General features: G+C 47.0%; 62 protein-coding genes and 1 pseudogene. 27 read left to right on the forward strand and 36 right to left on the reverse strand.

From position 1 onward, the window contains the following. Both L5M17_RS19255 and L5M17_RS19260 read right to left on the reverse strand, forming a co-directional pair. A partial coding sequence (locus L5M17_RS19255) for a hypothetical protein (RefSeq protein WP_263148869.1) occupies positions 1–558 on the reverse strand: 558 nt, incomplete at its 3' end. Between the two features lie 118 nt (positions 559–676). After that, positions 677–1732, reverse strand: a complete 1056-nt coding sequence (locus L5M17_RS19260; protein ID WP_011711680.1) for a DNA-binding protein — start codon at positions 1730–1732, stop codon at positions 677–679. A gap of 205 nt (positions 1733–1937) precedes the next feature. Between L5M17_RS19260 and L5M17_RS19265 the strand changes: the two genes are divergently transcribed. The 5 genes from L5M17_RS19265 to L5M17_RS19285 all read left to right on the forward strand — a co-directional run bounded on the left by L5M17_RS19265 (position 1938) and on the right by L5M17_RS19285 (position 9392). Continuing rightward, the gene (locus L5M17_RS19265) at positions 1938–2945 is read left to right on the forward strand and encodes a site-specific integrase (RefSeq protein WP_011711679.1); all 1008 of its coding nucleotides are present in this window, start codon (positions 1938–1940) and stop codon (positions 2943–2945) included. 157 nt (positions 2946–3102) lie between these two features. Further along, positions 3103–4041 carry a chromate resistance protein ChrB domain-containing protein gene (locus tag L5M17_RS19270; protein WP_011711678.1) on the forward strand — a complete coding sequence of 313 codons (939 nt, stop codon included), beginning with the start codon at positions 3103–3105 and terminating at the stop codon, positions 4039–4041. Continuing rightward, positions 4034–5401 (forward strand): chromate efflux transporter, encoded by a 1368-nt coding sequence (chrA, locus tag L5M17_RS19275; RefSeq protein ID WP_007645338.1) that lies wholly within the window; start codon positions 4034–4036, stop codon positions 5399–5401. Before L5M17_RS19270 ends, chrA begins: the two co-directional genes overlap by 8 nt. A gap of 53 nt (positions 5402–5454) precedes the next feature. Continuing rightward, entirely contained in the window at positions 5455–6204 is a 750-nt protein-coding gene (locus L5M17_RS19280) for a superoxide dismutase (RefSeq protein ID WP_007645336.1), read from the forward strand. A 200-nt stretch (positions 6205–6404) separates the two neighbouring features. Beyond that, positions 6405–9392 carry a Tn3 family transposase gene (locus L5M17_RS19285; protein ID WP_011711676.1) on the forward strand — a complete coding sequence of 996 codons (2988 nt, stop codon included), beginning with the start codon at positions 6405–6407 and terminating at the stop codon, positions 9390–9392. An 11-nt stretch (positions 9393–9403) separates the two neighbouring features. On the opposite strand, the gene L5M17_RS19290 is transcribed toward L5M17_RS19285, so the two are convergent. The 3 genes from L5M17_RS19290 to L5M17_RS19300 form a co-directional block, all read right to left on the reverse strand. Then, positions 9404–9730 carry a type II toxin-antitoxin system RelE/ParE family toxin gene (locus L5M17_RS19290; RefSeq protein WP_263148874.1) on the reverse strand — a complete coding sequence of 109 codons (327 nt, stop codon included), beginning with the start codon at positions 9728–9730 and terminating at the stop codon, positions 9404–9406. After that, positions 9720–9959: a CopG family ribbon-helix-helix protein gene (locus L5M17_RS19295; RefSeq protein ID WP_263148875.1), complete on the reverse strand. Its 240-nt coding sequence runs from the start codon at positions 9957–9959 to the stop codon at positions 9720–9722. The genes L5M17_RS19290 and L5M17_RS19295 overlap by 11 nt, the downstream gene beginning before the upstream one ends. 197 nt (positions 9960–10156) lie before the next feature. Next, complete coding sequence (locus L5M17_RS19300; RefSeq protein ID WP_263148876.1) at positions 10157–10399, reverse strand: hypothetical protein; 243 nt, start codon at positions 10397–10399, stop codon at positions 10157–10159. A 491-nt stretch (positions 10400–10890) separates the two neighbouring features. Here L5M17_RS19300 and L5M17_RS19305 point away from each other — a divergent pair, with 491 nt between their 5' ends. Continuing rightward, a complete protein-coding gene (locus L5M17_RS19305; protein WP_263148877.1) occupies positions 10891–11517 on the forward strand; it encodes a recombinase family protein in 627 nt (208 codons plus the stop codon). 22 nt (positions 11518–11539) lie between these two features. Here the strand turns inward: L5M17_RS19305 and L5M17_RS19310 are convergent, their stop codons facing one another. Beyond that, complete coding sequence (locus L5M17_RS19310) at positions 11540–12001, reverse strand: helix-turn-helix domain-containing protein (protein ID WP_263148878.1); 462 nt, start codon at positions 11999–12001, stop codon at positions 11540–11542. 116 nt (positions 12002–12117) lie between these two features. Here L5M17_RS19310 and L5M17_RS19315 point away from each other — a divergent pair, with 116 nt between their 5' ends. Next, on the forward strand, positions 12118–12297 hold the full coding sequence (locus tag L5M17_RS19315; RefSeq protein ID WP_263148879.1) for a hypothetical protein: 180 nt from the start codon (positions 12118–12120) through the stop codon (positions 12295–12297). A gap of 1075 nt (positions 12298–13372) precedes the next feature. On the opposite strand, the gene L5M17_RS19320 is transcribed toward L5M17_RS19315, so the two are convergent. Then, on the reverse strand, positions 13373–13585 hold the full coding sequence (locus L5M17_RS19320; protein ID WP_263148880.1) for a hypothetical protein: 213 nt from the start codon (positions 13583–13585) through the stop codon (positions 13373–13375). A 414-nt stretch (positions 13586–13999) separates the two neighbouring features. Here L5M17_RS19320 and dcm point away from each other — a divergent pair, with 414 nt between their 5' ends. From dcm to L5M17_RS19335, 3 genes are read left to right on the forward strand one after another with little or no spacing between them, the layout of a single operon-like run. After that, a complete protein-coding gene (gene dcm / locus L5M17_RS19325) occupies positions 14000–15283 on the forward strand; it encodes a DNA (cytosine-5-)-methyltransferase (protein ID WP_263148881.1) in 1284 nt (427 codons plus the stop codon). Between the two features lie 8 nt (positions 15284–15291). Beyond that, positions 15292–16899, forward strand: coding sequence for an AAA family ATPase (locus L5M17_RS19330; RefSeq protein WP_263148883.1), 1608 nt, complete (start codon positions 15292–15294; stop codon positions 16897–16899). 4 nt (positions 16900–16903) lie between these two features. Next, on the forward strand, positions 16904–18193 hold the full coding sequence (locus tag L5M17_RS19335) for an LlaJI family restriction endonuclease (RefSeq protein WP_263148884.1): 1290 nt from the start codon (positions 16904–16906) through the stop codon (positions 18191–18193). On the opposite strand, the gene L5M17_RS19340 is transcribed toward L5M17_RS19335, so the two are convergent. The 7 genes from L5M17_RS19340 to L5M17_RS19370 form a co-directional block, all read right to left on the reverse strand. Next, complete coding sequence (locus tag L5M17_RS19340) at positions 18186–18389, reverse strand: hypothetical protein (protein WP_263148885.1); 204 nt, start codon at positions 18387–18389, stop codon at positions 18186–18188. The genes L5M17_RS19335 and L5M17_RS19340 overlap by 8 nt on opposite strands. Positions 18390–18462: 73 nt before the next feature. After that, positions 18463–18816 carry a hypothetical protein gene (locus L5M17_RS19345; RefSeq protein WP_263148886.1) on the reverse strand — a complete coding sequence of 118 codons (354 nt, stop codon included), beginning with the start codon at positions 18814–18816 and terminating at the stop codon, positions 18463–18465. A gap of 214 nt (positions 18817–19030) precedes the next feature. Beyond that, positions 19031–19237, reverse strand: a complete 207-nt coding sequence (locus tag L5M17_RS19350; protein WP_263148887.1) for a hypothetical protein — start codon at positions 19235–19237, stop codon at positions 19031–19033. Positions 19238–19281: 44 nt separating this feature from the next. Then, positions 19282–19800, reverse strand: a complete 519-nt coding sequence (locus L5M17_RS19355) for a metal-dependent hydrolase (RefSeq protein WP_263148888.1) — start codon at positions 19798–19800, stop codon at positions 19282–19284. Continuing rightward, positions 19787–20032, reverse strand: coding sequence for a hypothetical protein (locus L5M17_RS19360; RefSeq protein ID WP_263148889.1), 246 nt, complete (start codon positions 20030–20032; stop codon positions 19787–19789). Before L5M17_RS19360 ends, L5M17_RS19355 begins: the two co-directional genes overlap by 14 nt. 13 nt (positions 20033–20045) lie before the next feature. Next, positions 20046–20765: a hypothetical protein gene (locus tag L5M17_RS19365; RefSeq protein WP_263148890.1), complete on the reverse strand. Its 720-nt coding sequence runs from the start codon at positions 20763–20765 to the stop codon at positions 20046–20048. Then, positions 20755–21492, reverse strand: a complete 738-nt coding sequence (locus L5M17_RS19370) for a hypothetical protein (RefSeq protein WP_263148891.1) — start codon at positions 21490–21492, stop codon at positions 20755–20757. The genes L5M17_RS19365 and L5M17_RS19370 overlap by 11 nt, the downstream gene beginning before the upstream one ends. Positions 21493–21832: 340 nt before the next feature. Between L5M17_RS19370 and L5M17_RS19375 the strand changes: the two genes are divergently transcribed. From L5M17_RS19375 to L5M17_RS19385, 3 genes are all read left to right on the forward strand, one after another. Continuing rightward, entirely contained in the window at positions 21833–22231 is a 399-nt protein-coding gene (locus L5M17_RS19375) for a hypothetical protein (RefSeq protein WP_263148892.1), read from the forward strand. 88 nt (positions 22232–22319) lie between these two features. Further along, entirely contained in the window at positions 22320–23096 is a 777-nt protein-coding gene (locus tag L5M17_RS19380) for a ParA family protein (protein WP_263148893.1), read from the forward strand. 17 nt (positions 23097–23113) lie between these two features. Then, positions 23114–23419 carry a hypothetical protein gene (locus tag L5M17_RS19385; RefSeq protein ID WP_259522146.1) on the forward strand — a complete coding sequence of 102 codons (306 nt, stop codon included), beginning with the start codon at positions 23114–23116 and terminating at the stop codon, positions 23417–23419. Positions 23420–23479: 60 nt separating this feature from the next. Here the strand turns inward: L5M17_RS19385 and L5M17_RS19390 are convergent, their stop codons facing one another. The 9 genes from L5M17_RS19390 to merT form a co-directional block, all read right to left on the reverse strand. Further along, entirely contained in the window at positions 23480–26452 is a 2973-nt protein-coding gene (locus tag L5M17_RS19390) for a Tn3 family transposase (RefSeq protein WP_105934544.1), read from the reverse strand. A 2-nt stretch (positions 26453–26454) separates the two neighbouring features. Continuing rightward, complete coding sequence (locus tag L5M17_RS19395; RefSeq protein WP_004213590.1) at positions 26455–27012, reverse strand: recombinase family protein; 558 nt, start codon at positions 27010–27012, stop codon at positions 26455–26457. 129 nt (positions 27013–27141) lie between these two features. Continuing rightward, positions 27142–27354: a DUF3330 domain-containing protein gene (locus L5M17_RS19400; RefSeq protein ID WP_000993245.1), complete on the reverse strand. Its 213-nt coding sequence runs from the start codon at positions 27352–27354 to the stop codon at positions 27142–27144. Between the two features lie 65 nt (positions 27355–27419). Next, positions 27420–27656, reverse strand: coding sequence for a broad-spectrum mercury transporter MerE (merE, locus tag L5M17_RS19405; RefSeq protein WP_001087807.1), 237 nt, complete (start codon positions 27654–27656; stop codon positions 27420–27422). Continuing rightward, a complete protein-coding gene (gene merD / locus L5M17_RS19410; protein ID WP_001277466.1) occupies positions 27653–28018 on the reverse strand; it encodes a mercury resistance co-regulator MerD in 366 nt (121 codons plus the stop codon). The genes merE and merD overlap by 4 nt, the downstream gene beginning before the upstream one ends. Before the next feature lie 17 nt (positions 28019–28035). Beyond that, a complete protein-coding gene (gene merA / locus L5M17_RS19415) occupies positions 28036–29721 on the reverse strand; it encodes a mercury(II) reductase (RefSeq protein WP_000209296.1) in 1686 nt (561 codons plus the stop codon). A gap of 38 nt (positions 29722–29759) precedes the next feature. Continuing rightward, complete coding sequence (gene merC, locus L5M17_RS19420) at positions 29760–30185, reverse strand: organomercurial transporter MerC (protein WP_000522996.1); 426 nt, start codon at positions 30183–30185, stop codon at positions 29760–29762. Positions 30186–30212: 27 nt separating this feature from the next. After that, positions 30213–30488: a mercury resistance system periplasmic binding protein MerP gene (merP, locus tag L5M17_RS19425; protein ID WP_000732275.1), complete on the reverse strand. Its 276-nt coding sequence runs from the start codon at positions 30486–30488 to the stop codon at positions 30213–30215. A 15-nt stretch (positions 30489–30503) separates the two neighbouring features. Continuing rightward, positions 30504–30899 (reverse strand): mercuric ion transporter MerT, encoded by a 396-nt coding sequence (gene merT / locus L5M17_RS19430; RefSeq protein WP_001294653.1) that lies wholly within the window; start codon positions 30897–30899, stop codon positions 30504–30506. Positions 30900–30970: 71 nt separating this feature from the next. Between merT and merR the strand changes: the two genes are divergently transcribed. Then, on the forward strand, positions 30971–31426 hold the full coding sequence (gene merR, locus L5M17_RS19435; protein WP_001166628.1) for an Hg(II)-responsive transcriptional regulator: 456 nt from the start codon (positions 30971–30973) through the stop codon (positions 31424–31426). 407 nt (positions 31427–31833) lie between these two features. Here the strand turns inward: merR and L5M17_RS19440 are convergent, their stop codons facing one another. Beyond that, the gene (locus tag L5M17_RS19440; RefSeq protein ID WP_011711661.1) at positions 31834–32310 is read right to left on the reverse strand and encodes a DM13 domain-containing protein; all 477 of its coding nucleotides are present in this window, start codon (positions 32308–32310) and stop codon (positions 31834–31836) included. A 73-nt stretch (positions 32311–32383) separates the two neighbouring features. Further along, positions 32384–33412 (reverse strand): IS30-like element ISShes10 family transposase, encoded by a 1029-nt coding sequence (locus L5M17_RS19445; RefSeq protein ID WP_011711660.1) that lies wholly within the window; start codon positions 33410–33412, stop codon positions 32384–32386. Positions 33413–33778: 366 nt separating this feature from the next. On the opposite strand from L5M17_RS19445, the gene L5M17_RS19450 reads away from it, so the two are divergent. After that, entirely contained in the window at positions 33779–34066 is a 288-nt protein-coding gene (locus L5M17_RS19450) for a hypothetical protein (protein WP_004911214.1), read from the forward strand. A 186-nt stretch (positions 34067–34252) separates the two neighbouring features. Here the strand turns inward: L5M17_RS19450 and L5M17_RS19455 are convergent, their stop codons facing one another. Next, a complete protein-coding gene (locus L5M17_RS19455) occupies positions 34253–34993 on the reverse strand; it encodes a hypothetical protein (protein WP_011711659.1) in 741 nt (246 codons plus the stop codon). A 2-nt stretch (positions 34994–34995) separates the two neighbouring features. Further along, a complete protein-coding gene (locus tag L5M17_RS19460; protein WP_002123001.1) occupies positions 34996–35931 on the reverse strand; it encodes an AraC family transcriptional regulator in 936 nt (311 codons plus the stop codon). A gap of 122 nt (positions 35932–36053) precedes the next feature. Between L5M17_RS19460 and msrA (L5M17_RS19465) the strand changes: the two genes are divergently transcribed. From msrA (L5M17_RS19465) to L5M17_RS19485, 5 genes are all read left to right on the forward strand, one after another. After that, positions 36054–36542, forward strand: a complete 489-nt coding sequence (gene msrA, locus L5M17_RS19465; RefSeq protein ID WP_011711658.1) for a peptide-methionine (S)-S-oxide reductase MsrA — start codon at positions 36054–36056, stop codon at positions 36540–36542. Between the two features lie 3 nt (positions 36543–36545). Further along, the gene (locus tag L5M17_RS19470; protein WP_005403706.1) at positions 36546–36806 is read left to right on the forward strand and encodes a glutaredoxin; all 261 of its coding nucleotides are present in this window, start codon (positions 36546–36548) and stop codon (positions 36804–36806) included. A gap of 31 nt (positions 36807–36837) precedes the next feature. Continuing rightward, entirely contained in the window at positions 36838–37278 is a 441-nt protein-coding gene (gene msrB, locus L5M17_RS19475; RefSeq protein WP_005403705.1) for a peptide-methionine (R)-S-oxide reductase MsrB, read from the forward strand. A gap of 54 nt (positions 37279–37332) precedes the next feature. Then, the gene (locus L5M17_RS19480; protein ID WP_011711656.1) at positions 37333–37578 is read left to right on the forward strand and encodes a glutaredoxin family protein; all 246 of its coding nucleotides are present in this window, start codon (positions 37333–37335) and stop codon (positions 37576–37578) included. A 220-nt stretch (positions 37579–37798) separates the two neighbouring features. Then, positions 37799–38446 (forward strand): peptide-methionine (S)-S-oxide reductase MsrA, encoded by a 648-nt coding sequence (locus L5M17_RS19485; RefSeq protein WP_223846397.1) that lies wholly within the window; start codon positions 37799–37801, stop codon positions 38444–38446. 219 nt (positions 38447–38665) lie between these two features. On the opposite strand, the gene L5M17_RS19490 is transcribed toward L5M17_RS19485, so the two are convergent. After that, positions 38666–39643 carry a sensor domain-containing diguanylate cyclase gene (locus L5M17_RS19490; RefSeq protein WP_002119794.1) on the reverse strand — a complete coding sequence of 326 codons (978 nt, stop codon included), beginning with the start codon at positions 39641–39643 and terminating at the stop codon, positions 38666–38668. A gap of 617 nt (positions 39644–40260) precedes the next feature. Continuing rightward, the gene (locus L5M17_RS19500; RefSeq protein ID WP_000257537.1) at positions 40261–41547 is read right to left on the reverse strand and encodes a GAF domain-containing protein; all 1287 of its coding nucleotides are present in this window, start codon (positions 41545–41547) and stop codon (positions 40261–40263) included. A gap of 868 nt (positions 41548–42415) precedes the next feature. On the opposite strand from L5M17_RS19500, the gene L5M17_RS19505 reads away from it, so the two are divergent. The 7 genes and pseudogenes from L5M17_RS19505 to L5M17_RS19535 all read left to right on the forward strand — a co-directional run. Beyond that, a complete protein-coding gene (locus tag L5M17_RS19505; RefSeq protein WP_223290059.1) occupies positions 42416–42577 on the forward strand; it encodes a peptide-methionine (S)-S-oxide reductase in 162 nt (53 codons plus the stop codon). A 157-nt stretch (positions 42578–42734) separates the two neighbouring features. Further along, on the forward strand, positions 42735–43190 hold the full coding sequence (locus tag L5M17_RS19510; RefSeq protein ID WP_258011845.1) for a carboxymuconolactone decarboxylase family protein: 456 nt from the start codon (positions 42735–42737) through the stop codon (positions 43188–43190). A gap of 137 nt (positions 43191–43327) precedes the next feature. Continuing rightward, on the forward strand, positions 43328–43843 hold the full coding sequence (locus L5M17_RS19515; RefSeq protein ID WP_011711654.1) for a YkgB family protein: 516 nt from the start codon (positions 43328–43330) through the stop codon (positions 43841–43843). Positions 43844–44079: 236 nt separating this feature from the next. Further along, a complete protein-coding gene (msrB, locus tag L5M17_RS19520; protein WP_011711653.1) occupies positions 44080–44526 on the forward strand; it encodes a peptide-methionine (R)-S-oxide reductase MsrB in 447 nt (148 codons plus the stop codon). A 2-nt stretch (positions 44527–44528) separates the two neighbouring features. Then, positions 44529–45029, forward strand: coding sequence for a peptide-methionine (S)-S-oxide reductase MsrA (gene msrA / locus L5M17_RS19525; protein ID WP_011711652.1), 501 nt, complete (start codon positions 44529–44531; stop codon positions 45027–45029). Positions 45030–45058: 29 nt separating this feature from the next. After that, complete coding sequence (locus L5M17_RS19530; RefSeq protein WP_041413416.1) at positions 45059–45598, forward strand: peptide-methionine (S)-S-oxide reductase; 540 nt, start codon at positions 45059–45061, stop codon at positions 45596–45598. 15 nt (positions 45599–45613) lie between these two features. Next, positions 45614–45883: pseudogene (locus tag L5M17_RS19535) on the forward strand (IS481 family transposase); the annotation flags it as partial. A 465-nt stretch (positions 45884–46348) separates the two neighbouring features. Here L5M17_RS19535 and tnpC read toward each other — a convergent pair. The 7 genes from tnpC to L5M17_RS19570 form a co-directional block, all read right to left on the reverse strand. Beyond that, positions 46349–47908, reverse strand: coding sequence for an IS66 family transposase (tnpC, locus tag L5M17_RS19540; protein WP_099458459.1), 1560 nt, complete (start codon positions 47906–47908; stop codon positions 46349–46351). 92 nt (positions 47909–48000) lie between these two features. Further along, entirely contained in the window at positions 48001–48336 is a 336-nt protein-coding gene (gene tnpB / locus L5M17_RS19545; protein ID WP_192937895.1) for an IS66 family insertion sequence element accessory protein TnpB, read from the reverse strand. A 37-nt stretch (positions 48337–48373) separates the two neighbouring features. Beyond that, complete coding sequence (locus L5M17_RS19550; RefSeq protein WP_011787830.1) at positions 48374–51454, reverse strand: Tn3 family transposase; 3081 nt, start codon at positions 51452–51454, stop codon at positions 48374–48376. A gap of 23 nt (positions 51455–51477) precedes the next feature. Then, entirely contained in the window at positions 51478–51789 is a 312-nt protein-coding gene (locus tag L5M17_RS19555; RefSeq protein WP_099458567.1) for a type II toxin-antitoxin system RelE/ParE family toxin, read from the reverse strand. Beyond that, a complete protein-coding gene (locus L5M17_RS19560) occupies positions 51789–52049 on the reverse strand; it encodes a type II toxin-antitoxin system Phd/YefM family antitoxin (protein WP_011787805.1) in 261 nt (86 codons plus the stop codon). The genes L5M17_RS19555 and L5M17_RS19560 overlap by 1 nt, the downstream gene beginning before the upstream one ends. Positions 52050–52321: 272 nt before the next feature. Continuing rightward, positions 52322–52660, reverse strand: coding sequence for a hypothetical protein (locus L5M17_RS19565; protein ID WP_263148894.1), 339 nt, complete (start codon positions 52658–52660; stop codon positions 52322–52324). 62 nt (positions 52661–52722) lie between these two features. After that, the coding region (locus tag L5M17_RS19570) for a hypothetical protein (protein ID WP_263148895.1) at positions 52723–53953 on the reverse strand (1231 nt) is incomplete at its 5' end.

Consider the following 53953-nt stretch of genomic DNA (forward strand, 5'->3'; position numbering starts at 1 on the left):
CATCCTAGAATTGCCCTTCTCAATACCCTGTTTGCTGATTTTAACGACACGGCGGGAGAACTGGTTTGCGCTTTCGGTCTTACGAGCTTCCGGCCTGTAGCCTGTCAGTAGACTAATGCTTTGCAGATACGGAATATTCAGCGATTGTCGTTGTTTTCCACCAAGCGCACTAGATAATGAGTCCGTAAACGCCTTACAGAGATTTTCGCAGCCGGTGTGATGGTCTTCTGGGCCGTATTGCTCACACAACGTATTCTGCACACCACAAACCCTGCTATCTATCTGCTGCTGAATTGACGGTAGCAGCAATGCTTTGGCTACCTCGTTGACCGTCCGGCCATTTACCTTAACGCTTATCCCTTCGGCGCGATAGGCAAATCGGTATTGATTAAGGCCTGCCTTAGTCAATAACCAGCATTCTTTGACATTGGACAAAGTGGTTTTCTGACCTTCCGGCACGAACTCAAAATTAATCGCATACTCCACCACGATATCGCCATTATGCTGAGCAAAGCGCGAGATGGTGCAGTTACGGTCTTCGTCGTAAACGTCTGACATATCATGCGGCCGCGTCCACAAGTCCAAGAGGTCCGGCCGGTAAAAGCGTTGGAATTAGCCACTTTGCAAATAAGACATTGATTCATTTAGCTTTTCTGACAAAGGCTGGATAAAATCCTTACCGAGATAGCGAATCCTGAAGCTGCTTAAACTGTCCCTGAATCACCGCTTTTTCCTGAAGAATCAACCTGTTCTCATCGGACAGAGCTTCCACTCTATTCTGAGAGACTATCAGATCCGTTTTAGTGGCCTCCAATGCTTGGGATAGTACGGCCACTTGCTTATCGGCATCTGCTTTCTGGCTGGTAAGTGCGGCAATATTATCCGCCAGTTGTTCACTTTTATGTTGCTGCTCCCGGCTTTTTGCCGAGGCGTCGTTAAGTCGATGCTCCAAGTTCTCGATATCGACCACTTGTCTATCCAAGGTGCTTTTGTTCATCGCATTGGCCTGTTCGAGCTCATGCGTTTGTCGTTGTAAGTGCGCATTAGTGTCTATCAGTTCGGACGCGCTTGACTCGGCTTGGATGAGCCGGTGTTGCAGGTCTTGAATCAGGTCTTTCAGGCCCTGGTTAACCACGTGGAATTGCTCGCGTTCCTGCTGCCGATCTTCGGCGGTGCGTTGCTGGTAGTGTTCAAAGTGATCACGAATATCCTTATTTTCCTGCTTGAGTTCTGCAACGCTTTCCTTTAATTCAGCAGTTCGTGAAAGGGCTTCGTCGCGTTGAGCCTCTGCCGTTGCTAGCTTAATGCGTACATCTTCCAGGGACTTGCTTTGCAGGGCTTTTGCTTCGGTAATTTGCGATAGCTGGGCGTTCAGATCCTGTTGGCGGTCGGTAAGCTGCGCGATGCTGTTACGGGCCTCAGTCAATTCTTTCCGGAGTTGATCATTCGATGCCTTGAATTCGTCGCGGGATTGCGCGATGCGCTGGTCGGCCATCTGCTGAACCCGTTCATGTAAGGCTTTTACTACCTCGACGAGATCATTCGGCAACCCGCTCACATCGACCACCTCCCCATTATCTGACCGCCAGCGCTTGAGTAGTGGTGCAATGGTGCTTTTGCTGCCGGTTCCCAAATGCTCGCGGACACGATCTACGGTAGGCTCCTGGTTCTGGATTTTGATAGCCTCTGCGGCTTTCGAGACATCGTAGTAAGTGATTCCGGCGCGAGCCATGACAGTTTCCCTCGGTGATTATTTAGTAACGTATTACATAGCACGTAATATAACATAATATATTGACTTTTATGCAGCCAATAAAAATTAAATAGTAACCTTCGATAATGAATGTTATCGTGGGTTATGAGTGAGAAATGAAAAATTGATGTTTGTAACACCAGTACATTGGTGCCTTCCAGCGACCCACAGAAAAGGGATAACCATGGATAACTACACACCCAAACTCACATCGGATTCGCCATTACGTAGTGAGCAATCAGTTTTGCCGTCGCTGGCAGAATCCGACTCACTGCGCCACTATCTGCAAGCGGCGACCTCCAATAACACGCGAACAGCCTACCGTTCAGCGATTCGGCAGTTCGAAAAATGGGGCGGGCGGTTGCCCACGGATCGGGATACCCTGGTGCGTTACCTGGTGGCCAAGGCCGATGTGCTGAATAGCCGGACTCTCGCCCTTCACCTCACGGCCGTTAGCCAATGGCACCACTACCAAGGGTTGACTGACCCGGTTCGTGATCCGCTGGTATGTAAAACCATGGAGGGCATTCGCCGCACCCATGGACAGCCCAAGCGCAAGGCCAAGGCGTTGCGCTTGGAGCACATCGCCCAACTAGTAAATTACTTGCGGCACTTACCGGACAACAAAAAGAAATACCGGGATATTGCCTTGGTACTCACCGGGTTCTTCGGCGCCTTGCGTCGCAGTGAGCTGGTTGCTCTTCAGGTCAATGATCTGGTTTGGGAGCCGGAGGGGCTGCTCATCCGGTTGCCGCGCTCCAAGACCGACCAGCAAGGCATGGGTTTAATGCGAGCTTTACCTTACGGAAAGGCCGCTTGTTGTCCGGCTACCGCCGTGAAAACTTGGTTAGATGCAGCGGGCATCACCAGCGGTCCGGTGTTTCGTCCCACCAACCGCTGGGATCACATTCAGGAAAAAGCGCTGGCTCCAGGTGCGGTCAATGCTTTGCTCAAAACGCTGGGGCAAGCCTGTGAGTTTGATTTTGTGCCTGAACTCAGTAGCCACAGTTTCCGTAGAGGGTTATCCACATCGGCAGCGCGTGAGCGAGTGGATTTTGAGTTGATCAAGAAACAAGGCGGCTGGAAGAGCGATGCCACCGTCTGGGAGTATATCGAGGAAGGCCAGCAGCTCAGCAATAATGCGTCAATTATCTTAATGGAGAAGATGGCAACCCTGATGGATGCTGAATGATTCGGTCAACATTCGGGGCAGAATCAATGTATCGGGCCAAACCCAAATACCAAAGCTGGTAATGTTACCGCCACGATCATGGATCATTCTGGCCGCTGTACACCATCGATAAAATATTGTAGACTTTCCTACCTTTGTGTAACTAAATCTACAATATATGAAATGGGTATTACTGATCTTATCCCTGCCCACCCAAAACGCGACAGTGCGTATGCGGGTATGGCGAACCCTCAAGTCCTCCGGTGCAGCAGTATTGCGTGACGGCGTTTATCTGCTTCCCCATCGACCAGAACATCAGCAATTGTTCGATGGCTTGCTGCAAGAAGTAGAGGCAAGTGAAGGCTCAGCCTATGTGCTCCTGGTCGATACCGAAGATGCTGGCCAATTCAGCGGCCTGTTTGATCGTCAGGATGATTACGCCCATCTTTTACACGAGCTGCCCCCAATAAAAGAATTGGCCAGTAGTTCCCTGCAAGAAGCAACCAGACAGCTGCGTAAACTGCGCAAAAACTTCACCGCTATCGCCGCAACGGATTTTTTCCCCGGTGAAGCGCAGGCACAAACCCAGCAGGCGCTGCAACAGCTTGAACTTCAGCTCAATCGCCAGTTATCGCCCAACGAACCCCATGAGCACACCGGTGAAATCCCACGGTTGGATATCAGCCTCTATCGCGGGCGGTTATGGGCAACCCGTCAACGTCCCTGGGTGGATCGCCTTGCCTGTGCCTGGCTAATCCGCCGTTTTATCGATCCGGAGGCTCGCTTTGTGTGGTTGCAAGCACCGAAGGATTGTCCCGCCGATGCGCTGGGCTTTGATTTTGACGGAGCCAGTTTCACTCACCTGAATGGCAAGGTCACTTTTGAGGTTCTGCTTGACAGTTTTAGGCTCGATCACCCCGGCTTAACGCGCTTGGGGGCCTTGGTGCATTTTCTGGACGTAGGGGGTATCCAGCCCAGTGAAGCCAGTGGGCTGGAGCAAATCCTGTGGGGATTGCGCAACAGTATTCATGACGACGATCAACTCATCGCCACGGCTAATGGTGTCTTCGATGCCTTACTGGCTGCTTTTACAAATAAGGAAACACACCATGAGTAACACCACCGAATTAATAGCTCACCAGCCGGTTGAAGCGCCTGCGCCGGTCAGTTTTTGGGAAGCCTTCCGTTTCTGGTTAAAGCTCGGGTTTGTCAGCTTTGGTGGCCCGGCAGGCCAAATAGCCATCATGCACCAGGAGCTGGTGGAGCGCCGGCGCTGGATCAGCGAAAAACGGTTTTTGCATGCGCTCAATTACTGCATGGTGTTGCCTGGTCCGGAGGCGCAACAACTTGCCACTTACATTGGCTGGTTAATGCATCGTACCTGGGGCGGTATAGTGGCGGGTGTGCTGTTTTTGTTGCCATCACTCTTCATTTTGATTGGACTCTCGTGGGTATATATCGCTTACGGCGACGTAAGTTGGGTAGCCGGTTTGTTCTACGGTATCAAACCGGCGGTGACTGCCATCGTCGTGCATGCCGCCCATCGCATTGGTTCACGCGCGTTGAAAAATAATGTGATGTGGGCGATTGCTGCCGCCGCGTTTGTGGCCATTTTTGCACTCAATATCCCATTCCCTTACATCGTGATTGCAGCGGCACTGATTGGTTATTTGGGTGGGCGGTTTCTACCTGACTACTTCAACAGCGGCGGTGGCCATGGCAAGGCTGATAAATCCTTCGGCACCGCGTTATTCGATGATCACACACCCACGCCCGCGCACGCCATGTTCCGCTGGTCGCGTTTCAGCATGATCTTGATCTCCGGTGCATTACTCTGGGCTGTTCCGCTGTTTGCACTTTGGAGTTATTTCGGTTGGGATCACACACTGACACAAATGGCCTGGTTCTTTACCAAAGCGGCACTACTCACTTTCGGTGGTGCCTATGCGGTATTGCCCTATGTTTATCAGGGTGCGGTCGGCCACTATGGTTGGCTCACGCCCACGCAAATGATCGATGGCCTCGCGCTCGGTGAAACCACACCAGGGCCGCTGATTATGGTGGTGGCCTTTGTCGGTTTTATTGGGGGATATGTACAAGCCGTATTTGGCACCGACATGGTATTTCTCGCGGGCGCAGTAGCCGCCACCATTGTCACCTGGTTTACCTTCTTGCCCTCGTTTATTTTTATTTTTGCGGGTGCCCCCTTTATTGAAACGACGCACAATGATTTGAAATTCACTGCGCCACTCACGGCCATCACGGCGGCGGTGGTAGGTGTGATCTTGAATCTCGCCCTGTTTTTCTGTTACCACATTTTGTGGCCAGAAGGCTTTGATGGGCGGTTTGAATGGATATCAGCGGTAATTGCTGTTGCAGCGGGTATCGCATTATTTCGTTACAAAATGAATGTGATGAAGGTGATTGGCATGTCGGCGCTTGTTGGGCTTGCGGTGTCGTTAATGGGGATTAATTAAGTCATCTTTCGATCTGCTCGAACTCATTGCTTACACTTAACGGAGGAAAACCAATGAATGATTTTAACCAAAACAAACGTGATTTCCTGGCTACCAGTGCGACCGCTGCCGCAGGGTTGCTTATTGCATCGGCATCAAATGTTAGCGCAGCTGAATCGTCGTCTCAGGCAGCACCTAAAGGAGCAAATTGGATGATCACCGAAATAAAACCAAAACCTTTATCCTTCAATGCCGCAAAATTAAAAGGCCTTTCTGCCAATTTGATCGAGTCGCATTGGACTAACAATTACAGCGGTTCGGTAAAAACATTGAATGCGGTGAATGATCAGTTGAGTCAGGCACTCGCAAACCCCGACACGCCAGCGTTTCTCTACAATGATCTCAAGCGGGAGCATTTGATTCGCACAGGCTCGGTCATTTTGCACGAATTATATTTTGATAACCTGGGCGGTAATGGCAAAGCCGATGGTGAATTACGCTCAGCTTTCGCCAAACAATTTGGTACTTTTGATCGCTGGGAAACCGAATTCCGCAAAATCGCTCAAGGCTTGGGCGGTGGTTCCGGGTGGGTTGTTCTGGGGTATAACACGCATTTCAATAAGCTGGAAAATTATTGGATGGGTGATCACGCACATTTCCCGGTAGGCACAGTTCCGTTGTTGGTCATGGATATGTATGAACATTCTTATCACATGGACTTTGGCGCGGCTGCCGGTAAATATATTGATGCTTTTTTCAATAATATTAATTGGGATGAGGTTGCTCATCGGCTCCAAGCCACTCACACGAAGACAACATCCTAAAAACGCTATTGGTATGCCTTCTCTTAGGGGGCATACCATTCGCTTCGGCGCAACCAATCAAGGACACGGACGTTATTGATCCGGCGCTGAGTGACGTGTGACTAAATTAAGAGAAAACCAAATGGCGACCAGAAACCTGCAACTAGCCCACCTGCGAAAACTGTCCCAACTGAAACTGCCATTAACAAAGTAGCGGATCGATGGCGGCCATTTACCAGACAGCCTATCCGCGGATCAAGTCAGATATCACGCATGTCGAGTTAGGGGATGTCTACACACCGACACCGGAAGAGCAGCAGTTTGCTGTGAAACATTGCAAACGGGCGAGCACTTCCTTTCTGGGATTACTAATCCAGTTAAAGACGACCCAACGATTAGGCAGATTTGTCACATTGGGTGAAATTCCAAACGTCATCATCGCACACATCAAAAGCCAGTGTCGTTCAAGAGCATCATTCAAGGATCTTCAAACCTATTACGTGTCAGGGGCAAAGGATCGTCATGTAAAACTGATTCGACGTTATCTCGATATAAAACCCTACGATGCAGCCAAGACCTCCGGATTAACAAAGAGTTGGGCGCAAGAGGCGGCAACAACTAAAGAAGCCCTGCCGGATATCATCAATGTCACGTTGGAATACTTGGTCAAGGAGCGATACGAGTTGCCAGCGTTCAGCGTGCTTGAGCGAATCTGCCAAACAGCCAGAGCGGAAGTCAACACCCGGTATTACGGTCAACTGTGTGAATTTTTGACGGCTGAAAGTCGCCAGTGCATCACGGATATTCTCCGTTCCAGCACCGGGCCGAATGGTTTTGGCTGGAGCACGCTGAAAAATGAACCGAAACGCCCAACTCCTCGCAATATCCATGCGTACATCCACTACCTGGAATGGCTGACCTCCCTGCAAACACTACTGCCTGCGGATTTGGGGTTGCCACCGGTGAAACACCAGCAGTTTATCGACGAGGCCAAGGCCCTGGATTACGCCGAATTGATGAAGCTAAAGCTGAACAAGCGACTCGCTCTGGTCATCGTTTTAATCCGACACCAATACGCACGAACTCTGGATAATGCCGCCGATATTTTTATCAAACTGCTGTTAAAAATGGATCGCTCGGCGCAGAAACTGTTGGAGAAATACCTTGCAGACCATCAAAAGCAAACTGATCATTTGATTTCTGTGCTGACTGGAACGGTCAAGGTTTATTTGGATAAACCCGAATCGGTGTCAGCTTTTGATCCTGTCCTAGGAAAGAACAGCGATCAGTTGCTGCAAATGTGTGAACACTACATGGCGTTCGCGGGTAACAACTACTTGCCGTTCATGGTTCAACTCTACAAAAAGCAGCGATCAACGTTGTTTCGCACGATTGAAATACTCAATCTGGCTTCGTCCACGGAAGACAAGGATCTGCTGAATGCATTTCAATTTATTTTGAAATACAAACAACGGCGCGCCGAGTTCCTGTCCATTCAAAGTGATCCAAACGATCCATCCTCCAAAAATGTCATCAACATTCGCTGGATTCGCGAAAGCTGGTGGAAACTGGTCACAGGAAAATCGACTAAATCAGCGCAAGTCACCGAGGTCAATAAAACCTGTTTTGAGCTGTGTGTGTTTGAACGGATCGCCGAAGAACTGAGTACCGGTGACTTGTTCATTCCCTACAGTGAAACCTTCGATGATTACCGGGAGCAAATGATCACCTGGGAAGAATACGAGGCGCAGCTGCCTACCTATTGCGAGGAGGTAGGACTTATCGCCGGTGATACTGAATTTGCAAGAACACTGAAGGAGTCCATGGAGGCGAGCTGCCAGAAAGCTGATAGCCAATTTCCAGAGGATGAACTGGTCCGTATAGAAAACGGGAACCTGATTATCGGTAAACCAAAACCGGATCAACCTTCGCCAGAGGTCGAAGAAATTGGAGCGCTCTTGCGCGATCGCTTGGACAAGATCAACCTGCTCGATGTAATCATTAATGTCGAAAAATGGTTGAACTTGAACAAACATTTTGGCCCGTTGTCGGGTTTCGAGTCACGTATCAGCGACCCGGTGTTACGTTTTGTTCTGACGGTGTTTTGTTACGGCACCAATATTGGCCCTACCGAAACCGTGCGATCCGTGCAGGGTGTGTCGCGCAAGCAAGTTGCATGGCTTAACTTAAAGCGCACTACGGAAGCCCGTCTCGATAAAGCGATTGCTAAGATCAACAGCGAGTACAAGAAATACCGGCTCATTGAGTGTTGGGGTTCGGGCAACAGTGTGTCCGCTGATGGCAAGCTCTGGGATCTCTACGAAGATAATTTACTATCGGAATACCATATTCGTTACGGCAGCTATGGCGGCATTGCCTATTACCACGTCTCAGATACCTACATTGCGTTGTTCAGCCGGTTTATCCCCTGTGGTGTCTACGAGGCGATTTATATCCTGGACGGTCTGCTCAACGACGAATCAGATTTTAATCCAGACACCGTTCACGGGGATACGCAGGCGCAATCAACACCGGTATTTGGCCTGGCGTACCTACTGGGCATCAAGCTCATGCCGCGTATCCGAAATATCAAAGATCTCAGCTTCTACAAGCCTGACCGCGCTATGGTGCTTAAGCATATTCAGTCCTTGTTCAAAGAGCCTATCAAGTGGGACCTTATTGAAAAGCACTATGCGGATATGATGCGAACAGCTATGTCCGTTAAAGCAGGAAAAATTACCGCCTCGACAATCCTGCGCCGGTTCGGCACCAAGAACCGGAAAAACAAGCTGTATTTTGCGTTCCGCGAACTCGGGCGAGTGGTCAGAACTATGTTCCTTTTGGAATACATCACCGATGTTGATCTACGCAAAACGATCCAGGCAGCGACCTGTAAGAGTGAGGAGTTCAACGAGTTTGCACGTTGGTTGTTTTTTGCGAATGCCGGAAAAATTCCCGCTAACCTAAAGCATGAGCAAAGCAAAATCGTGAAATACAATCATTTGCTGGCGAACTTCACAATCCTATACAACGTGAACGCGATGACGGAAGTGTTTAACCAGTTGAAGTCGGAGGGCCACAATATCACCCGCGACCTCATGGCCGCATTCTCGCCGTACCATACCGAGCACTTGGGCAGATTGGGAAGCTTTGAGCTGGATTTGACCAAGCAGGTTAAACCAATGTCATTTGAGTTGCTGGTTGATTAAATCTTTATTATTCAGTTAGTTATACTCGAAGTGGCTAATTCCAACACTTTTACCGGCCGGACCTCCGGTAAACGTAATCGTGTGTGGAATACCCTTAGGATGTGGATTTCATCTTGCTTAACCCTGTACGGGATGATGAATGGATAATCCTGTACCACCAGTTCTCGTGTACCGGCTACGCGCCCAGCGCGTCCCATGGCGGGTTGCGCCGGCAATAAGCTTACTAAACGGTAAACGTCTTGCACGAAGGCTTGAGCGACCTTGGGGTTGTCTTTGGCTAAATAATCATACGCATCTTCAAGATTTTGCGCGGCATTGCGCAGCCATTTAACCCGCATTGATCCCCCAATGCTGGAACTTGGCATTCATCTCGTTCTCTGGCACAAAATCACCGGCATCGGCTTCATGTAGCGCAGCTTGAATTTCGGCAATCTGCCATGCTTCTCGATCTAAATAATCCTGAATCGCTTGGCTGGCCAGCCAAGACTTCGTTCTACCGGTTGACTGGGCAAGCTGTACCAGCTTTTGCTCGATGTCATCGGATAAGCGTACTGACATAACACTCATGGTAAACCTCAACATACAATGTATACATTAAACTACATTAAACTGTTTGGGGTTCTAAAGATACTAGTCTGTGAGTAATTTGGCCCTAGGTAGAGTGTAGATATCTTATTCGCCTAATTAAAAAGTTGGATAATAAATATAGAAGGCAGAAACAAGCCTTCTACCTTCTATAAGTAATATTATGGCGTGACAGTTGTCTATTTTTTTATGGTGACGCTTGCTGTTAAGACGCATTGACTGCCATGAAATTGAGCGTCATTCCAACCCTCAGCCTTCATTTTATCGGTGTACCAATCTTTTACTGAGTCAACGACACGCTCCTTCTTTTCGTTATTCTCCTGGTTATACAGTCCAAGTATTTGCGCTGAACTGATAACGCAAGTTGGTTCGTTAACTGATCTATCTTTTGGGTCTGGTACTACGAAAGGTCTTGCCATCATGAATCTCCATTTTTTTATGTACATAAACTGTACATCTAAATCTATATTTGTTCAATCTTTTTTTTGGTATATTTGTTCAATCTTTTTTGGTACATGTGTACCCATTTTTATTTGGTTGAGTGTAACTTGGTTTTTTGAGTGGTATATTGGCATAAAGTGTTGAGGTGGGGTTGTCTTATGCTTAAATTGCACCGATGAATCACTCTACACCAGACTGATTCACGCCAACCGCTAAAACCCGCCCTTGGACCCTGTTTGGGGGCGTTTTTGTGCCTTAAGATGAATCAAATCTCTAGAGAACAGATTCAAACCTAACTTGATTATGTAACTTTATCATTTGTGCAATACGCAGGATCTTTCGCGATCCAAAAATTTTCCTGCCTGACGCCTTAGAATGCAGTTAAAATCAGGTGATTTTGTTCGAATAAAACCTATTAATAAACTATAATTAAGATGTTCGAATTAAATCATATAAGGCCGAACGGTGACTTATGGCAAATTATGCATATTTACGTGTATCGACAGATGCACAAGATGTTGATAATCAAAAACACGGTATTTTAGAATTTGCTAATCAAAATGGTTTGAGTAATCTCTCATTCATTGAAGATACGGTTAGCGGAAAGCATAAATGGCGTGCGAGAAAACTCGGTGATTTATTAGAGTCTTTAGCCCCAAAAGATGTGATTGTATTTGCCGAAGTTTCGCGCATGGCCCGCAGTACCTTACAAGTGCTCGAAATCCTCGAATTTTGTACCGAACGCCAAATTCATGTGTATATCGCCAAACAAAAAATGATCCTCGATGACTCTATGCAGAGTCGGATCACCGCGACCGTGTTAGGGTTGGCGGCAGAGATTGAGCGCGAGTTTATTTCCTTGCGTACCAAAGAGGCATTGGCCGCCCGTAAGGCTGCAGGTATGAAACTTGGCCGCCCTGCCGGTCAGGCAGAAAAGACCAAGTTAGATAAACATCGAAAAGCGATTGAAAGCTATTTGGATAAAGGCTTGAGCATACGTTCTATCGCCAAGTTGATCGATGAACCGTCAACGACAGTAAACGACTATATCAAGCGCCACAGTTTACGCGAACGCGACCAGCTAGAAATGCGGATCTGATACTCCATTACGATGTTTACTATTATTTTTTTTCATCTTTTGAATTTTCATTAAACAACTTATAAATAGCCGTTGAAGCAAAAAATGCCGCAGCAAGTACGCTAGGTAAAGATTTTTGTATATTTGCAAATCCTGCAATATTAGACCACGAGCTATTTGCTGTTCCTGATTTTGTCATTGAAAGACCTTGTAACAGCAAATCCTTTTCCCTATCTTCACAATCTAGGCTCCAACCTTCAATCTTAAGTATTTTCGCCTGTTCTTCTGCCATATTAACTAGAGTGGAAAGTTTAATATCTATTTGTTTTATATTGCAAAATTTACTTAAGTTATCAATTGAAAGCGTAGCTTGTCCATTTTCAATTTTTCCCCATCCAGCATTAGTCATCCCTATTAATTCTGCCGCCTGAGTTTGAGTTAAACCACTATCTTGTCGTAACTGTCTGACAGTTAAAGCGATTAATGTGTTTAGTGATGTTTGCATTAAGTTAGATCTCCTATTTTTTATGCATTTTACATAAAAAATAGGTTGACATGTACAAATATAGTAATTGATACTGACGGTGTAGGTAAACTGTAGGTTTATATAAAGGGGTTTGTATGAGTGATACTGGTAAATTTGAATGTGATTTTTCACTAAATGGAGTAAAAATCCTACTTGAAAGTGATCAGTTACAAGAGTCATTTAAGAAGGTAATCATTATCAGTAGTATTTTTTGTATTACAGCCTTAGCGTTTATAGCTATATCAAAAAGTAAAACTATGACTCTAATGAGGTAGATATACCTATATAAAACGGAAAATAGAGCTATCAGCAGGTCGTTGTGGGTGTTCTTAATAATTAACTTAGCCGAACGCGACCAGCTAGAAATGCGGATCTGACTATTTTGTCATGCATTTTTGAAATGCCAGTTCCCGTTCTTTCTTGAGTTGAGTTAAGTCTTTACTGGGCAGGTTATTAGTGTTTGAATTTTTGCCAATATTTTCAAACTCCTTTGGTAATTTATAACCATAGTTAGGTCGAATTTGTTCTTCTGATTGCAATTTACAATAGGAATATTTGTGGTAATAAGGTGATATTTGCGTAATTGAAAATGCTACAGCAAGTAGAATAACACTAAAAATCAATAAGTTTTTCATATTGTTAATGTTTTGATGTTCATTTTGATTAACATAAGCCATTGTTATTTAAATATCTAGACTAATTATTCTTCTGGAAGATCCATATCATCTGAACTTTTGCCGCAGTCTGACAGCTTGTGTAAGCCGCCCCACCCCTGAACATCAGCCGCGGGGCTTTCCCACCCTCAAATGAATATGCCACTGGCGCCCGATAAACCCCTCCTTCGCCCTGTTCCGCCCTCAACCCTGTGCCTTTATAGCTGAGACAAACAGCGCGGCACAGCGTTTGCGGGCTCATTGCTGCTTGGCTCATACAGTCGCATGTCGGGGTAAAAACAATGGTAAGGCCCGTCATTGCGACAGTATGGCCCGCAGCAATGCGGGCTCAGTCTGCCACGCCCAATGCCTGTTTATCGGGCGCCAGTGGCATATAAACCCGCCCTTGCCCCGCGGCTGATGTCCTACGCCACGCCCGAAGCCTGTGGGGCGGCTACCCTTAGTCCTGCATTTCCCTGTTTGTATATTTGATTTTGTAACTTTTTCAAGATTTATAACGTAGGTTGTTCGTGTAAATCGGGGGCTGGCGGTGTAGATCTGTTCGGATCGGTGGCCTTGTTCGGGGAAAAGGTTATTTTTGTTTTTTTTCGGTTGTATTTGTTCGGAAAAAACCTAATTTAAATCGGTTGTTTTGTGCGGGTTATACGGTGGTTTATTTCGTTCATTTCTTGCGGTTTTAAACTGGCGGCAGATCTGGGCCTTTAAAGCGTCCCACCCGTTGTAAGGTAGCACCGCCAGCGCGTAAAGCAGCTCGTAGCAGGTCACGCGGGCGGGCAAAGGCTTGGCTTTTGCTCCCTCCTTCGCCCTGTTCCGCCCTCAACCCTGTGCCTTTAAAGCTGTGACAAACAGCGCGGCACAGCGTTTGCGGGCTCATTGCTGCTTGGCTCATACAGTCGCATGCCGGGGTAAAAGCATGGGGAGGCCCGTCATTGCGACAGTACGGCCCGCAGCAATTCGGGCTCAGTCTGCCACGCCCAATGCCTTATAAGGTTTAAGCCTTTTTCCCGCCCGCGCGACCACATCACCGCTTTATGCGCTGGCGTTGCGCTAATTCGCCCACCCACTGCTTCACTAAATCACAAGCAAAAATCGATACCAAAAGCCCGCTGGCACAAAGCACGCCTAGCGGCCACCGCATCCCCCGCCCTCCAACGCTGCGCCCCCTTTTAAAAGCTTTTTTGCGGGGGTGCAGCAGGGCGTGTCGCGGTATGCGTTAAAATGTACTGGTTATATCATCAGTATAACTGTAGTATACGTGATCATTAATGATCAGCAAATTATCCACGTAATGACTATATATTCCTTGAAAGAAGCTTCATCTTACTTATCTATATCAGAGCAAACGCTGTATAGGTATATAAAAAATAAAAATTTTCCTGCTCGTAAAATTGGCAAACAATGGCGTATTCATAAGGATGCATTGGATTCATGGTTAAAGCTTGAAAATGCTTCTGGTTTTCATCCTGAAAATGTGAAGGCAAATATTGTTGATATAAATAACAATAACTTAAAGTATATTGATCTGTTTTGTGGTATCGGTGGTTTTCACCAAGCTGGTTTAAACAATGGTATGTCGTGTGTGTTTGCTAGTGATAATGATAAGTTTGCACAAGAAACCTATGAGAGTTGGTATGGTATGCGGCCTCATGGTGATATTACTGAATTCACTAAAAATGAAGTATCTCTAAAATTAATTCCAGATTTTGATGTTTTATTTGCAGGTTTTCCTTGTCAACCATTTAGCTATGCAGGTAAAGGTGAGGGTTTTGAAGATAAAACAAGAGGTACACTGTTTTTTCATGTTGCCAAAATTATAAAAAATAAAAAACCGAAAATGTTTTTATTAGAGAATGTTAAAGGTTTGAAATCTCATAATAAGGGTGACACTTTAAAGTTGATTAAGGAAACGCTAATTAATTTGGGTTATGTGATTTTTGATGATGTTTTAAATAGTTATGACTTTGGCGTTCCACAGTCTCGAGAGCGTTGGTTTTGTGTTGGTTTTCGTCAGGACCTAAATATTAATGATTTTAAATTTACTCAAGGTTCTGGCGTTAAAACTACTCTTTCAGATATTTTAGAATCATCACCTTCTAAAAATGATGCACCGTCTATACCCGATTTTGAAAAAGAAAGGATTAAATTCCATTTTGATAATATGCATAAATTTTCTGATGGTAGAGTATTGCATGATAATTCAAAATATGGAGTACAAACCAAAAAAGGTCGCCATGGTGTATATTCTTTCTTAAAAAAAGATAAAACGCTTCGTTTTCATATAGGTGATGTGGCTAAAACACAAATCCAAGAAGCATATTATGTCCATAAAGATACTTTTGCACCAGCAATTATAGCTAATCGTAGGCCAAAACTTTGGGATTTGGGGCGATTTTTATCAGTGAAAGAGTGCATGGCTTTGCAGGCATTTCCTATTGAACTTGAGTTTCCCGTGTCAAATGCACAGGCGCTAAAACAGCTTGGTAACTCAGTTTGTGTAAAAGTCATCGATTCTATTGTGAATGATATGGTAAAAATGCTTCACACTTCAGATGAAATGAGGTTAAATAACATAAAATCAGCATCTTAGGGCTTTTTATGTTTTTTTCTGTAAACACTTTCAAAAATGCATTAGACAATATTAAAAATAATGGTGGCTTTGATAATGGTTTCATAGGTTTTTTATATATTTATAGGGCTGTTTCTTTGAAACAGCCCGTAAAGCTACTGTCTTTATTAAAATTTGATCCTGTATTTGTTAGTCATGAATTGTCTTCAGCATTTTCATTTTCAGATTATCATATAAAAGTAAAAAAAGAAGATGCTATCATTATTTCTAAAAATTACGTAAATGATGTTTTTTCATTGTTGCTTGGGAATAAAAAAATAGATATTTTTGCTTTTGCAACGATATGTTTTAATAATTTCGACTTAGATAGTTTAGAAAAGGATTTTATTGTTAACTATTTCAAGGATTACTTTTATCTTTCTGATGAGGCAATTGAACTCTGGTTTAGTACTTCTGGTGGCGTAGATATAGACTTTTCTGATGTTAATGATGTTGAAGGGAAAAAGAAATATTTTGAAGAGGATTTTAGCGATAATCACTGTATTGATTTTAAAAAGAACGTTTTAAACAAAAAAAATGCTGGTGACTGGGGGGCGAGTCCTTATATTCAGAAGTTTAAACCTACAACTAAAGTTGCGGATATTGCTGCAGTCATTCATTCTGATTTATTATTTGGATACTTAGAAAATTCTATTGTTAGTATAGCTGAATTAGAATGTCCTAATGGATTTAAGAGTTCTAATGTTATTTTTTACGGTGCGCCAGGTACAGGTAAAAGCCATAAAATAGATAAGTTAGCTACTGATGATAATAGCACTAGAACAGTTTTTCATTCAGAAACACAATATAGTGATTTTGTTGGTTGCCTAAAACCTTGCATGGATGGCAGTAATATAAGTTATCAATTTAGACCTGGTCCTTTTACTTTAGCTTTAGTAAAGGCGGCTAACGATGCTACTAAACAGTATTTTTTAGTTATTGAAGAAATTAACCGAGCAGCTGCAGCTGCTGTGTTTGGTGATATTTTCCAACTTTTAGATCGTAGAGGTGACGGCAGAAGTCAGTATGCAATCGATGTAGTGGATATGGATTTTAAGCACTATTTAGAAAATAACTGCCCATCTTTATTAGTCAGAGGAAGGTTAATTTTACCAAGTAATCTATCACTGTTAGCCACGATGAACAGTAGTGATCAAGCTGTGATGCCGATGGATTCTGCATTTAAGCGTCGTTGGCAGTTTGAGTATGTCAGTATCGAAAGTGATACATACCCTCGTGGTCATTTTAACCTTAATGCTGGTGCCGATATTTTAACAGTGTCATGGGAAAACCTTTCTAAAGTCATTAATGATCAGCTTGCAGGGGTACAAATACCGGAAGATAGACTATTAGGCCCTTGGTTCGTTAATGAAAATGAACTGCAAAATTCACAGGCTACACTTGCTGGTAAGTTGGCTATGTATCTTTGGGAGGATGTATTAAGGCATGCCCATCGTGAAATTATTTTTAATACTGATAAATATCCAACTTTATATCAACTGATTAAAGGTATTAATGCTAACGAAATGGTCTTTAGTGACTCCATTATCATTAAATTACGTAAATTAGGTGAACCGTTAACCCCTGCAGAGGCTTAAGCAGATGGAACACCAATTACGTGTATATCATGACCGGTCTTATCTTAGCTCTCTGCCTGCAAAGATTAAGCAGGAGCTAAGTAAGCACTCCTTACTTTCTGATAAAGATAAAAGCGTGAAGTTTTGTGGGTTGATAGTTGCTGATGGCATTGCGCATGTGTTTTCACCCCGCAACGCTACACTCAACAACAGCGATGAAAAATCGCTTAAATCTCAGGCTTCACAACTCATACAGGCTATTTACCGTTACTCACTAATATCCAATAGCATAAAAAATGCGAATGATGAAGGTAGTGAGCTTATTGGAGATTCACAATTAGGTCTGATTATTGAGTTGGTAACGGATTTCCAAAAAAATGGGTTGTACACTCATAAGTATTCTGTAAGTGTAAAAAATACAGGTAAACCTGACTGGAAAAAAACAATATCTAATTCTATAGCATTTTTGAGCAGTCGAGGTCCGGTTTACTTTGATATACATGGTAAAAAACAGCATTTTAATCAAGACAATGAAATTTCCAAAATTCACGCAGGGATATTAACAATATTGTTTGAAAGGTTTGGCTGGTTATTCTCTAATGCATCAAATTCATTACTTAAATTGAAGCTGATAGACCGTTGCAAGTTAAGTGAAAATAATCAACTTAGTCTTATTACAAAAGAAATGAATAATGTTTACTCAGACCGTGACATTAGATTACTCTCCAACTTAAGACGCTTTATTACAAATGAAATAGGTCGAGATTCATCGGTTGAAATCATGGGGATTCGTTCATTTCATGTCATGTGGGAGCACATGTTAAGTCGGGTTTTAGAGAATGTCATTGATGTAAATAAGCTCTTACCTAAACCGTCCTATAAGATGTTAGACAGCCATGGTGATGTTAAAGTCATCGATGCTAATAGAAATGGGCAACGGACCGATATCGTTGTTAAGCAACCCGAACATGAGCATTACTGTGTTATTGATGCAAAGTATTACGGTGCTCATTCAATTGAGTCTGTTCCAAAATGGGAAGATTTGGTTAAGCAGTTTTTCTATGTCACCGCGCTAAAAACGATCATACCGTCAGGGGCTTTAGTCAATAACGCGTTTATTTTCCCTGGTGAGCAAGGACCTGTGAAATCAATTCATATGCGTAATCAAAGTGATAGCACTCTGTTAGATGCTACCTATCCGCCCATAACGTGCTATTACATCTGTCCAAATGACGTTATTAATGCATATATAAAAAGCCAAAAGCTTAAAAATCAACCTTTTTGGTATTTGCCTGTCGAGTCAGTTGTTAGCTAGCGACAACCGTTCCTTGTCGCAAATTTACAGCCTTCTGTGCAGCCTTTAGCGCTTCTTCGATGGAGTACTCAAGGCCGCCATCCCATTCCGAACCGTCTTTACAGATAGCCCATTCAAAACCTTCATTGTTTGGATCTGGATTAGGTTCGATATAAATTTGATAGTCGAGATATTCTTCTTCATAGGTGGTTTGCATAACTAAGTCCTAGGTGTTTAACCATTCAATTATCAACGAGTTTACTTGTGATATCTACGGTCGATAAGTCTCATTAATGATTGACTTGTACTGCACTAAATCGGCTTTTAAGCTCATTAAGGTAAAGCACAATATCGGCCACGGCTTCCAGTTCGACTAGCGCGTGGCCCGCTTTCGTCTGTAGCTCAGGATATTCGTCATCACCCAAGTTCTCCGCTTCAACCACGGTATAGCGACAATTGCTTTCATCTTCGCGCTTTTCGACTGCGCAGTGGTCAACCCACAAAATGTAATAGGTGCTATCAAGCTCAAAATGAAAACTTGGGCACATATCGTTGTCATCACTCTGATCAACTAAAAACGGGTATTCGCTCAGTTTAAAGCCGAGTTCAAAAAGGTTTCCAAATGCTTTGAGATAGCTATTCATGGGACTTATCACCAGTAGAAATTTTGTTCATTATAAAATGATTCCGTTACTAAATCAAATTTTATGTATTTCAAATGAAGTTCATTTGTATTACATTTTTATTTTTTTAAAATATTTTATATTGCTTTTTCAGAGGGTTATTTTAAATTTTAGTTTTGTCACACGAGAGACGTCTTAGTGTGACAGATCGTCATTTTTGAGTAACAGAATCAAGTTATTTGGCTAGCAGTATCGAGATCCGTTCTAGTTTGTGATGGTCGTTGATATCGATTTCGGCTACTGGTTTGCTTAAATCTTGGTGGCAAAGTTGCCAGAATTTGCCATGTTCAACGAGATAATAACCCCTTGGGTTAAGATCTAATATACATAAATTCATGCACACGGAATCATTCACTAAAGCGCAAATCTGGTGGCAAGTCATACACAATCCTTGTGGTGATGTATTTCAAATGAAATACATTTTACCTATAAAATTCTGAATCTATTCTGTTTCCATTCATAAGCATCAATAATGCCTTTATCATAAAAACCTGCCCAATCGTAGAAGAACGGGATAAAGCCGCTATCCCCTAGCAGCTTCATTAGCATGATACACAACACGACCACCACAAAACTGATGGCATACTCGACGGGATCACCGGTGCGAAAGCGACCACCAAATAAGTGAAAGCGTCGGTCGCTGTAAGGCGAAAATGGGACGCCGGTGACTGTCATGGCATCGGTGATGATGTGGGAAAATCCACCCCAAGCAAAAGCGGTTAACATGCCGTAAAAATCGAATAGAAATGTGGTAGCCAGTGCTGCGATAAGCCAGTGAGTGAGGATGTGCGTTGGCCCTCGGTGTTTTATATGCCGGCCAGTTAGTTTTACTAGCCACTCCATCCAATCGGGCGCAGTGGCGCCAATGACCACAGGCGCAACATGGATCGGTGAAATTACCGCACAAATACTGCCAGCGATAAGTGTATGGTTAATCCACTTCATCGAAATAGCACCATTGCTGGGTTTCGTCGTTGAAGTACATATCTTTAGTGAATGTCGTTGTCCTTCCTTCTCGGTATTCTTGTTCCGCTATAGCGGCAAGTTCGCTCAAGTCATTCATGCAATGCATGGGGAGTTCTGGCTGTAACCAAAAATTGGCAAAAGCGGTAATGTAAAATACAGCGCTAGTGATTGAGCTATAGATGATGACTCGTTTCCAACGCATGGTTTTCATAGCGTTCCCTTGCTTATTTGGATTTTGGTAAAAAGGCAATTTGCTTTAAATAATCATTGAGCACAGGTGCCTTTTGGTCGTCACACATCGCAATGATTGCAAGGCGAAATTGCACCGCTTCGGCACTGTACTTTGTCACATTACGTTGTGCTTCTGCGACCTTTTCCATCATGGTGATCTGTTCTTCCGTTGGCGCTATCCCTTTACCCACTCGCACAATCGCCCGTGCTTCTAGCGCCATATAAAGCCCGATTTCACGATAGGCAAAATTACGATTGGCGAGTGCCTGGGCAAAACCAGCGACGGCTTCTGCGGTACGCGTTCGGCGTAAATATTCGCGGTCCCGGGCGCGGCTATCTTCGCTATCCGATAACAGCGGAATTTTACCGACTACCCCTATGTAATGCTCACTCAACGCGGGCCAGCCGCTGGTGTCATATTGATCACTCACGCGCCGATAGCCAGCGACTAAATCAACATCAATCTTAAATTTTGATTCTTCTGGATAGCAGTTAAGCGCGGCTGAATAAATGGTGTCGGGATCAATTTCAGGAGCGGGTAAAAGCGAGGGAATAGGATCTTGGTATTGTGTATCGCCCTGCAGCCGTGGCACTTCAAATGGTCTAATGTCTGGCTTCTGTTCTTTGTCGTTCCAAGGATCACGGGCGCATGCTGTATTGCTTAATAAAATGCCGCTTATCCACAGAAAATGTGCATATCTTTTAATCGGCACGAGCTGATCTCCGGCCGGTGCCAAGCATTTGGAAACCACCTAAGACGATAGCAGCTTCCCAAACGCCAGCGGCAGCAAACCCCACTATTAGCATCCACATTAGCACTTTAGTTGAATCATAACTGGCATCACTTTCGAGGCGGGTTCGCTGGGGCGCTCCACGTTCAACAATTGTTCTTAATGTGGGTGGTAGGCGGTTTTCAGAGCTGCAGCTAATTATCCAGTATTTGGAACCGAGCACACATTGGCGGGCAACCTGCAGTTTACGGCCCGTTAGCCGGTGCGCATCATCGAGAAACAGCAGCGTTTTAGTGGTATGGAGATAATTGCTAAGGGCTTCCAGCTTGTGTTTTTGGCTGAGTTTGTACCATTTTCGTGGGGGCTCATCGGCCGCTAATGCTCGTTCACATTCTACTTCGGCCCACCAGGCTTCTACGTGTGGGGCATCAATCCAATCGGTGATCGGTTCAAGAGCGCTCAAATACAGCGGTTCTTCTTGGATTTTTGCGCCCCAAATATCAGCCCAATTTTCATAAAGTCGCACTAGCCAGCGGGTTTTTCCTGAATCGTGAGCGCCTTCGATTAAGTGATTTTTTTGCCGCGACAGGCTGGTTTCGGTACGTTGGTTTGAAGGGGCGAAACGACGGGGCGCATCGACGATAAGCGCGTGTTTATAAGCGGCACCGTTGGCGCGTGGAGCTGTGCTTTTTAGCTTGAGAAAGCGCATAGGCTGCGTCCTTGCATGTTCGGGTGTCCCGTGTTTATTTTCGGTCAAAAATTATAAATTTTTGCGAAGCATAAGGGGGGACAAAAAACACCTTCTATAAGGTTAGAGCAGGATCGGAAACTGTGCTAAAAAAACGTTCGTTAATCTCGGGCAGTTAGATGACGATTTGTAGGCATCTCAAGTGTTGTAAAAAGGTTTATGTATTTCAAATGTAATACATTTTCACTCTGTGTGGCTGTGGGCGTTAATTGATTATTTTGAACATATAAAGTGGTTGATAGTTGGCTCAAAGATCACGGTATGAGGTTATATTTTTGATTAAAAATATCGGAAAAGTATAATGAATTTTTTATTTTACAATCATAGTATTATGCGAAAATTTCTCACTAGCATCTTCATCATTCTATCTCTACTTTCTTGCAATTATGCAATTGCTAAAGCTGACATTGTCACCACATCAAAGGTACTCGGCTGTACTTCTATCATGCGCCTAGCTAAAGACTATCCAAATGCAGATAAAGTATTCAGTAAAGCAGCAAATGTACTTGTTGCTAATGGGTATGCAACTGCACAGATCGCAGCAATAGCGGCTAACGAAGCGATATATTTAACACATGAAGCAGTCCTTACCAGAGCTGTGAAAATTGATAATGATACATCAGGAGTTGACATTGCTAAGCAGTCATTAACTTACTCTGGTTGCGAAAGAGCAATCTCGGATTTTCTATTAAAAAATTAGATTATTCATTATATTGGTGTTTTTTTTAGCTATACATAATCACTTAAATGTATTACATTTGTCCTACATTTTTAGTCGAGGGTGTGCAGTGAAAACGCTAGCAGTGATTAATCAGAAGGGTGGTGTTGGTAAGACAACCACAGTGATCAACTTATCTGCGCAATTAGCGCATGAAGGTAAACGGGTTCTGGTCATTGATTTAGATCCCCAGGCAAATTTAACGGTCGTGATGACAGGCGGCCAATACGAATTTGAACACTCGATCACCGATGTATTCGAGTCCTCGAAAAAGTGCCCTATTCAACAGGCCATCATGCCGGCTCAATCCAACGGTGAAGCTATCGCTAATCTGTGTATTTGCCCTACTGATATTCGCCTAAGCCGCGTGATTGAACAGAGCCTCACCAAAGTTCACCGTGAACGCATTTTATCCAAGCAGCTTGAAGCTATTGCTAGCGACTTTGACATCGTGATCTTAGATTGCCCGCCTAACCTTAGCCTGACATCGGTTAACGCCATGATGGCCGCCGATATGTTCCTGATCCCCGTTGATGGAGGTTCATTCTCACTCAATGGTTTGGCTGATCTGCTCGATGCTTTAGAAGAAGTGAAAGAAACCGAGCAAGTGAATTATGCGGTATTCCGTAACGAATTTGCCAAAGCTAATAAGTTGATTAATAACTTCCTCGATGAGCAATTAGCCTCACTCGAAGGCAAAGTATTAGCGACGACGATTCGCCGTTCAGAGGATATTGGACAGGCCAGTGTATGCGGTCAAACTTTGCTGAGTTACAAGCCGAGTAGCCCCACGCTAACCGACTATAAGAGCCTGGCTAAAGAAGTCATGCAACGAATCAATGTATAACAAGTGTAATACATAACATGAGCAAATTAACTGGTGTTACTGGGCTAAGTAGACGTAGTTCTGCTAAAGAAACCCAAGAAAGTTCAAAGCCACAAGAAAAAATTACCACGGTTTCAACCCGCCGTAATATCACCACGGGCACCTCACCCATGCCGTTGCGATTAACCGAAAATGATAGAGCAGATCTGAATTTATGGCTGGAAGCCTTAGAGGCGGAATCAGGTAAAAATATCACTGCAGCTAAACTATTTCGTGGCCTGATCAGTATGCGCGATAAGATCAATACCAAGGCGTTGATCCGTTCAATCAATGATGTGACTTGATAAATAAGTATATCCAACAGATGTGTAGGGGTCGTCTCAGAAAACGGAAAATAAAGCACGCTAAGCCGGTGGCAGCGGTCGCAATGGCCTGAACTTCCCCGCACCGACCTTGGCACTGCTGCGCCATAGGTAATCGCCGGTCAGGTTGATATGCTCCCACCCCAGCGGGGACAGATATTGCAGCAACGTGTCGTCCAGCGCCATGCCGTGGGCACGCAAAGCACTGGTGGCACGCTCCAGATAGACCGTGTTCCACAACACGATGGCCGCCGTCACCAGATTGAGGCCGCTGGCCCGGTAGCGCTGCTGCTCAAAACTGCGGTCGCGGATTTCACCCAATCGGTAGAAGAAGACCGCCCTGGCCAGCGCGTTGCGCGCCTCGCCCTTATTCAGCCCCGCATGGACGCGGCGGCGCAGCTCCACGCTTTGCAGCCAATCCAGAATGAACAGCGTGCGCTCGATGCGCCCCAGCTCGCGCAGGGCGACGGCCAAGCCGTTTTGGCGCGGATAGCTGCCGAGCTTGCGCAGCATCAGCGAGGCCGTCACCGTGCCCTGCTTGATCGAAGTGGCCAGCCGTAGGATTTCATCCCAATGAGCGCGAATAGCCTTGATGTTCAGCCTGTCGCTGCTAATCATCGGCTTGAGTGCATCGTAGGCAGTATCGCCCTTGGGAATGAACAGCTTGGTGTCGCCCAGGTCGCGGATGCGCGGCGCGAACCGGAATCCCAGAAAGTGCATCAGGCCGAACACATGATCGGTGAAGCCCGCCGTGTCGGTGTAGTGTTCCTCGATACGCAAGTCAGACTCGTGGTACAGCAGGCCATCGAGCACATAAGTCGAGTCGCGCAAGCCGACGTTGACCACCTTGGCGCTGAAGGGCGCGTATTGGTCGGAGATATGGGTATAGAACGTCCGCCCAGGGCTACTTCCATACTTCGGATTGATATGCCCGGTGCTCTCTGCCTTGCTGCCGGTTCGGAAGTTCTGGCCGTCCGACGATGACGTGGTGCCGTCGCCCCAGTTTCCGGCGAAGGGTTGTCGATACTGTGCGTTCACCAGCTCGGCCAGCGCCGTCGAATAGGTTTCGTCGCGAACGTGCCAGGCTTGCAGCCAAGACAGCTTGGCGTAGGTGGTGCCAGGGCAGGACTCGGCCATCTTGGTGAGCCCAAGATTGATACCATCAGCCAGAATCGTCGTCATCAGCAAGGTTTTGTCCTTGGCCGTGTCGCCGGTCTTCAGGTGTGTGAAGTGGCGCGTGAAGCCCGTCCATTCATCGACCTCCATCAGCAACTCGGTGATCTTGAGGTGCGGCAGCAACATCGCCGACTGGTCAATCAAGGCTTGCGCGGCGTCTGGCACCGCTGCGTCCAGCGGCGTTATCTTCAGGCCCGATGCAGTGGTGATGATGGCGTCCGGTAAGTCGTTGGTCGCCGCCATGCGGTTGACTGTGGCGAGTTGCGCCTCCAATAATTCCAGTCGGTCATGCAGATATTGGTCGCAGTCGGTGGCCACGGCCAGTGGCAATTCGCTGGCCAGCTTCAAGGTGGCGAACTTCTCGATCGGCACCAGGTATTCGTCGAAGTCCTTGAACTGACGCGAACCCTGCACCCAAACATCACCAGAGCGCAGTGCGTTCTTCAGCTCCGACAGGGCGCATAATTCGTAGTAACGCCGGTCAATACCCTCGTCGGTCAGAACCAGCTTTGCCCAGCGCGGCTTGATGAATGCGGTTGGCGCATCGGCGGGCACCTTGCGCGCGCTGTCGCTGTTCATGCCGCGCAGCACGTCGATGGCATCGAGCACACCCTTGGCGGTGGGCGCGGCGCGCAGTTTGAGCACGTCCAGGAACTGCGGCGCATAGCGGCGCAGCGTGGCGTAACTCTCGCCGATATGGTGCAGGAAATCAAAATCTGCAGGCCGCGCCAGCGTTTGCGCCTCGGTGACGCTGGCGGCGAAGGTGTCCCACGGCATGACCGCTTCGATGGCGGCGAACGGATCGCCGCCGTTTTGTTTGGCTTCAATCAGCGCCTGACCGATGCGCCCATACATCCGCACCTTGTCGTTGATCGCCTTGCCGGAAGCCTGGAACTGCTGTTGATGCTTGTTCTTGGCCGCATTGAACAGCTTGCCGATGATGCGGTCGTGAAGGTCGATGATTTCATCAGTGACGGTGGCCATGCCTTCGATGGCCAGTGCTACCAAGGTGGCGTAACGCCGCTGCGACTCGAACTTGGCCAGGTCGGCGGGCGTCATCTGGCCGCCCTCGCGGGCGATCTTGAGCAAGCGGTTTTGGTGTACCTGCCGTTCGATGCCAGCAGGTAGGTCAAGCGCTTGCCAGGCTTTGAGGCGTTCGATGTGTTCAAGCATGTGGCGCGAGTTAGGCTTGGCGGGCGATTGGCGCAGCCACGCTAGCCACGTCATTTTGCTACCATCCTTGCGCTTGAGCAGTTCGTCCAGGCGCTGGCGATGGACAGGTATCAAGGAATCGGCCAATGCCGCATGGATGCTCCGGTTGGCACGGGTAATGGCCTCGGCGCTTGCGCGCTCGATGGCATTCATGGCGGGTAGGATGATGCTCTGCCGCCGCAGGTTTTCAACAAGGGTGCTGGCCAGCACAATGCCTTTGTCTGTTTGCAAGGCCAGTTCGGTCAATGTATGCACGGCTTGCCGGTAGTGACTCATGGTGAAGGGCTTGAATCCAAACACCGTTTGCAGCTCGACCAAGTGCTCCCGCCGTGTCTGCTCGCGCTGGCCGTAATCGTTCCAGCTTTCCACCGGCACCTTGAGTTGTGCGGCCACCATGCGCAGCAGGGGCGGAAACGGAGGCTCATCGATGCCCAAGAAGATGCCAGGGAATCGCAAGTAGCAAAGCTGCACGGCGAAGCCCAATCGATTCGCAGCGCCGCGACGCTGGCGGATCACCGATAGGTCGGTTTCGTTGAACGTGTAGTGCCGTATCAGTTCGTCTTTGGCATCTGGTAGTGCCAGCAGGCTTTCGCGCTCGGTGGCGGACAGGATTGAGCGGCGCGGCATGATCAGTCTTCCCGCAGGTACTGGTACAAGGTTTCGCGACTGATGCCGAAGTCACGGGCCACCAAGGTTTTTTGATCGCCTGCCGCGACTCGCTGTTTCAACTTGGCAATTTGTTCGCTGTTCAGCGATTTCTTTCGTCCCCGGTAGGCACCGCGCTGCTTGGCCAGCACGATTCCCTCGCGCTGGCGTTCGCGGATCAGTGCGCGCTCGAACTCCGCAAAAGCCCCCATGACCGACAGCATCAAATTGGCCATCGGTGAGTCATCGCCGGTGAACGCCAGCCCTTCTTTGACAAACTCCATCCGCACGCCCCGTTGTGTCAGCCCCTGAACGATGCGGCGCAGGTCATCGAGATTGCGTGCCAACCTGTCCATGCTGTGCACCACCACGGTGTCGCCCTCGCGCACAAAGGCCAGCAGCCTTTCAAGTTCGGGACGTTGCGTGTCCTTTCCGGAAGCCTTATCGGTGAATACCTTACCGACTTCGATTTGCTCCAGTTGCCGATCAGGGTTCTGGTCGAAGCTGCTGACGCGGATATAGCCGATACGTTGACCTTGCAAGATGCCTCCAAAGGTAAAAGTGTCAGGATGAAATCTATTACCCTTGGCGGCTTGTGTCAATAAATACAAACTACAACTCTATTCTGACGTGCTTTGCGCCAAGCATCTGACATCAGGTTAGGGTATGCCTCAATCTGACGGCTGCGAACCGCCAGGGACAGGCGCAATGTCAGATTCTGTCGCGGCCTTGGCGCGTGCCTGGAAGCGTTCATAGCAATCCAGCCCGCAGAAATGTTCGACGTATTCCGCGCCTTCCGGGGTGAAGGCGGCATCGAGCGGAATTTCTTTGCAGCATACGCAGCAGGTGGTGCAACTGGCAGTGTTCGGGGCGTTTGCGTTCATGGTGGTACTCCTCCAGATTGGTAGCGAAGCTCAAAGCTGCCCACTCTCGGCTGGCTGGGAAGCGGTCATGATCTTCCCTTGAAGGCCCGCAGCAGCCGCGTCACAGACAGGACAAACAAGCCGGTCAGCGTGAGGGCTGCAATACCCCAGTGCTCCCCGATGAACGCGCCGGCCGTCGTGCCGGCTAGCACAATGGCGAGAATCGGCAAATGGCAGGGACAGGTGAGCACGGCCAGCGCGCCCCACAAGTAGCCGGTGATCGGTTTGTGCGTCTCAGACGGCAAGTGCTCTGGGCTGTTCATGGCAGACTCTCCGCGTGCTGTGCCGGTTCGGTTGGCATGGCGGCCAGTTGCATTTCGAGGCTGGCCAGGGCCTCGCGCCGACGCTCGACGAGTTGCCGCAACACGGCAAGCTGCGCAGACGCACCGTCACCGTCCGCAGCATCCAGCGCCCGGCACAGCCGCGCCAGTGCGTCCAGGCCGATACCCGCTTCGAAGGCAGCCCGTACAAAGCGCAGCCGTTGCAACGCGGTGTCATCGAACAAGCCGTAGCCGCCCGTGGTGTACGCGACCGGCCGTAGCAATCCGCGCAGCAGGTAGTCGCGCACGATATGCACGCTCACCCCGGCATCAAGGGCCAGCCGGGACACTGTGTAGGCGCTCATTGAACACCTCCTTTTCCTCATCCGGCGCAGCACGAAAGCTGCTTCACGTCCTTGCTGAAGGTCTGCGCCGCGAGCTTCAGCCCTTCGACCATGGTCAGGTAGGGGAACAATTGGTCGGCCAGTTCCTGCACGGTCATACGGTTGCGAATGGCGAGCACCGCCGTCTGGATCAGTTCACCCGCTTCCGGGGCCACCGCTTGCACGCCGATGAGCCGTCCGCTACCTTCCTCGATGACCAGCTTGATGAAGCCGCGTGTGTCGAAGTTGGCAAGCGCACGCGGCACGTTATCCAGTGTTAGCAGGCGACTGTCGGTCTCGATCCCGTCGTGATGTGCTTCCGCCTCGCTGTAGCCCACGGTGGCGACCTGCGGGTCGGTGAACACCACGGCCGGCATTGCGGTCAGGTCCAGGGCCGCATCGCCGCCAGTCATGTTGATCGCCGCACGAGTGCCGGCCGCTGCCGCCACATAGACGAACTGCGGCTGGTCGGTGCAGTCGCCGGCCGCGTAGATGTTCGGGCTACTGGTGCGCATGCCCTTGTCGATGACGATGGCCCCCTGCGCATTGACGGCTACCCCCGCCGCTTCCAATGCCAGGCTGCGCGTGTTCGGTGTCCGGCCGGTGGCGACCAGCAGCTTGTCGGCGCGCAATTCACCGTGCGTGGTGGTCAGCACGAATTCACCGTCCATATGGGCGACCTGGCTGGCTTGCGTGTGCTCCAGCACCTCGATGCCCTCGGCACGGAAAGCGGCTGTCACCGCCTCGCCGATGGCCGGGTCTTCACGGAAGAACAAGGTATTGCGCGCCAGGGCCGTGACCTTGCTGCCCAGCCGGGCAAAGGCTTGCGCCAGCTCCAGCGCCACCACCGACGAGCCGATTACGGCAAGGCGTTCGGGAATGGTGTCGCTCGCCAGGGCCTCGGTGGAAGTCCAGTAGGGTGACTCTTTCAAGCCCGGAATCGGCGGGACCGCCGGGCTGGCACCCGTGGCGACCAGGCAGCGGTCGAACATCACGACGCGCTCGCCACCCTCGTTCAAACTAACGATAAGGCTCTGGTCGTCCTTGAAACGCGCTTCACCGTGCAGAACGGTGATGGCTGAATTGCCGTCCAGGATGCCTTCGTACTTGGCATGACGGAGTTCTTCGACACGGGCCTGCTGCTGGGCCAGCAGCCGCTCGCGCAAGATCGTCGGCGGTGTGGGTGGCATGCCGCCGTCGAATGGGCTTTCCCGGCGCAGATGGGCGATGTGGGCGGCGCGGATCATGATCTTGGACGGCACACAACCGACGTTGACGCAGGTGCCGCCGATGGTGCCGCGCTCAATCAGCGTGACCTGCGCGCCTTGCTCGACGGCCTTCAGTGCTGCCGCCATCGCGGCTCCACCGCTACCAATGACGACGACCTGCAACGGGCGTTCGTTGCCACTGGGCTTATCAGCGGCCCCTATCCAGCCGCGCATCTTGTCGAGCAGGCCGGCGCGGTTGTCCGTCGGTGGCGCATCGGCAAGCGTTGCCTCGTAGCCCAGTCCGGCCACGGCGGTAGTCAGCGCATCCGATGACGTGCCCGCCTCAATGGCGAGTTGCGCTGTGCCCTTCGGATAGGACACCAGCGCCGATTGCACGCCGGGCACTTTCTCCAAGGCTTCCTTGACGTGAGCCGCGCACGAGTCGCAGGTCATCCCGGTGATTTTCAGGGTGGTCATGTATTTTTCCTTTTCTGTGGTGGCTACGGCTGTTGCCGTCAGCCACGTTGTTCTGGCAATTCACAGCTGTCCGGCCCGCAGCGGCGATGTGCTGGCGAGATGAAATCCCAGACCGACACCCCAACCATCAAGGCCAGGCCGACATAGAGCAGTCCACCGCTCTGCCAGCCGTAAGCCCGCATTAAAAACACCGCTGCCAGTACCAAGATCGGGCCTATCGTGCCGAGCGCCGTGCGTCGCCACTGTCGATGATTGAGCCAAGCGATAGCATTGGCGAGTAACGCGATGCCGGCGAACATCGGCAGCAGGATGCCAATGAATAGCCCCTCGTACTGGCTCAAGAAGCCCAGTCCGATGGCCGCGCCAAAGCTGGCGATGGCAGGAAAACAGGCGGCGCAGCCCATCGCGGAAACGACGCTGCCGAGCGCGCCGGTTTTGCCAGCGATGCGCGTGATGAGTCCCATGTGTCGCTCCCGAGTTCGGTTAACGGATCAGCGTTTGAGGCTGGACGGATAGCCCGCGTCCTCGGTCGCCTTGGTCAACTTCTGGACGTTGGTCTTGGCATCGTCGAAGGTGACGACGGCCTGGCGCTTGTCGAAACTTACGTCGGTCTTGCTCACGCCCTCAACCTTGGAAAGCGCGTGCTTGACAGTGATCGGGCAAGAGGCGCAGGTCATGCCAGGCACGGACAGCGTGACGGTCTGGGTGGCGGCCCACACGGGGGCAACAACGGCAGCGAGGGCGAGGGCGGCAAACAGTTTTTTCATGATGAACTCCTGTGATTAATAGAAAAATGGCATGACGTAGGGAAATCCGAGCGAGACCAGGACCAGCGCGGCCACGATCCAGAAAATGAGCTTGTAAGTAGCTCGCACTTGGGGAATCGCGCAGACCTCACCCGGTTTGCAGGCTTGCGCCGGGCGGTAGATGCGCCGCCAGGCGAAAAACAGCGCGACCAGCGCTGCGCCGATGAAGATCGGGCGATAGGGTTCCAGCACCGTCAGGTTGCCGATCCATGCCCCGCTGAACCCCAAGGCGATCAAAACCAGCGGCCCCAGGCAGCAGGCCGACGCAAGAATGGCGGCCAGCCCACCGGCGAAGAGCGCGCCGCGCCCGTTTTGTGGTTCAGACTTTTGTGGTTCAGACTTTTGTGGTTCAGACTTTTGTGGTTCAGACATACGCTTGTCCTTTCAAATTTGGTTTGGATAGCTTAAGCTTACTTCCGTAGTTATGTACGGAGTCAAGCGATATGCAAATTAATTTTGAGAATCTGACCATTGGCGTTTTTGCCAAGGCGGCCGGGGTCAATGTGGAGACCATCCGGTTCTACCAGCGCAAGGGCCTGCTGCCGGAGCCAGACAAGCCCTATGGCAGCATTCGCCGCTATGGCGAGGCGGATGTAACACGAGTGCGGTTCGTGAAATCGGCCCAGCGGCTGGGCTTTAGCCTGGACGAAATCGCCGAGCTACTGCGGCTGGAGGATGGCACCCATTGCGAGGAAGCCAGCGGCCTGGCCGAGCACAAGCTCAAGGATGTGCGCGAGAAGATGGCCGACTTGGCACGCATGGAGGCCGTGCTGTCTGAACTGGTGTGCGCCTGCCATGCGCGGAAAGGGAACGTTTCCTGCCCGCTGATTGCGTCACTGCAAGACGGAACGAAGCTCGCTGCATCGGCGCGGGGGAGTCACGGGGTGACTACGCCTTAGCGTGCTTTATTTTCCGAATTCTGAGACGACCCCAACTAGCGAAATGTTACAGATTTAATAGGGGTCTTAGTCTGCGAATCTTCATGGGAGACGGGACTAATCAGAGCCCTCGCTCTTGGATAACATTAGACGCTCGCGCGCAAAATTCCACCCATTCCGATAAGGCGGCGTATAGAGCCTTAGCGGCATCTGAGGTTGGCGCGTACTTATCTCTGTCGCAAGCCCATCTGGTGAACCGCTTCAGGGTATGCAGGCATCGTAGTCAGTGTCTGAGGGTCGGTTGAGGTCAATTTTGACTTCAAGAATCTAGACGTGGAGGGGAGGCCTCATGCCCGGCAAGACTTTAATTTCCATTGGCATGAGGCGCATGTTATTCGTGAACAGGCAAGATCCAAGTTTAAGCTTGTTTACTGATATTTTGCGGAGCCGATGAACTTAGAGAAATGCTCGCACCATATTTGGACCGTTGTAAACTCGTTGACGTTGACGCTTGCAGGAATGGTTTTCTTGAAATTCCCGAAGTTTTTCAATTCGCCAATCAGAATTGCTTCTTTCTTTATGTCCAAAAACGATTCTTTGTCGGTGGCTTGTTTCTTTGTCAGGTAAATTTTGTAGTCTGGACCAGGTGCTACATCACCTTTAAATACAATTTCGTTATCCGTAACAAAAAGTTGTCCATTCGCCCAGTGAAGGGCGTCGCTGCCTTTCTGATCTTTCTTGAACTCTCCGCTATACTTTGCCACCTTTTGCACTTCTTCAATTTCGGCGATGGTGGCGTTTTCTTGTGCTGTCAAAATCGGAAGTATATAGATCCCTAGCCCAACTCCCGCGCCAAACAGAGCCAGGTGGGACGCGAGCAGAATTATTTTTAATTGCTTTTTCATGGGTTGCCTCATGCAGTGAGTTATTTGGTGTGTCCATCATAATAGCTGGTTGCAGGATCTGAGTGCAACACGGTTATTGAATTGAAGCGGGAGCATCATGCCGCATCACCACGGCTTCTTGCATCACTTCGCCCATCACCTCGATCGGGCATTTGAAGTCGAAGCGTTTGCGCGGTCGCATATTCAGTTGCAAAGCGATGGCGTCCAGGGCTTCCTGACTATGCACCGACAAGTCCGTGCCCTTGGGCAGGTACTGGCGGATCAGTCCATTGATGTTCTCATTGCTGCCGCGTTGCCAGGGGCTGTGCGGGTCGCAGAAGTAGATCGCCACCCCGGTCCGCTGGGTGATCTCGGCGTGCCGCGCCATCTCCCGGCCCTGGTCGTAGGTCATGCTCTTGCGCACCGCCAGCGGCATGCCATTGAGCGCCGCACTGAAGCCCTCCAGCGCCGAGGTCGCCGTCGCGTCGGCCATCTTGATCAGCATCAGGTAGCCGCTGGTACGCTCCACCAAGGTGCCCACCGCCGAGGCATTGGCCTTGCCCTTGATCAGGTCGCCCTCCCAATGGCCTGGCATCAGCCGGTCTTCGACCTCCGGCGGGCGCACGTGGATGCTGAGCATTTCAGGGATCTGGCCGCGCCGATCGACGCCGCCAGAGCGCGGCCTGCGACTCGTCTTGCCCTGGCGCAGGCAGATGATCAGCTCCTTGCGCAGGCCACCGACCGGCAGGGCGTAGATCGCGTTATAGATCGTCTCGCGGCAGACGTAGGCCTCTCTGAGGCTGGGTATGTTCATGCTGCGCAGCTTGCCGGCAATCTGCTCGGGAGACAAACCCTCACGCAGCATATGGACGACCAGCTCGAAGCGCTCACTGCCCGGCAGCAGCTTGCACTGAGGCCTGCAGACCTGGCGGCGGACCTGCATCTGCTGCTGGGCAGCACAGGCCTGGTAGCGGGTGCCAGGGGCCCGGTTGCGGCGCAGCTCCCGGCTGATGGTCGAGGGGGAGCGGCCGAGCATCCGGGCAATTCGCCGCTGGCTGAAACCTTGGGCAAGGCCGAGTTGAAGGGTCGCACGTTCGGGGATACTGAGTTCGTGATAGGACATAGTGGCAGCACCGTACCGGAAAGGTCAGGTGTTGCACTCAGTTTTTGCGGCCGCCGTGCGTGATATGGCTTTGAGGGGAGGTAGTCGAAAGAATATTGGTATCTTTTGGGAGTTCTAAGTTTCGACCCGTCACTGGTAAATTCTGGCGCATAAGAGCCTCAAGGGTTGGCTGTTTTATTTTATTGTATTCGGCATTAAGCCCAATTTCTTGAGCGTTACGATAAAGCTAAATAACTGTGCGAAATAGTAGATCACTCAGGTAAGGGAACTCAATGCAGTTTGCGCGATCAGATCAGTCGCCAAACAAACCAAACCCACAAACGCATTGAGTATGAACAAAATAGCATTTTTGTACGGCGCTGAACAATGATTGACGATCTAACGCTCCAGAACCAAATCAGGGATCTGGCTTTAGCGAGTCGGAGCGAACCGACCGATGGTTGGCGTACCGAAGAGCTTGACCCTAAGTTGTGGAACGGTTGGCGTAAAATGATTCAGGGGGACCGGCTAGAAATCGCTGAATACGATCTGACGGCTAAGGTTAGCCAAGGGGACTCTCCTAGTGACAAGCCCGGAGTGGTTGAAGGTCTAAAACAAAGAATAAGGGCTTACAACTTTAGTAAACAAAGGACGTCATCAATAGCAGTGATATAAAAAGTTATCTTTGCCGCCCCGATAAGGCTTTACGGGGCGACTAAGTCTCACCCAACCGACAATTCCGATAGTTTCAGAATAAGCTTTGAGTTTTCTAAGATTGGAATTACTACACCACAGCACGTACTCGAGATACTACAAATAGCTTTTTGGTAGGACCGATACCGAATAAATATCCATAATACATCAGGAGAAACTTTTTTTAATTTTCTGTAACCGGTCATAAATCAGTGGCGGATAATTTGCATGATATTCACCACACTCTGGGCAATGCTCTTGTTTTAGGTACGCTTGATTGTCGAGATCTTGATAAGGAAAAACGCTGAAGAGAAGTTCGTGCTGCATAAGCGTTTTATAAAAACTCTTATGATAAGGTGCAATCTCGCTGTCTTTGATTTTGTCGAAATATAGGTCAACGCTGTTCAAAATGCTCATAATTTCTTTAACCCCGTCGAACCTTAAAATGTCGTCATCTTTGTGAATATCAACATCTAAGCTCTCTAGATCCTCAATGAAACATTTAATCGCTCGCCGGGAATGCAAAAGGATCATTTGCGACTTGCCATCAATCATCTTTTCCTGATCGTAGCTAAAATTTTTAATGTTTCTTTCGACGAACATATAAAGTTCGTGAAGCTGATTCAACTCGTGCCTCAGTTGCTCCTTCGTATATTCCTTTTCGATTTGCTGATGGAGGATGCCATTAGCGTCAATCTGAGCTTTTAACACCAGAAAGAGAAGCACTGAACCCAGAATTTGTACAAATGGGCTTGAAATACCTCCAAGAACATCTCCTATTTCGCCATAACCTTTCAAATATTGCAGCGGAAGAAGAGGTGCAAACAAAGGGATAAGCAGGCAAGCCGCACCACCAATGACTATGACCCAGAAAGCTATTTTGGTAACAGGAGAGTTATAGATATTCATTTTTACACCTTTTCAGAATTTTCTTTTCTGTACGCGCTAGGAGTTTTGCCAATTTTTTTCTTAAACAACTTTTGAAAGTGTTCATGTGCCGGATACCCAATGGCTTCACTCACTTCGGGAACAGACTTACCGGATTCTTTAAGCAGCTGCTTTGCTTTTTCAAGCCGACAATAGGTTAAATAATCAAGAGGTGTCATGCCTGACAGCTCCTTAAATTTGACGCTGTAGTTCGTACGCGACATCCCCGCAATCCCGGCGAGATCGTCAAGACCCCATTTTTTATCGAGACTATGATGAATAGCTTCCAAGGTTTTGCTGAGTTGCGGATTTTCGATCAGTTTGAAGAATCCAGCATTTTTATTGGATTTGTACATGTGGATTCTTAACGCTTGCACGAAGATAATTTCGGTCAGCTTTCTGACTAACGTGTTGCTTCCAGGAAGCCCTGATTTTGCTTCCTGCTCTATAATACTTAAAAGCATGGCAAGCCAAGGCGAGTGGGAGTTATCAGCACTCTTGATATGCACGACATTTGGCAGCGAATTTAAGAATGGATGATCGGGTCCGCCATTAAAACAAAAATGTCCGCAAACGACGTTGGCTTTGAGCTTGCTCTGATCACCGTATTCCAAAACTTGAGCTTCGGTGAGGTTGGCTTTAGCTCTAAATTCGACCGCAGGCTCGGCCTTGATTTTTGGTGCACTGGCCATGGTGTGCTCCATCCCTTTGAAAAAGATCAAAATATCGCCCTGCTCCGCCAATGCTTTAAGTTTAAGTTTTGGCACCTCATACCAAAACTCGCCATGAGTCACGATGTGAAATCTCGCTAGATTCTCTTCCTGCGGGAGGCTGATGCCCCAGTCTCCCGCAAATGAGGTTCTATACCAGTAGCTGCTAGTAAGCTCTACCTTATCTAAAATTTCACTGAGAACATCCATATATAGCTCCTACGTAAACTGTCCAATAGGTCATGTTATACGAACTATTGAACATATTATATCTATTTTACATGCTGTAAAGTCAGTCTAATCAGTAAGTGGATGAAAACTAAGGAGGCTTTATGAAACTAGATTATGTGATCGTTGCCGGAGGGTGTTTTTGGGGTCTCGAAGACCTCCTTAGGAGTCTGGACGGTGTGACGTCAACGAAGGTGGGCTACTCTGGCGGAGATTTTGATGATCCTACCTACGCCGATATTATAACAGGGAAAACGGGGCACGCCGAAGCGGTTCGCGTGGAATACGACCAAGACGAAATATCTCTCGAAGAGATTCTACATTACTTTTTCAAAATCCATGATCCGACTACGAAGAATCGCCAAGGAAATGATGTTGGCACTTCGTATCGCTCGGCAGCGTTCTATCGTGACGATGCACAGAAAGCGATTATCGAAAACGTGATTGATGAGGTCAATGAGATCGGTCGCTTCGAGAATGAAGTGGTCACGACCGTCACCCTGGAAACAGAATTCTACGACGCTGAGGCATATCACCAAAACTATTTGCAGAGGAATCCCAGCGGATACTCTTGCCATTTTGAAAGAGACTAAATCATGAACCAAATGAACGAGGAAAAAATGAAAGCACTTAAGAATGTTGTTATTTATACGAAAGACCATTGTCCATTTTGCGCACGCGTGAAGAATTACCTAACTGCTGAAAAGGTCGATTTCAAACAAATTCGCGTAGACGACGATCCGAAGACTTACCTGGAGTTGAAGGAAAGAACAAATCTCCAAACTGTACCGCAAGTTTTTGTGGATGGAGAATTCATTGGTAGTGCTACAGACTTCTTCTCGTGGATTGATAGCTAAAGAGTGAACCCTAAAATAAAGGAGCAAATATATGTTCAATTGGAAAAGCATTTACAACTACCTGGATAACGGCACTCCCGCGCCTCCCAAAAAAGTAGAAAAGAGCGAGGAAGAGTGGAAAGAAATTCTGACGCCAGCGCAATTTCGGGTCATGCGGATGAAAGGCACCGAACGCGCGCACACCGGAGAACTCTGTTCATTTTATGAAGCTGGAAGGTACGCCTGTGTGGGCTGCGACACCGAACTCTTTGACTCGAACCTAAAGTTCGATTCGGGAACGGGATGGCCGAGTTTTTCTGAGCCAGTCGCAGACAACGTAATTCAATATGAACTGGATACGACCTTCGGGCGCAGAATCGAAGTGCTATGCAATGTGTGCGAAGCCCATCTGGGGCACGCTTTTCCAGACGGTCCTGAGCCATCAGGGGTCCGATTCTGTATTAACTCGGAGTCATTGAAGTTTGTAGAATAATTTTTAAATCGAGGGGGTTTATGAAAGTGAACCTTTTGAAAAAAGGAGCCGTTCGTGTTGATTAAGCTGTTCGGTCATAAAGACTGCCATAAAACCAAGATTTACCATTCGTACTTGCAAGAAAAAGGGAGCCAGTTTGTTTTTTTGGATGTTCATGAAGACGACGCGGCTGCTGATGAACTGTGCTCCCTCTATTCGAACGGAAAGCTGAATTTCCCGACAATAGTGGTTGGGACAAAGAAGCTGAGAAACCCCAAGTTCAAGGACCTTGACAGGTGGTTGGAAGCTTCAATGAAATAATGAGTTTTTTAGAATTATTAATAACTTAATAAGCAGTAAGATCAATGATTACAGCAATTTTCCGCAGTTGTGTTACCAAGAAACATGCTGCGGAGTTTTAGCAAAGATACTTCATCAAGCTGGTGTTGGAAAACGTGGTCTTATCGTCGTTTGCACGGCGTGAGGAATGGGAGTGGCTTCAATTTTTGAAAGTTAGGTGAAAAATATGTCGGATCTAAAAATGAATAAAGAAGACGGTGTTGAAAGCTATGAATTTGCAACCCCTGAAGCAATCGAAGAAGCATTGAAAATCGGGAAGCTTAGTCAAACGGTTTTCGGCATGGGTTGCTTTTGGGGACCGGATTCTAATTTTGGAGGGACGCAGGGAGTAGTGCAAACACGTGTTGGCTACGCTGGAGCATCAACTCTGGATCCGAGTTACCGCAACATCAACGGACACGCCGAAGTCGTCAGAGTGATCTACGATAAAGACCAAATCAGCTACAGGGAACTTCTTGGAAGTTTTGAATCATGGTCTGTTCATGGTAGAAAGCAGGGCCAGTATCGCCAGATACTTTTTGTTTTTGATCTGGAGCAAAAACAAGTAGCTGAAGAACTGATTCAAGCGATTGGAAAGGAGAAATCTCCCGAGGTGATTGAGGCCGGAGAACAAAATGGTTATTTTTGGCCCGCCGAAGATTACCATCAAAAGCATCGTCTTCGCAGAAACAAACAGCTTGTAAGTCTTGCAGAAGTAGATTTCGGTCCTCGCTGGGATGAACATCTGTATTTTACTAAATTAAATAGTACCGATAGAAAAGGCTTCAGTCTCTCAAGCTGGCTAAAAAAGTTGTCTCCGGAAATGCAGAAAGCTTACCGAATCGGTTAATCTGAAATTGCAGCTGGCTAAAGAACTCTATTTTCTATATGTAAAGAATGTGACGATCTCCTTCACATGGAGTCCAAGAGAGCATAAAAAATCTGTGTAAGTCGCATTACCCATGTATTTGAAAGGAATAAATAATGCCAATATCAGACCAGCTTATCGACCGAAGCAAGACCTCAGTTTTTATGAGGTCTTGAGATCAGCGCAGCATGAACAGATCTCTTACAGTGTGGCGAACACACTGGTTTGATTGCGGCCTTGGGTTTTAGCTTTGTATAACATCTGATCGGCGACTTCGAGCAACTGCTTTTTGTCGTCAAATAAATCAGCGCTGGCCAAACCTATGCTGACCGTTAATTGTCGTAATAACCACTCATGGTTAGCCACTACCAGCCTTAACTTTTCCAGTGTTTTATTTGCGGACGCTGTGTCTGTGCCTGGCAGGATCAGCACAAACTCTTCACCACCATAACGGGCGAAAAAGTCATAGTTCCTGCTATGGCGCTGAAACAGAGCCGCGACTTGACTCAGTGCCTCATCTCCTGCGGCATGACCATAGCTGTCGTTAAAACTCTTAAAGTGATCAATATCAATCAATGCCAGTACAAAAGATTGTCCTGTTCTTTGCCAGCGAGCAAATTCAGCTTCAAACTTGAGGTCAAAAGCTCTTCTGTTGTTCACCCCTGTCAGCGCATCCGTCATGCTGGTATTATGTAATTGTTCGCCGACTTTTTTCAGCTCCAGTATGGCGATCACTTGTCTGGACAGAGCCTGCAAAGAGCTTATCTGCCGCTGGTTCAGCTGCTTAGGAACATGATCATAGACACAAATAGTACCAATCACTGCACCTTCGGGATCAATCAGCGGCGAGCCAGCATAAAATCGGTAGCCAGGTCCTGAAATCACCATAGCATTGGTACTGAATCTGTGATCTAAAGTAGCGTCAGGGACCACCATTACCGCATCAGGTGTTTCCATTGCATACACGCAAAAGGACTCTTTAATTAATACAGAGGTACGCGAAATACCAACTTTTGCAATTAGATTCAGCTTTGTGTCATCGGTTCGCGTCACCATAGCCACTGGTGCATCACAGATATAACACGCCAGTTCAGTGATATCCCGCAGGTTCTGATCTGCTTCAGCAGGTGCTTTTAGTGTGGTTTCTGCACTAGCTGTTTGAGCTAAACTAAAGGTCATGTACTTCTCCGTTTTTCTACTGCATTTTTCAAAGATCCTGCATAGAAAAATGAATTAAATCGTTGATTTAACTCTAGCATAGATCTGTCAGACTTGAAGTTATCTCTGTAGCAATGGTATTGTTTTGTACAATATTCGCCTGCTTGATTTGAGTTTTAGCTGTATTTATAAACTTTTGGCTTTTCCGGTCGCAGGCTCTATAATTTGCTCGTTTAAATCCAACTCTTCGTCTAACGTCATCTATTTAGTGTGCATGCGGCCTCCGGAGCATTTTCCGTGGCTTATTTTACCGAAGCATCGGGATTGCTAAATAGAGCTGAACGCTGTAATGCGCTTTCGAACTGAGCTTTCCGTAACTTCGGCATTAGTTCATGTACCTTGCTTACTGGATGTTGGTTGACGCGCAGCAGCACGTCCGTCAGATAATCGTAAACGTTAATAGCAGTGTTGACCTTGCTTTGAATGACGCCAACATGCTTAGCACCAAGCTCCGTTCAGCAGAATCACAGCCAGTTTTTCAGTTATCCCAAGTGTCACTCTCAGATTAAAGGCCGCCATACCGGATGTAGTGCCAACAAGAAAACTAAAACACAACTTCGCTGATCATCGCTGAGTGTTTATAAATCGTCTCCCATCACCGGTATCGATAAGCAGATAAGCCTGGTTATGCCATTAGCAGTTCTTGAAGCATTCCTGCTTTCAATGTCGTCAACGTGATCACGATTTGAGTTGAGATAACGACTCTGTTGCTGAAGACTCTCAGTTAATTGCCACTCACCAGATTCAAGAACAGCACCCGCTAACTCGGCACATACTGTTGCAAAACCATAAAGCGCTTGATTATCGCGGGTAAAACGCAGCGGCATCGTCTGGCCTTTTACAAGAAGGGACCATTCCAAAACTCTGTACTTACCTTTTAATCGGTTACTGACAAAAATAGTTATACTTGTACCGCTGGCGCCAACAACTAAAAAGCTCGTGATAGCTAGTCCTATCAGAGACCATAACTCTGGTTTCCCACTTAGTAACAGTGGATTAGGCAAATGACTCCTCAAAACGAGATCAGCACCAAGGGTCAGCGCTGTTTTATACACTGCTTGTTCTAATAATGGAGTTGCATTGACCAGTGACGCAACAGCATCACAACTATAAGGTTCTAGAACTGCCGTAGCTCTCAACCATTCTGTTTCATGGGCAATCGCCAACAAATTTGACCAAATTCGAACCAGTGCCGCTATATGAATGGAGTTTTCATCAGTCAGGACGGTTTGATTAAGCTGCTTATCCAGTTCCTGATGCCAGTATTGGTATTGGCTTGTCAAAAGTACAAACAACTCAGATTGAAGCAACTTATTATTAGTTACCGGTCTTATCCTATTTGACATCTCATTGAATAGTTGTATAAATTTTTTGTCTGCTTGTTGCTCACGCTTTAGCAGATCTTGCTGTTGTTGAAGCATCTGTAAATCGTATTCAATGGCCTGCTTAAAAAGTGTGAGTAAGGAACAGTGTTGTGATGCCCGATCTGGGCTTGAAAAGTCCAACATACACAAAGTACCGAAAGTTTTTCCGCTAGGCCAAAGCAATGGCAGGCCATAGTAATAACTAAAGCCTGCTGCAAATGTTGGGTTATTGTTTTCATATCGGGTACCGATTGCATTTTCAACTAGTAATGGCTGGTTACTGGAAATGACTTGGGAACAATAAGTGTTAAGTGCCAATGGAACAGGTTCACCGCAATAAAAAGTTGGTACTGACACACTGCCAACAGCCTGACAAATTTCGTTTTTATCTAATCGATTAATCAGCACACAAGGCACTTCCGCGACTTGAGCCATCGAGTTTACAATGCCTTGCCAGCGCTCTAGGAGCAGAGCGGTTTCTATGCTCAAATCTACTGCCATTTGTTCCCTCAGTATTTAAATAGTCCCCTTTTGCATCATTCGATCTTGTTTATCTCAGAGTATCAAACAGGAAACAAAGTGATTGATGTCAATCAGGGAATTAGCAGCATTGATGCATTAAGCGGCGCACATACACTCTAAGTAAAGTGCTTAAGTCTGATTATGGCAAGAAATTGTTACTTTGTCAGGGATAGTCAACACTTTATTAGCGAGAGACTTGCTTGGCTGACATTTAAGACAAATCGCGAGATTCCAAATCTGCCACCAACAGTCGGAACTGAGTAACTCACTTGAGCTTTAAAAAGTAAAGCATTGAAATATTTATGGTATTTATACATCCTACCTAGCTCACAGCAGAGTTTAGCATCGTGCATTAATATGACCTTACACTAAAAATACGTACTAGTTGACGTCTATCAAACTCGTTTACGAGATAGTGTAGTGGTCGACAAATTTTGGCCACATCGTTATTGCCTAATAACCGATGCTCTCTTTAAATGCGAAATGAGTAGTGCACGCATTTTTAGCCTTTTGGCAAAACGTTGATGTCTCGAAATTTTCAAGCGCTGTGCCTTGTTTATTTTCAGAAACGTCTGCTTTCAGTGAGTTCCTGATGCTCGGGCGCTCTAAATTATGGGTATAGACAATCTGATTTGCCCTATATTTGCAGTTTTTCGTGAACCCTTAATTTCACAACTCTTTTAATCTGATATCCAAAGTCTGCATCCATACATAGCCCCTACGTAAACTGTCTAATAAGTCACATTATACGAACTATTGAGCATGTTATATCTATTTTACATGCTGTAAATTCAGTTCCATTAGTAAATAGATAAAAACCAAGGAGGCTTTATGAAAAATAAATAATGTGATCGTTGCCGGAGGGTGTTTTTGGAGTCTCGAAGACCTCCTTAGAAATCAGGACGGCGTGACGTCAACGAAGGTGTGTAGTGGCACTGAAATGGCGACTGCGCAAGACGTGAAGATGAGCTGTCTGATAGCAACGGATTATCAAGCAGAACCTTCTTAAATACAATTTATTCCACGCCAATACAGCGTGCTGTCTTTCAAATCACTAGGAGAAATTTATGTCACGTTTGAACACCCCTACCACAATCGACGCCGCGCCTACTGCTACCCATACCTCACTCAAGGCTGTGGAAAAACAACTGGGCCGCGTTCCTAACATGTTCCGCGTCGTTGCCAACAGCCCTGCTGCGCTGACTGGCTACCTGCAATTGAGCGCAGCATCAGCACAGGGCGGCTTGGGTACAGCGACTCTTGAGCGTATTGCCCTAGCCGTCGCTGAGATCAACGGCTGCGATTATTGCCTTGCTGGCCATTCCTTCCTAGGCCGTAAGGTGGCCAAGCTTGATGATGCTGAACTCACTGCCAACCGCAGCGGTGCATCAAATGACCCTAAGGCCGACGCAGCCGTGCGTTTTGCTGCCGCCGTAGTCCGCCAGCGCGGGCAAGTCAGCAATGACCAGGTCCAAGCGGTGCTGAACGCTGGCTACAGTGATGCACATGTAGTGGATATTCTGTTGGCTGTTGCCCTGAACACTTTCACTAACTACGTTAACGAAGTGACACAGACCGAGGTCGACTTCCCGGCCGTTCAACCACTAGGCATTGATGTCTAATCCATTGGTGCTCAACTACAGCAATTACCTAAGTTAGGTTCGACTCGAGTAAACATATAGTTTTTCTCAAGAGTCATATCATTTTAGTGGGCTACATAGAGTGAGTCCACATGGCTAAAAATAATTGGAGATATAAGATGACTATTCCCGAAATTGAAAATGGTGTCCAGACTACCAATATCCTTAGTAATAATCTCGGTGCAAAAGTCACTAAGTTTGGTATAGGTGGCATCTACGTTGCCATGACGATAATATATTTGTGGTTTGGTGGTATGAAATTCACTAGCTACGAAGCAAACGGTATACATGGTTTTGTTAGTAATAGCCCTCTGCTTTCATGGATGTATAGTTTCCTCAGCATTCAAGGATTCTCAAATTTTCTGGGTGTGCTTGAAATTTCAGTTGGCCTGTTAATCGCTGCACGAGTTTTCTCCCCTAAGCTCGCAATCTTGGGCGGTGTACTTTCAACCGGACTCTTTTTTACGACATTGTCGTTCATGCTGACTACACCCGGTGTTTTTGAGGCATCTCTTGGGTTTCCTGCGATCTCTGTGGTTCCTGGCCAGTTTTTGCTAAAAGATTTAGGCTTGTTTGTCGTGTCTATATTTATCGTAGGCACATCACTTACAGCACTGGAGCACAAAAACAAATAAGCCGCATCCGAAACAACTATAAGTTAGAGGGCCTTAAATTCTGCGGTATAGGTCTTGCAGTTCTTTTTAGCTGTCATAGGCACCTCGTTATGTGATTTTACTCACTTAGCGCGGTGTACAGAACTACTGGATCAGATCATTTTTTCGGGTTAACGGCCTAAGTGAAATAAATTCTGTAAACAGAAGGTCTCTTATAATCTGAAAGGCACATGGCTCTACTCTATAAGAGGACATTTATGAATACCTATCAAAAATCTATGAATGCGATTTCTGCTCTGACTAAGGAGCAGTATCGGGTGACGCAAGAAAATGGTACAGAGCGTCCAGGGACTGGTGAATTGCTAAAGAACACCAAGCCCGGCATTTACGTGGATATCGTGTCAGGTGAGCCTTTATTTGCGTCTTCTGCCAAGTATGAATCAGGGTGTGGTTGGCCGAGCTTTACCAAAGCGATAGACTCTGTCAACGTAATTGAAATCACTGATAGGTCGCACGGCATGACCCGCACAGAAGTGCGCTCAACTCATGGCGACAGTCACTTAGGCCATGTATTTTCAGACGGTCCCAAAGACCAGGGTGGCCTACGTTATTGTATTAACTCAGCGTCATTACGTTTTATTCCTAGGGAAGAAATGGCAAGTAAAGGTTACGCAGAGTATTTAGACCAAGTAGAGGACATTTAATTATGGCAATTGAACGCGCAGTATTAGCCGGTGGCTGCTTTTGGGGCATGCAGGATCTTATCCGCAAACGTCCCGGTATCACTTCAACCCGAGTAGGTTATACCGGTGGTGAAGTGGCTAATGCTACCTACCGCAATCATGGTAACCATGCTGAAGGCATTGAAATAATGTTCGATAATGAAATCACCAGCTATCGACAAATTTTAGAGTTTTTCTTTCAGATTCATGACCCTAGTACAGTAAATAGACAAGGTAATGACAAGGGCACATCTTATCGCTCAGCCATTTATTATACCTCTGAGGCACAGCATGCTGAGGCAGTAAAAACCATTGCTGACGTGGATGCTTCGGGATTATGGCCTGGAAAAGTAGTGACTGAAGTCGAACCTGCAAGTGATTTTTGGGAAGCGGAGGCTATGCATCAGGACTATTTGGAACTCCGACCAAATGGCTATACCTGCCACTTCCCCAGACCAGACTGGAAGTTGCCCTCATCTCAATGAGTTTGCAGCAGCCCACACAGACTTGCAATTTGCATACGACAACCACCCTTAATACAATCGGCTTAGGCGGTGGTTGTCACTGGTGCACCGAAGGCGTATTTTCATCACTTATTGGCATTGCTACTGTCAATCAAGGTTGGATCGCCTCAATTGGTGACAACGCTCAGTTCAGCGAAGCCATTGAAGTGGTTTTTGATCCGACTGTTATTTCTTTATCAACCTTGATCGAAATCCATTTACATACTCACGCGAGCACATCAAACCACTCAATGCGTGGTAAATATCGTTCAGCGATATACGCTTATGATGAGGTTCAGTATAACCAGGCTGTAAACATATTAGATGCCTGTAGAGCTGATTTTGAGCAGCCAGTCATTACTCAGGTTTATTTTTTTAAGGATTTTAAAGCGAATAAAACTGAGCTTATCGACTACTTTTATACAGCACCCAACAGACCATTTTGTCAAAGGTACATTCATCCAAAACTCACCTTCTTATTAGCACGTTTCAGCCACTATGTTGATACGCATAAATTGACAGAGTCAGGTGTAGAGTTAACATCGATATAGGCTGTGCTACTCTGCAAGTTCGAGCGTCATGATTACCAACTCTAGTAGTGGCATCGATCACACGAAAACTAAAACGATGTCACCGCAAACGAATGGGATCTGCGAGCAGTTTGATAAGGCGATCCTGAACGAGTTTTATCAGGTGGCTTTTCGCAACAAGTTAATCAAACGCTGGAGACGCGGCAAAATGATCAGGATGAGTGGCTGTCTTACAACAATGAACGAACTCATCAGGGCAAAATGTGCAACGGCAGAACGTCAGTTGAAACTGATCTGATCCAGTAGTTCTGTACACCGCGCTAAGTGAGTAAAATCACATAACGATACAACAACGTTACCCTACATAATCCCAAACTAATTTATCGTTGGAAACGCGAGTTATCCGTGAAGATGATAGAGCTTCTAAGCGAGATCCTTTCCAACTGAGTCTGTTCGATGCTCTGTTATACCAATATCTTTGGAAACGCCCTTCGATGGTAGCTTGTTGCTTCTATCAACATTCATACACTTTTGTGAAAAAAATTTCCTGTGTATTTATCGGTATAGCATAAAGTCCATAATCAAATTAAAACGCTACCTAGTACAAAATTGCCTATTATTTAACCTTGACACTACCAATATGCACTGATCTGATATATATTGATTTAATGTATATTTTGCAGGCGATTTTTATGAAAAGTGCACTACTGCGGATCATCACCAACCAGAGGTAAGCGTAACGCCAACCACACCTTGCGGTGTGGCTGGTGATCAGTAAGGCAGGAGTTGCTGTAGTTTCTCTTGGGTGTTGGCTTTGGGTAGCTCGGTTAATAAGCGGCATAGGTAATCATACGGCTCCAGTCCGTTGATTTTTGAGGTCTCGACCAGGCTGTACAGTGCCGCACTGGCTTGTGCTCCCGTCTTGGTATTAGCGAACAACCACGCCTTGCGACCAATCACGAACGGTTTGATGGCGCGCTCCGCACGATTGTTGTCGATATTCAGACAGCCATCATCCAGATAGCGGACAAGCTTGGGCCACTGATTCAGGCTATACGTAATAGCCGCTCCCAGTAAACTTTCTTTCGTGACACTCTCGCTTGATTTATCCAACCAGCTTTTGAATTGCGCGAGCAACGGCTTGGCTAGCGTTTGCCTGGCTTCATATTTCTTATCAGGCGGCGCAGTTTTTAATTTACTCTCCAGCGCATAGAGTTTCTGGATATGGTTAAGGGCCACATCGGCCTTACCCGTTTTGCCTTTGCCCTGCGCTTTTTGGGCTTCGACGAACTTGCGTCTGGCATGCGCCCAGCAGCCGACTAAGGTTGCGTGGGTTTTCTCATATCCGGCATAACCGTCGACCTGCAGATAACCGTTAAACCCCGCCAGGAAGTCGGTGGGATGTTTACTGCTGCGACTATCCTGATAATCAAACAGCACGAGCTTGGGGCCGGTACTTTTTTCTAAGCCACAGCCATATACCCACATATAACAGGTGCTTTTCTCAACATCCAGCACATTAACCGTGGTTTCATCTGCCCACAGCACGGGCTGTTTCAGAAGCTCAGCTTTCATTAACGCCAGTAACGGTTTCAGTTTCTCTGCACAGCTTATCAGCCAGCGGCTCATCGTTTGACGGCTAAGCTCAATACCGGCCTGATTAAACAACTGCTCCTGACGATAAAGCGGTAAGCCATAGTGCATTTTGCTGCTGATGATTTGGGCAAGCAGACTCGGTGTGGTCATGCTCTTAGGGATAACCGCCGGTGGCACATCGGCAATTTTAATGTCGACCTTGGTGTCCGTGGTTTCACACTGCCGGCAGCTGTATTTCAGCCGCACGTTTCTGAGCACCCGGATTTGTGCCGGTACGAACTCGATTTGCTCACTGACTTCCTCACCCATTTGATGTAGCGCATGGCCACAGCAAGCACAGGTTTTATCGTCAATGTCATGGATAACATCAACGCGCGGCAGCTCAGGGGCAATCCGTGGGCGGCGTGGCTTAGCAGCTTTCTTAGCGCTCTCGGTCGTCTGAGTATCTGGCTCTGTCGCTACTGACTCGTCTTCAATAAGCTGTTCGGCCTCATTTAACACCTCGCCTTCACCTTCATAGGTTTCACTGCTGGGGCTAAATTTCTGGTACTTCTTCAGGTTGTAACGCTCCAGCAACTGCTGCAACTTGTCCGACAGTTGCTGGTTAACCCGCTCTAATTTGGCGATGCGTTTATCTTTTTGCGCCAGTTTGCGCTCAAGCTTTTGCGTCTGCTCAAGCAGCATTTTCTTGAGCAGTGCAACGTCATCAGGTAAGGTGTCTGGTATCTTTTTCATGGCCGCCATTATAACGGCCAATTTAGCTAAGTGCTTGGTAAGATTTAGATTGTTTTGGATGCGATCATAAGGATTTATAGCCGATCGTCATATCAGCCCACACTCTGGTAATGCAGTGGCTGATGGGCGGTGATTTTTTGGATATCGACACCTTGCAACAGCCAATGCCATTGCTGCTCGCTAATAGACAGTATTTTGCCAGGCATCTGCCGTGGCCAGCGGAACTTGTCTTTTTCAAGCCGTTTGTACCACAGGCAAAACCCGGTGCTATCCCAGTACAGTACTTTTAACCGGGTACGCTGCTGATTACAAAACACAAACAGTGCGCCGCTAAATGGCGAGAGCTGCATCTCTTGCTCGACCAGCAACGATAAGCCATTAATGGATTTACGAAAGTCGACCGGCTGTTTATGGCTAAATTTGCCCAACGCGCCAAAAATGTAAAGTTAGCTTTAAATTCTAAAATCACTCACTTGAATTCTCGTTCTCAATCAGCGCTTGCTTCCAATATTCTGGTTCAGCATATCGAGCAACCAATGCATCGATATCTATTTTTGAGGTTGATGGACTAAACTCAAAATTGCCATACATATTGATGTGCTGCCATGCAACGGGCGAAATACTGTGAAGCTGAGCCAGTGCATTTTGATCTCCTACTGTTTGCTTCTGTTCATAGACACGAGATAGCAGCACTGTGTTGTAGTAAATGACCGCGTTGGTGATGAGCCGAGAGCATTCATTCCATATTTGCTGCTCCTCTTCTGTTTTTACTCTGAATTTTCCACCGTTAACAAATGCAACTGCTCGTCTAAGACGATGATAGGCTTCGCCACGATTTAATGCTTTTTGTACACATTGACGTAAGCCAACATCGTCGACAAAGTCGAGAATGTATAGCGTTCGGCATATGTTTTCCAACTCCCATAATGCTTTCTTGGTCTGATTCTGACGCGAATAGCTCGAGAGTTTGCGAACAATCGTGGCTTGAGTAACATCTTTTTGAGCTAGCGATGCCATGATCCGTTGAATATTGGGCCATTCACGTTCAATCAATTCATCGTTGGTTTTTCGGGCAGGCTTTATTAGCCAGTCACCACACTCATTGGGATGTTGTGAGCCGACTAACGTATCCATTTTCTTATGCAAATCACGATAACGAGGTGCAAAATGATATCCAAATGCATGCAAAATCCAAAAATTAACCTGATTGGTGCCATGGGTGTCAGTGGAATGCCGTTCTGGCTTTATATCAGAGGTATTGTTATGCAATAAATCGAAAACGTAATGGCTTTCATGTTCGTGAGTCCCAATAATCTTTGCATTTATAGGAACATGATTTGCAACCAACGTGTAGGCGCTGACACCTTTCTGTAAACCAAAATACTTGGGAGAATATCGAGCGTTAAGGGTGTTAATTTGCGTTTCTATCCGCTGACCATCGCTACTTGAATGAAGTGTGTCCTGAATATCATAGAGATGAAATGCGGGTAGCTGGCTGGTCGCATTACTAATCGCATCATTAGCCGCTCGTAATGTCTCCAAGCGTAGATAATTTCTTGATGTCCCCGCCATTGATGCTGAGCTAAGGCCTGAAACCTCAGCCATTTTTGCTAACCCCATGTTTGTTCCCATCGCAACAATACAGGCGAAAATTTCACGGGGATCAGCTTCATGCTTTACATAACGATCTAATACATGGGTAAATGCATTTAAAAATCCAGTATTACCCGCAACAAACCACAGTAGATCCGCAATACCAATTCCTGGTAACTGGCTGTAAAAATCGCTATTAACGGATTCATCACTGCTCGGATAAAGCAGCTTCCAACGACGCTTTTCGGCAGCCCCAATTACTTTAATATGTTTGTTGACCCCATCAGAAATATGTTGGTTAATCGCACTATAACGTGCTGCTAGCATAGTATGAAATACAGCCAGAGTATCTTGGATAGGGGCCAATAAAATGGGTGCACCAATATCTTGCAATACTCGTTCTTTATCCTGCCATCTAAGATCGCTTATTAAGTCATCTTCAAAGCGGCGAAATTCATTACTATGTTTAACGTACACATCACCCGCTTCCAGTGAGTTGCGTAGTAGGCGATAGACCAAAAACTCATAGCGATCTACATCAAGCGTTTTAAATGTTTTGCCCTCTTTACTAAACAAATATCGGCGTAAACCTTTAGGAATAATCTCAGTCGGAAATGAATTAGGGTCAGTTTGCCTTGGTGATTTTTCTGTGCGCAATAAGTTTTGTAAAAACGCGATAGCTTCAAGCAAAGGAGAGTCTTCTACACGTCCGGCAAAATCCAGATCAGTAAAAAGTTGCCTTAAGTTACGTTTGAATGTGGCGGATAATTTTGTGTAATGTGACCATTCAAATGCCGTTTTGTCGAAAGCAATATTGCGTAAGTAATCAGCAACTAATGGGAATCTCTCTTGTTCAAGCAATGCATAGGCTTTTTCTTTAATAATGGAAAAAGGTGTGTCATCGGTGATGGTGTCATCCGTAAACAGGCTCAATACATGACCCGCAGCCTGTAAATTTTTCGCTGCATTGGTAACCGCATTATTCATTGCTTCTTCAGCGGCACGCTTGGCCTGTTTCTCGTATTGATCGACCCAATGGAGCAATGCTTCAATTAAGTTGTCATTAATTTGCTGAAACCGATGAAAAGCAAAAAACAGCAGATATAACTGAGCAGTCTCTTTTTTCATGCGTTGAAGTTTATAAGTGGTATAAAACTTAACCATAGAAGCATAATACTTGCCGCTTTCATTGGAGATCCCCGCTGTTATGAGGAACTGCTTGGCAAACTCATGTAGAGGCTGGAAAAACTGCCGCCGTGCGACTTCATGTCGCAATTCTTTATAACTGAAATCTTTAGCTTCATGTTTTAATGCGCTGACGCGAAATACTCCTGACTCAGCCCGAAGCAAAGCCGCTAATTGCTGATCGATAAGTGAAGTCATGCAAGTGCTAAGTAATCGAGCAATACGGGTGCGTTCATAAGCCACCACTCTACCAATCATCTCTTGCATATACCGATAACTGGGCATGACAATACGGTGTAATGCTAAGTATTGGGTTAATTCACGAAAGATAAAGATAGGTTGTGTCGATAACATCGCAACCCGCTGTGCTTTATCTTCCAAATCAACTTTTACCTCATTATCACATTGTTTATACTGGAATAAATCAAGAATTGCTCGTTGTTGTTCAGCCCTAATCGGTCTTGAGGGACTTTTCAGTCTTGAAAGCGTTTTGGTGGGAAAGTACAGCGCGGCAATGTAATCCAAGTCATTTAGTACTGACGATTCTTGTTCATAACTGAAAAACTGCCGTTTGGCTTTGAAATAGCCCAGTTGCAATACTAAATGGGCTGCCACAGAAAACGTTCGGGTATTGTCGAATAGCTCGCGCTCTTTAGCACTTAAGTCAAAATATAATCGACGATCATCATCTGAGAAATGAGGTAATCCAAACAGTTCATCTATTTCATCAGTTGACAAAATAGATAGCCGCCGAACATCATTTTTCATGGTGCCCTCCCTATTTCACTACATCAAATAATTTCCCGCTCCGCGAGATGTGCAAGTGGAATCATACTTTTATGTAAGATCCCAAATACAACGAATTGATGCTCATGTTGGATGTAATAGATGACATGACTTGAATAAGGGAAGCTAAACACATTCATGCGTACCTCGGGTCTATTTTTCCCAAGGGTGGGTGTTTCAGCCAGCAGTTGAATCGTTTGTCTAAGTCCTGATAAATAGGTCTTCGACTGAGTCGTTCCCCATTGGGCTAACGTAAAGCGGTGAATACCTATCAGATCAGATTGTGCATCGGGCGTTAAATGATAAGTTACCGGCATTAGTCATACTGCCCTGCGGCCAGCTCATCAAAAAAGGTATTACCATCAACCAAATTGCCCATTTTGATGTCAGTTATGGCTTTCACCGCTTTGGATTGAAGCAAATGTAATTTTAGTGTCTCGATACTTTGGTATGCATCAGCTGAAATAACAACGGCCACAGGCTTGCCATTTTTATTAATTTGGATTGGAGCTTGTTGAGCTTTGAGCAACAAATCTCCAAAGTGAATTTTTGCTTCATTGGCTGAAAGAGTGTTCATTTATCACCTTTAAACGAATCGTTCGATTCGCTCAATTTACACCAGTTGGGCGATAAAAGTCAAAAATGCACCCTATCAAAATGTATACAATTTGATAGAGTAATTTATCACCTATCAAAACTACTATCATAAGTCGGTTATCAAAATCTCTAAAGAGATTATGGCAAATTTTTAATGTTTAGGTTTAAGGTGTATTTGATATTGAAAACAAGTTGTTACCTCGTGCATAAATCTAACTTTACACTTTTGGCGCGTTGGGCAAATTTAGCCTATTAGCATCTGCGTAACTGTGCCGCTATGGAATTTTTCAAATCCTGTGGTAGCGAGCGACTGGTGCAATCCAATAAAACATGCAAATCCAACTCCTGAGTAAATCGCTTATTCGACCACGAATCACCATACATTGATTCGGCCCAAATGAGAGCTTGCGCCAGCGAGTGAAATTGGCGCCTTCCGGTGTAGCCTAAACGGCAATCTACTGTCACGCCAACGAAGTGGATGCGGTAACTAGGAGGGATGCGATTAGCTAGCCGGATAAAGGGCGTTTGCCACACTTGCGGCTTTACCGCCAACCGTGGATTGAGAGGGTCTTTGAAATCGAATCTGGGCATGGCAAGGCTCCTGTTTATTTAAATACAGGATCTCACCAAGTCCAAATCACGCAAATTTTGCCTTACGCTGCCTTCCTCTTCAATGCCGTCAAGCGTGCACCCAGAGTCATCTTGTTAGCTGCCTGCGGCATTGCTAGGCGCTGTACTCGCTGTAACGATTGGTTAAGTGACTCAATAAAGCGTAAGTTCTCTTCCATCGTTTCTAACGCTTTCCCCAACAACAATTTGAAGTTGTCAGGGTTTGGCTTCCACCACTCCAAAATGGATTGGTCGTACACTTCGGCTGGCACCAGGGAGCCGACAGCGACCTTGTACTCTTCCCGCGTTAAGCCTTTACATAATTGCTGTTTAAGCGTTGATATAGCGCCGTTCCAATCATGGGCAGCTCGGATTAATTCAGCGACAATCAAGTTCAACGACTTGGCCATGACTCTGCTGGCATTGAGGTAGTCGCTCGGATGCTCTTTGAGTTGAGCCAGCTGAGCAGGCGATAACAGCTGTTTAAGTACATCATCAATCTGGGTCACGCCGCCGAACATCAGTGCCAGCCATAATTTAGACACTCCAGCTCTCTGGGTTACCCCTACGTCTGAGGTATCAAATCTAACATGGAGTAAATGGCTATTAAGACCATCTATCATTTCCCTTACTGCCCAACCTGCGTCCTGAATAACGCGCTCGATGTTAAATCCTAGGCGCTCTACTGTGTCATCGTTGGTTAGGGCGGTTTTAACCCCGTGGCGCTGGGCATTTCGCTCCGCTCTAATGATATTAAGGATTTCTGTCTTATCCCTGCGATGCTGGGTCATATCGATGGCGCGGGGATGGTTCGCAACATCGATGTAAGGCATAGACTGAAAGCTGAACATTCCGAGCTGCTGAAATATCTGTGTGCGCTTTAAAATGGCTTGGAGCTGGCACCAATAGCTCGTTTTAATCGTGATCACGCCTTCAGATAACAAGGTTTCAGCCACATGGGTGCCACCGTAGCGCCGTACATCAATCGCTTTGAAGCCGTAGCTATGACGGTTGCGCCAGAAAGATGCCATAAAGTCCCTGTGAAGCTGCAAGGCGCGTCTTGGGCCATCAATGGCATACCATTTCTCAAGCGACAATTCGGATAGCTGAATGTTTTCTACCGTGGCAGCTGGGTCAAATGACAGGTCTTCGTGGGTCGCGATAGCCTGCTGAGTAAAGCCAGAGAAGTTAGGTACTAACAAAGAAGAAGTCTGTTGGTGTGCCTCATGTAATCTGCAGTCCAATTTTGGTTTGTAAAACACCATCCTAGAATTG

The sequence above is a fragment of the Shewanella sp. SW24 genome, assembly GCF_025653395.1.
Classification (GTDB): domain Bacteria; phylum Pseudomonadota; class Gammaproteobacteria; order Enterobacterales; family Shewanellaceae; genus Shewanella; species Shewanella oncorhynchi.

Excerpts from the sequence above, each read along its gene's own strand:
- L5M17_RS19445 (WP_011711660.1), bottom strand. The coding sequence starts at position 33,412 with ATGTCCTATCACGAACTCAGTATCCCCGAACGTGCGACCCTTCAACTC.
- L5M17_RS19315 (WP_263148879.1), top strand. The coding sequence starts at position 12,118 with ATGAGTGATACTGGTAAATTTGAATGTGATTTTTCACTAAATGGAGTA.
- msrA (WP_011711652.1), top strand. The coding sequence starts at position 44,529 with ATGGCAATTGAACGCGCAGTATTAGCCGGTGGCTGCTTTTGGGGCATG.
- L5M17_RS19515 (WP_011711654.1), top strand. The coding sequence starts at position 43,328 with ATGACTATTCCCGAAATTGAAAATGGTGTCCAGACTACCAATATCCTT.
- L5M17_RS19460 (WP_002123001.1), bottom strand. The coding sequence starts at position 35,931 with ATGGATGTTCTCAGTGAAATTTTAGATAAGGTAGAGCTTACTAGCAGC.
- L5M17_RS19310 (WP_263148878.1), bottom strand. The coding sequence starts at position 12,001 with ATGCAAACATCACTAAACACATTAATCGCTTTAACTGTCAGACAGTTA.
- L5M17_RS19265 (WP_011711679.1), top strand. The coding sequence starts at position 1,938 with ATGGATAACTACACACCCAAACTCACATCGGATTCGCCATTACGTAGT.
- L5M17_RS19335 (WP_263148884.1), top strand. The coding sequence starts at position 16,904 with ATGGAACACCAATTACGTGTATATCATGACCGGTCTTATCTTAGCTCT.
- L5M17_RS19455 (WP_011711659.1), bottom strand. The coding sequence starts at position 34,993 with ATGAATATCTATAACTCTCCTGTTACCAAAATAGCTTTCTGGGTCATA.
- L5M17_RS19560 (WP_011787805.1), bottom strand. The coding sequence starts at position 52,049 with ATGAACACTCTTTCAGCCAATGAAGCAAAAATTCACTTTGGAGATTTG.
- L5M17_RS19500 (WP_000257537.1), bottom strand. The coding sequence starts at position 41,547 with ATGGCAGTAGATTTGAGCATAGAAACCGCTCTGCTCCTAGAGCGCTGG.
- L5M17_RS19345 (WP_263148886.1), bottom strand. The coding sequence starts at position 18,816 with ATGAATAGCTATCTCAAAGCATTTGGAAACCTTTTTGAACTCGGCTTT.
- msrA (WP_011711658.1), top strand. The coding sequence starts at position 36,054 with ATGAAACTAGATTATGTGATCGTTGCCGGAGGGTGTTTTTGGGGTCTC.
- L5M17_RS19565 (WP_263148894.1), bottom strand. The coding sequence starts at position 52,660 with ATGCCCAGATTCGATTTCAAAGACCCTCTCAATCCACGGTTGGCGGTA.
- L5M17_RS19320 (WP_263148880.1), bottom strand. The coding sequence starts at position 13,585 with ATGAGCCAAGCAGCAATGAGCCCGCAAACGCTGTGCCGCGCTGTTTGT.
- merC (WP_000522996.1), bottom strand. The coding sequence starts at position 30,185 with ATGGGACTCATCACGCGCATCGCTGGCAAAACCGGCGCGCTCGGCAGC.
- L5M17_RS19485 (WP_223846397.1), top strand. The coding sequence starts at position 37,799 with ATGAATAAAGAAGACGGTGTTGAAAGCTATGAATTTGCAACCCCTGAA.
- L5M17_RS19300 (WP_263148876.1), bottom strand. The coding sequence starts at position 10,399 with ATGATGGCAAGACCTTTCGTAGTACCAGACCCAAAAGATAGATCAGTT.
- L5M17_RS19330 (WP_263148883.1), top strand. The coding sequence starts at position 15,292 with ATGTTTTTTTCTGTAAACACTTTCAAAAATGCATTAGACAATATTAAA.
- L5M17_RS19555 (WP_099458567.1), bottom strand. The coding sequence starts at position 51,789 with ATGCCGGTAACTTATCATTTAACGCCCGATGCACAATCTGATCTGATA.
- merA (WP_000209296.1), bottom strand. The coding sequence starts at position 29,721 with ATGACCACCCTGAAAATCACCGGGATGACCTGCGACTCGTGCGCGGCT.
- L5M17_RS19305 (WP_263148877.1), top strand. The coding sequence starts at position 10,891 with ATGGCAAATTATGCATATTTACGTGTATCGACAGATGCACAAGATGTT.
- merD (WP_001277466.1), bottom strand. The coding sequence starts at position 28,018 with ATGAGCGCCTACACAGTGTCCCGGCTGGCCCTTGATGCCGGGGTGAGC.
- L5M17_RS19400 (WP_000993245.1), bottom strand. The coding sequence starts at position 27,354 with ATGAACGCAAACGCCCCGAACACTGCCAGTTGCACCACCTGCTGCGTA.
- merP (WP_000732275.1), bottom strand. The coding sequence starts at position 30,488 with ATGAAAAAACTGTTTGCCGCCCTCGCCCTCGCTGCCGTTGTTGCCCCC.
- L5M17_RS19340 (WP_263148885.1), bottom strand. The coding sequence starts at position 18,389 with ATGCAAACCACCTATGAAGAAGAATATCTCGACTATCAAATTTATATC.
- L5M17_RS19550 (WP_011787830.1), bottom strand. The coding sequence starts at position 51,454 with ATGAAAAATGATGTTCGGCGGCTATCTATTTTGTCAACTGATGAAATA.
- merE (WP_001087807.1), bottom strand. The coding sequence starts at position 27,656 with ATGAACAGCCCAGAGCACTTGCCGTCTGAGACGCACAAACCGATCACC.
- L5M17_RS19360 (WP_263148889.1), bottom strand. The coding sequence starts at position 20,032 with ATGAAAACCATGCGTTGGAAACGAGTCATCATCTATAGCTCAATCACT.
- L5M17_RS19390 (WP_105934544.1), bottom strand. The coding sequence starts at position 26,452 with ATGCCGCGCCGCTCAATCCTGTCCGCCACCGAGCGCGAAAGCCTGCTG.
- tnpC (WP_099458459.1), bottom strand. The coding sequence starts at position 47,908 with ATGAAAAAGATACCAGACACCTTACCTGATGACGTTGCACTGCTCAAG.
- L5M17_RS19470 (WP_005403706.1), top strand. The coding sequence starts at position 36,546 with ATGAACCAAATGAACGAGGAAAAAATGAAAGCACTTAAGAATGTTGTT.
- L5M17_RS19280 (WP_007645336.1), top strand. The coding sequence starts at position 5,455 with ATGAATGATTTTAACCAAAACAAACGTGATTTCCTGGCTACCAGTGCG.
- msrB (WP_005403705.1), top strand. The coding sequence starts at position 36,838 with ATGTTCAATTGGAAAAGCATTTACAACTACCTGGATAACGGCACTCCC.
- L5M17_RS19440 (WP_011711661.1), bottom strand. The coding sequence starts at position 32,310 with ATGAAAAAGCAATTAAAAATAATTCTGCTCGCGTCCCACCTGGCTCTG.
- merT (WP_001294653.1), bottom strand. The coding sequence starts at position 30,899 with ATGTCTGAACCACAAAAGTCTGAACCACAAAAGTCTGAACCACAAAAG.
- L5M17_RS19370 (WP_263148891.1), bottom strand. The coding sequence starts at position 21,492 with ATGCGCTTTCTCAAGCTAAAAAGCACAGCTCCACGCGCCAACGGTGCC.
- L5M17_RS19450 (WP_004911214.1), top strand. The coding sequence starts at position 33,779 with ATGATTGACGATCTAACGCTCCAGAACCAAATCAGGGATCTGGCTTTA.
- L5M17_RS19350 (WP_263148887.1), bottom strand. The coding sequence starts at position 19,237 with ATGACTTGCCACCAGATTTGCGCTTTAGTGAATGATTCCGTGTGCATG.
- L5M17_RS19490 (WP_002119794.1), bottom strand. The coding sequence starts at position 39,643 with ATGACCTTTAGTTTAGCTCAAACAGCTAGTGCAGAAACCACACTAAAA.
- L5M17_RS19290 (WP_263148874.1), bottom strand. The coding sequence starts at position 9,730 with ATGCGGGTTAAATGGCTGCGCAATGCCGCGCAAAATCTTGAAGATGCG.
- merR (WP_001166628.1), top strand. The coding sequence starts at position 30,971 with ATGCAAATTAATTTTGAGAATCTGACCATTGGCGTTTTTGCCAAGGCG.
- L5M17_RS19375 (WP_263148892.1), top strand. The coding sequence starts at position 21,833 with ATGAATTTTTTATTTTACAATCATAGTATTATGCGAAAATTTCTCACT.
- L5M17_RS19385 (WP_259522146.1), top strand. The coding sequence starts at position 23,114 with ATGAGCAAATTAACTGGTGTTACTGGGCTAAGTAGACGTAGTTCTGCT.
- L5M17_RS19295 (WP_263148875.1), bottom strand. The coding sequence starts at position 9,959 with ATGAGTGTTATGTCAGTACGCTTATCCGATGACATCGAGCAAAAGCTG.
- L5M17_RS19510 (WP_258011845.1), top strand. The coding sequence starts at position 42,735 with ATGTTCCGCGTCGTTGCCAACAGCCCTGCTGCGCTGACTGGCTACCTG.
- chrA (WP_007645338.1), top strand. The coding sequence starts at position 4,034 with ATGAGTAACACCACCGAATTAATAGCTCACCAGCCGGTTGAAGCGCCT.
- L5M17_RS19270 (WP_011711678.1), top strand. The coding sequence starts at position 3,103 with ATGAAATGGGTATTACTGATCTTATCCCTGCCCACCCAAAACGCGACA.
- L5M17_RS19355 (WP_263148888.1), bottom strand. The coding sequence starts at position 19,800 with ATGAAGTGGATTAACCATACACTTATCGCTGGCAGTATTTGTGCGGTA.
- msrB (WP_011711653.1), top strand. The coding sequence starts at position 44,080 with ATGAATACCTATCAAAAATCTATGAATGCGATTTCTGCTCTGACTAAG.
- L5M17_RS19260 (WP_011711680.1), bottom strand. The coding sequence starts at position 1,732 with ATGGCTCGCGCCGGAATCACTTACTACGATGTCTCGAAAGCCGCAGAG.
- L5M17_RS19285 (WP_011711676.1), top strand. The coding sequence starts at position 6,405 with ATGGCGGCCATTTACCAGACAGCCTATCCGCGGATCAAGTCAGATATC.